The organism is Granulosicoccus sp. 3-233 (assembly GCF_052681095.1).
In genome coordinates this window covers 196,473-254,143 of the sequence record NZ_JBQYLE010000010.1, presented here as the reverse complement: position 1 = coordinate 254,143, position 57,671 = coordinate 196,473, and the positions used below count along the sequence as shown (strand labels likewise).

At 58.3% G+C, this 57,671-nt stretch carries 43 protein-coding genes and 1 tRNA gene (1 of these 44 only partly in view); 29 read left to right on the top strand and 15 right to left on the bottom strand.

The genetic code is table 11. The features are described 5' to 3' along the window. The 6 genes in view from ACUNV4_RS23295 to ACUNV4_RS23270 are tightly spaced (at most 3 nt apart) and all read left to right on the top strand, a layout consistent with a single transcriptional unit that may run on beyond the window. Positions 1–700 carry the 3' portion of a PelD GGDEF domain-containing protein gene (locus tag ACUNV4_RS23295; RefSeq protein WP_430881034.1) on the top strand. The gene continues 695 nt to the left of window position 1, outside the view, so the window shows 700 of its 1,395 coding nt (coding positions 696–1,395); its start codon lies off the left edge, out of view; the stop codon is at positions 698–700. Further along, the gene (locus tag ACUNV4_RS23290; RefSeq protein ID WP_430881033.1) at positions 660–1,697 is read left to right on the top strand and encodes a hypothetical protein; all 1,038 of its coding nucleotides are present in this window, start codon (positions 660–662) and stop codon (positions 1,695–1,697) included. Before ACUNV4_RS23295 ends, ACUNV4_RS23290 begins: the two co-directional genes overlap by 41 nt. Beyond that, positions 1,694–3,394 carry a GT4 family glycosyltransferase PelF gene (gene pelF / locus ACUNV4_RS23285; RefSeq protein WP_430881032.1) on the top strand — a complete coding sequence of 567 codons (1,701 nt, stop codon included), beginning with the start codon at positions 1,694–1,696 and terminating at the stop codon, positions 3,392–3,394. The genes ACUNV4_RS23290 and pelF overlap by 4 nt, the downstream gene beginning before the upstream one ends. 3 nt (positions 3,395–3,397) lie before the next feature. Next, the gene (pelG, locus tag ACUNV4_RS23280; protein WP_430881031.1) at positions 3,398–4,801 is read left to right on the top strand and encodes an exopolysaccharide Pel transporter PelG; all 1,404 of its coding nucleotides are present in this window, start codon (positions 3,398–3,400) and stop codon (positions 4,799–4,801) included. Then, positions 4,798–8,211, top strand: coding sequence for a bifunctional glycoside hydrolase 114/ polysaccharide deacetylase family protein (locus tag ACUNV4_RS23275; protein WP_430881030.1), 3,414 nt, complete (start codon positions 4,798–4,800; stop codon positions 8,209–8,211). The genes pelG and ACUNV4_RS23275 overlap by 4 nt, the downstream gene beginning before the upstream one ends. Beyond that, positions 8,186–12,247 (top strand): tetratricopeptide repeat protein, encoded by a 4,062-nt coding sequence (locus ACUNV4_RS23270; protein WP_430881029.1) that lies wholly within the window; start codon positions 8,186–8,188, stop codon positions 12,245–12,247. The genes ACUNV4_RS23275 and ACUNV4_RS23270 overlap by 26 nt, the downstream gene beginning before the upstream one ends. 122 nt (positions 12,248–12,369) lie before the next feature. On the opposite strand, the gene ACUNV4_RS23265 is transcribed toward ACUNV4_RS23270, so the two are convergent. Both ACUNV4_RS23265 and glpK read right to left on the bottom strand, forming a co-directional pair. Further along, entirely contained in the window at positions 12,370–12,606 is a 237-nt protein-coding gene (locus ACUNV4_RS23265; protein ID WP_430881028.1) for an Lrp/AsnC ligand binding domain-containing protein, read from the bottom strand. A 37-nt stretch (positions 12,607–12,643) separates the two neighbouring features. Then, on the bottom strand, positions 12,644–14,131 hold the full coding sequence (gene glpK, locus ACUNV4_RS23260) for a glycerol kinase GlpK (protein ID WP_430881027.1): 1,488 nt from the start codon (positions 14,129–14,131) through the stop codon (positions 12,644–12,646). A gap of 178 nt (positions 14,132–14,309) precedes the next feature. On the opposite strand from glpK, the gene ACUNV4_RS23255 reads away from it, so the two are divergent. The 7 genes from ACUNV4_RS23255 (at position 14,310) to ACUNV4_RS23225 (ending at position 21,396) form a co-directional block, all read left to right on the top strand. After that, positions 14,310–15,128: a DeoR/GlpR family DNA-binding transcription regulator gene (locus ACUNV4_RS23255; RefSeq protein WP_430881026.1), complete on the top strand. Its 819-nt coding sequence runs from the start codon at positions 14,310–14,312 to the stop codon at positions 15,126–15,128. 90 nt (positions 15,129–15,218) lie between these two features. Continuing rightward, positions 15,219–16,322: an ABC transporter ATP-binding protein gene (locus ACUNV4_RS23250; protein ID WP_430881025.1), complete on the top strand. Its 1,104-nt coding sequence runs from the start codon at positions 15,219–15,221 to the stop codon at positions 16,320–16,322. 12 nt (positions 16,323–16,334) lie between these two features. Continuing rightward, positions 16,335–17,420, top strand: coding sequence for an ABC transporter ATP-binding protein (locus ACUNV4_RS23245; RefSeq protein ID WP_430881024.1), 1,086 nt, complete (start codon positions 16,335–16,337; stop codon positions 17,418–17,420). Beyond that, on the top strand, positions 17,420–18,307 hold the full coding sequence (locus tag ACUNV4_RS23240; protein WP_430881023.1) for a carbohydrate ABC transporter permease: 888 nt from the start codon (positions 17,420–17,422) through the stop codon (positions 18,305–18,307). Before ACUNV4_RS23245 ends, ACUNV4_RS23240 begins: the two co-directional genes overlap by 1 nt. A gap of 1 nt (position 18,308) precedes the next feature. Beyond that, positions 18,309–19,214: a carbohydrate ABC transporter permease gene (locus ACUNV4_RS23235; protein WP_430881022.1), complete on the top strand. Its 906-nt coding sequence runs from the start codon at positions 18,309–18,311 to the stop codon at positions 19,212–19,214. A gap of 2 nt (positions 19,215–19,216) precedes the next feature. Continuing rightward, a complete protein-coding gene (locus tag ACUNV4_RS23230; protein WP_430881021.1) occupies positions 19,217–19,633 on the top strand; it encodes a DUF2160 domain-containing protein in 417 nt (138 codons plus the stop codon). Between the two features lie 47 nt (positions 19,634–19,680). Then, on the top strand, positions 19,681–21,396 hold the full coding sequence (locus ACUNV4_RS23225) for an ABC transporter substrate-binding protein (RefSeq protein WP_430881020.1): 1,716 nt from the start codon (positions 19,681–19,683) through the stop codon (positions 21,394–21,396). Between the two features lie 87 nt (positions 21,397–21,483). Here ACUNV4_RS23225 and ACUNV4_RS23220 read toward each other — a convergent pair whose 3' ends face one another. Next, positions 21,484–21,708: a hypothetical protein gene (locus ACUNV4_RS23220; protein ID WP_430881019.1), complete on the bottom strand. Its 225-nt coding sequence runs from the start codon at positions 21,706–21,708 to the stop codon at positions 21,484–21,486. On the opposite strand from ACUNV4_RS23220, the gene glpD reads away from it, so the two are divergent. Then, on the top strand, positions 21,707–23,236 hold the full coding sequence (gene glpD, locus ACUNV4_RS23215; protein ID WP_430881018.1) for a glycerol-3-phosphate dehydrogenase: 1,530 nt from the start codon (positions 21,707–21,709) through the stop codon (positions 23,234–23,236). The two genes, ACUNV4_RS23220 and glpD, sit on opposite strands and share 2 nt — an antisense overlap. Positions 23,237–23,314: 78 nt before the next feature. Beyond that, the gene (gloA, locus tag ACUNV4_RS23210; protein WP_430881017.1) at positions 23,315–23,770 is read left to right on the top strand and encodes a lactoylglutathione lyase; all 456 of its coding nucleotides are present in this window, start codon (positions 23,315–23,317) and stop codon (positions 23,768–23,770) included. Between the two features lie 23 nt (positions 23,771–23,793). On the opposite strand, the gene ACUNV4_RS23205 is transcribed toward gloA, so the two are convergent. From ACUNV4_RS23205 to ACUNV4_RS23180, 6 genes are all read right to left on the bottom strand, one after another. After that, positions 23,794–26,427, bottom strand: a complete 2,634-nt coding sequence (locus ACUNV4_RS23205; protein ID WP_430881016.1) for a methyl-accepting chemotaxis protein — start codon at positions 26,425–26,427, stop codon at positions 23,794–23,796. Between the two features lie 152 nt (positions 26,428–26,579). Beyond that, positions 26,580–28,064 carry a M81 family metallopeptidase gene (locus tag ACUNV4_RS23200; RefSeq protein WP_430881015.1) on the bottom strand — a complete coding sequence of 495 codons (1,485 nt, stop codon included), beginning with the start codon at positions 28,062–28,064 and terminating at the stop codon, positions 26,580–26,582. Between the two features lie 142 nt (positions 28,065–28,206). After that, a complete protein-coding gene (locus ACUNV4_RS23195; RefSeq protein WP_430881014.1) occupies positions 28,207–28,572 on the bottom strand; it encodes a RidA family protein in 366 nt (121 codons plus the stop codon). A 25-nt stretch (positions 28,573–28,597) separates the two neighbouring features. Continuing rightward, complete coding sequence (locus ACUNV4_RS23190) at positions 28,598–29,422, bottom strand: carbohydrate ABC transporter permease (protein WP_430881013.1); 825 nt, start codon at positions 29,420–29,422, stop codon at positions 28,598–28,600. Next, entirely contained in the window at positions 29,419–30,294 is an 876-nt protein-coding gene (locus ACUNV4_RS23185; protein WP_430881012.1) for a carbohydrate ABC transporter permease, read from the bottom strand. The genes ACUNV4_RS23190 and ACUNV4_RS23185 overlap by 4 nt, the downstream gene beginning before the upstream one ends. A 15-nt stretch (positions 30,295–30,309) precedes the next feature. Beyond that, positions 30,310–31,542, bottom strand: a complete 1,233-nt coding sequence (locus tag ACUNV4_RS23180) for an ABC transporter substrate-binding protein (protein WP_430881011.1) — start codon at positions 31,540–31,542, stop codon at positions 30,310–30,312. 171 nt (positions 31,543–31,713) lie between these two features. Here ACUNV4_RS23180 and ACUNV4_RS23175 point away from each other — a divergent pair, with 171 nt between their 5' ends. The 6 genes from ACUNV4_RS23175 (at position 31,714) to ACUNV4_RS23150 (ending at position 37,627) form a co-directional block, all read left to right on the top strand. Continuing rightward, positions 31,714–32,472, top strand: coding sequence for an SDR family oxidoreductase (locus ACUNV4_RS23175; protein WP_430881010.1), 759 nt, complete (start codon positions 31,714–31,716; stop codon positions 32,470–32,472). Positions 32,473–32,493: 21 nt separating this feature from the next. After that, on the top strand, positions 32,494–33,564 hold the full coding sequence (locus tag ACUNV4_RS23170; protein WP_430881009.1) for an ABC transporter ATP-binding protein: 1,071 nt from the start codon (positions 32,494–32,496) through the stop codon (positions 33,562–33,564). Then, complete coding sequence (locus tag ACUNV4_RS23165; protein WP_430881008.1) at positions 33,561–34,496, top strand: MurR/RpiR family transcriptional regulator; 936 nt, start codon at positions 33,561–33,563, stop codon at positions 34,494–34,496. Before ACUNV4_RS23170 ends, ACUNV4_RS23165 begins: the two co-directional genes overlap by 4 nt. 8 nt (positions 34,497–34,504) lie before the next feature. After that, a complete protein-coding gene (locus ACUNV4_RS23160; RefSeq protein WP_430881007.1) occupies positions 34,505–35,563 on the top strand; it encodes a D-TA family PLP-dependent enzyme in 1,059 nt (352 codons plus the stop codon). A gap of 49 nt (positions 35,564–35,612) precedes the next feature. Then, a complete protein-coding gene (locus tag ACUNV4_RS23155) occupies positions 35,613–36,098 on the top strand; it encodes a hypothetical protein (protein WP_430881006.1) in 486 nt (161 codons plus the stop codon). Positions 36,099–36,277: 179 nt separating this feature from the next. Further along, entirely contained in the window at positions 36,278–37,627 is a 1,350-nt protein-coding gene (locus ACUNV4_RS23150) for a DegQ family serine endoprotease (protein ID WP_430881005.1), read from the top strand. 20 nt (positions 37,628–37,647) lie between these two features. Here ACUNV4_RS23150 and ACUNV4_RS23145 read toward each other — a convergent pair whose 3' ends face one another. Beyond that, positions 37,648–38,085 carry a molybdenum cofactor biosynthesis protein MoaE gene (locus ACUNV4_RS23145; RefSeq protein ID WP_430881004.1) on the bottom strand — a complete coding sequence of 146 codons (438 nt, stop codon included), beginning with the start codon at positions 38,083–38,085 and terminating at the stop codon, positions 37,648–37,650. Beyond that, the gene (locus tag ACUNV4_RS23140; RefSeq protein WP_430881003.1) at positions 38,085–38,318 is read right to left on the bottom strand and encodes a MoaD/ThiS family protein; all 234 of its coding nucleotides are present in this window, start codon (positions 38,316–38,318) and stop codon (positions 38,085–38,087) included. Before ACUNV4_RS23140 ends, ACUNV4_RS23145 begins: the two co-directional genes overlap by 1 nt. A 105-nt stretch (positions 38,319–38,423) precedes the next feature. Here ACUNV4_RS23140 and moaC point away from each other — a divergent pair, with 105 nt between their 5' ends. From moaC to ACUNV4_RS23115, 5 genes are all read left to right on the top strand, one after another. Then, positions 38,424–39,005, top strand: coding sequence for a cyclic pyranopterin monophosphate synthase MoaC (gene moaC, locus ACUNV4_RS23135; RefSeq protein WP_430881002.1), 582 nt, complete (start codon positions 38,424–38,426; stop codon positions 39,003–39,005). Positions 39,006–39,346: 341 nt separating this feature from the next. After that, on the top strand, positions 39,347–41,584 hold the full coding sequence (locus tag ACUNV4_RS23130; RefSeq protein WP_430881001.1) for an AsmA family protein: 2,238 nt from the start codon (positions 39,347–39,349) through the stop codon (positions 41,582–41,584). 8 nt (positions 41,585–41,592) lie between these two features. After that, complete coding sequence (mutY, locus tag ACUNV4_RS23125) at positions 41,593–42,648, top strand: A/G-specific adenine glycosylase (RefSeq protein ID WP_430881073.1); 1,056 nt, start codon at positions 41,593–41,595, stop codon at positions 42,646–42,648. Positions 42,649–42,656: 8 nt separating this feature from the next. Next, entirely contained in the window at positions 42,657–42,917 is a 261-nt protein-coding gene (locus ACUNV4_RS23120; RefSeq protein ID WP_430881072.1) for an oxidative damage protection protein, read from the top strand. 119 nt (positions 42,918–43,036) lie between these two features. Then, the gene (locus ACUNV4_RS23115; RefSeq protein WP_430881000.1) at positions 43,037–46,384 is read left to right on the top strand and encodes an EAL domain-containing protein; all 3,348 of its coding nucleotides are present in this window, start codon (positions 43,037–43,039) and stop codon (positions 46,382–46,384) included. A 59-nt stretch (positions 46,385–46,443) separates the two neighbouring features. Here ACUNV4_RS23115 and ACUNV4_RS23110 read toward each other — a convergent pair whose 3' ends face one another. Next, entirely contained in the window at positions 46,444–48,288 is a 1,845-nt protein-coding gene (locus tag ACUNV4_RS23110) for a hypothetical protein (protein WP_430880999.1), read from the bottom strand. Between the two features lie 319 nt (positions 48,289–48,607). Between ACUNV4_RS23110 and ACUNV4_RS23105 the strand changes: the two genes are divergently transcribed. Together ACUNV4_RS23105 and ACUNV4_RS23100 are read left to right on the top strand one after the other, a co-directional pair. Beyond that, positions 48,608–49,303 carry an SDR family oxidoreductase gene (locus tag ACUNV4_RS23105; RefSeq protein WP_430880998.1) on the top strand — a complete coding sequence of 232 codons (696 nt, stop codon included), beginning with the start codon at positions 48,608–48,610 and terminating at the stop codon, positions 49,301–49,303. Positions 49,304–49,436: 133 nt separating this feature from the next. Continuing rightward, positions 49,437–49,512: transfer RNA gene (locus ACUNV4_RS23100), tRNA-Phe, on the top strand. 213 nt (positions 49,513–49,725) lie between these two features. Here the strand turns inward: ACUNV4_RS23100 and ACUNV4_RS23095 are convergent. After that, entirely contained in the window at positions 49,726–50,634 is a 909-nt protein-coding gene (locus tag ACUNV4_RS23095) for an aldo/keto reductase (RefSeq protein ID WP_430880997.1), read from the bottom strand. 1,442 nt (positions 50,635–52,076) lie between these two features. Further along, complete coding sequence (locus ACUNV4_RS23090) at positions 52,077–53,933, bottom strand: hypothetical protein (protein WP_430880996.1); 1,857 nt, start codon at positions 53,931–53,933, stop codon at positions 52,077–52,079. A gap of 888 nt (positions 53,934–54,821) precedes the next feature. Here ACUNV4_RS23090 and ACUNV4_RS23085 point away from each other — a divergent pair. Then, on the top strand, positions 54,822–55,961 hold the full coding sequence (locus ACUNV4_RS23085; protein WP_430880995.1) for a hypothetical protein: 1,140 nt from the start codon (positions 54,822–54,824) through the stop codon (positions 55,959–55,961). Between the two features lie 313 nt (positions 55,962–56,274). On the opposite strand, the gene ACUNV4_RS23080 is transcribed toward ACUNV4_RS23085, so the two are convergent. After that, positions 56,275–57,081, bottom strand: a complete 807-nt coding sequence (locus tag ACUNV4_RS23080; RefSeq protein WP_430880994.1) for an ion transporter — start codon at positions 57,079–57,081, stop codon at positions 56,275–56,277. Between the last annotated feature and the right edge of the window lie 590 nt (positions 57,082–57,671).

Genomic DNA, 57,671 nt, shown 5'->3' with positions numbered 1-57,671 from the left:
GAGAACCGCGATCAGGGAGCGTGAGCTGGTGAGCATCAAGCTCGAATCCCTGGATGAGAAACACCATGAGAACAGTCTGTTGGCCGTGGTTCCACTGGTTGATACCAACGGGCGAATGCACGGTGTACTGGCGATCAAGGACATGCATTTCATGGCCTTCCAGCAGCAGAATCTGAATATTCTGGCCTTGCTGGGAAATTACATGGGAGACATGCTGACCCGTTCGAAAGGGGCAGCCGAGTCTCGTGCGGCCTGGTTCATGACGGAACTGGATACCGCTTTGCGATTCGCGCATTCCCACAGTACCGAATCGGTATTGCTCTCCTTGCGTTTCAATGGGGAAGCATCATCCGGCCAGGTTGCGCGGTATGTGAGCACTGCCATTCGCAGTCTGGATGCCTCCTGGCTCCTTGCCGCTGATGACGATGCCCCGGTGCTGTGTCTGTTGTTGCCATTGATGAGCGAATCGCAAGGTCAGGCATTCCTGCAGCGCATCAACAAGGTCGTGACGGAAGAATTCGGGCATCCGTTGAAGGCCTGCGTTGAAGGCATGCAATTGAAGAGTCTGCGCAGCGGCGATTCTCGCGCTCTGTGTCTGGCGTTTCTGAGCAAGCATACCGGCAAGGCTGCCTTGCTGGCCGAACTGCATGGCAGTACTGATGGTTCCGATGTCGCTGGTTCGCGTTCCGATGTTGCCTGATTCTCTGGTCGCAGGTCTTCTGCTGATTGCGGCGCTTGCGCAGACTCTGTTACTGGGCGATCTGCTGGCCGGGCACGCCTGGTGGGGCAGCACGGTGCCATCATGGATCTGTCTGCATGTCTTGAGTAGTCTGGTCGCCACGGTGTGTGCCGCGAGACTGATGCGGGTCGGCCGACAGGCGGGTGGTTTCCTTGCCTTGCTGTTCGGCTTCAATGTGCTGATGCCTGTGGCAGGCCCGATGGCAGGGTTTGCTGCCCTGGCATTCGGGGCGAAACAGTCGCGACTTCGCAAACGGGTACCGGACCACTGGATAGTCACACGCCGTGCCGAACTGCCCTTCACTACACCACAGGGTCGTCAGGTCACGCGAATCGACAGTCGCGGCTTCGAGGAGCATCTGATGTATTCCTCGGACAACGATGACCTCTATCGCAAGGTACTGTCGGCCGCCAACATTCCCGCATCGCTATCGGTTTCCACCTTCAAGACGGCGATGCGGCACACGGATGAGCGCATACGCCTGACTGCCTACAACATGCTCGATCGCAAGGTCACTGAACTGAACCGGCAGATTCAGCAACTGGAGAGACAGGTGGCTGATGGGAACAGTCGGCAGATGTCGAATACCTGGCTGCAGATCGCCAGCAACTACTGGGAATTGCTGACCCTGGAAAAGGACGAGCCGGTAGCCCGCAAACAGTTGCTGAGCAAGGCCGCCGATGCTGCCATTCAGGCCATAGTTGCCATGCCGATCAATCGAAACGCGCATTTCCTGTTGGGTAGAGTGTCGTTGCTGCAGGGGGACATGCGTCGCGCGAACGTGGCCTTTCAGAAAGCACGGGCGCTGGGGATGCCGGCTGACAAGGTCATGCCATATCTGGCGGAAGCGGCTTTCATGCGACATGATTTCAAGCAGGTGAGAAGCCTCTTGCAGCAGCTCGATCCCGCGATCAGAGCCTATCCCCCTCTGTCGCATGTTTCGGAGTACTGGTCATGAACGACTCTCCTCGTTTCGATCCGGACGCCAGGGCGGATATCTGTCTGCTGCTGGAAGGCACGTTCCCGTATGTGCGAGGAGGTGTGTCCACCTGGGTTCGACAGATGATAGAAGGTATGCCGCACTTGCGCTTTTCCATCATCTATCTGGGAGCGGAGGAGGGCTCTCTGGGAGAACCGGCCTATGAGCTGCCGGATAATGTGGTGCATCTGGAAACTCACTTTCTGCTGGGACGCGCCGTTGACGATACGTCTGCGACCGGTATCTCGGGCAAGCTGCGTCGCTGGCTCGGACAGTCACGGGCATCGCGCCTCAGGAAGCGTCAATTCAGCGAGAACAGCCTTCTTCACACGCGTTTGCGCGATGCCTGGGCAGGTCGTCAGCCAACAGATGAGATGACAGCAGACGAAACCACTGCCGGGAAATCCGCTGTGTTGCAGATGCCGGAACGCGGAGTGAGGACACTGGGGGCAGAGGTTGTCAGGAAATTCACGCAACTGCTACTCGGTCCCGATGCCATCACCGAGCAGGACCTGCATCAGGATCGGGCTGCCTGGGAGACCATCCGGGAAAAGTACAATGATGCGCCGCCGGGGCTGGATTTCAACCATTTCTTCTGGACAATCAGAAGTATGCATGGGCCCTTGTTCACCTTGAGCAGAATCGTGGCCAAGGCACCGCCAGCGGCTGTCTATCATTCGGTATCCACCGGCTATGCCGGATTTCTCGGCGCCATGCTGAAGAGTCAGACAGGCAAGCCCTTCATCATATCCGAGCATGGTATCTATACCAAGGAACGTGAACTGGATCTGGCTCAGGTGGAATGGATTCCGCAGGAGCTTGATCCGTTCAAGGTGGGTCTGAACGATAATCTGAACTACCTGCGCAGTGTGTGGATACGCTTCTTCGCCTCATTGGGTCGCATGTCCTACGGCGCAGCCGATGAGGTCTTCACCCTGTATGACGGTAACCGCCGGCGACAACTGCTCGACGGTGCCGATGATACGCGACTCAGCATCATTCCCAATGGCGTGGCGGTGCAGAAATTCTCGGCCGTGCGGCGCGCTGAGGATGCGGCGATACCACCCGTGCTGGCACTGATCGGTCGTGTGGTTCCCATCAAGGACATCAAGAATTTCATTCGTGCCATGCGCATCATTCGCGCACGCATGCCCGATGCCGAGGGCTGGTTGTTCGGGCCCGAGGACGAGGATGAGGATTACACGCGGGAGTGCAGGATGCTGGTCGAGAGTCTGGGTCTGTCTCATGTGGTCAGGTTCCAGGGCTTCGGCAAACCGGATGAGATATTCCCGCAGGTTGGCTTGTCGGTGCTGACTTCCGTGTCGGAGGGACAGCCCCTGGTGGTGCTGGAAGGCTTTGCGGCCGGTATACCGGCTGTCACCACAGACGTTGGCAGTTGCAGTGAGCTCATCTACGGCGTGGATGAGGAAGACAGACAGTTGGGCAGTGCCGGAGCTGTGGTGCCGATATCGGATCCTGCTGCGTTTGCCGATGCGGCCATCGAGCTGCTGTCGGACCGGGAAGCGTGGCGCCATGCCAGTCGAGCAGCCATTGCCAGAGTGGAAGCCTACTACGACGAAGTGGACATGATCGCACGGTATCAACGCGTGTATGAAACACAGATGATGAAGACGGAAACGGATTGCGTTGTCCCTCTTCGTTCAAGGGCAGCCTGAATCATGGCAGGCATAGGCTTCGAATTACGCAAGTACCTGAACGATGATTCGTTTACCGGCACGCTGAAAGCCTACGGGTTTGCCGGATTGATCAGCGCCGGCCCCTGGGTATTGTCCATCGTGGGGGTCATGCTCATCGGTATCGTGGCGCTGACGCAACCGGTAGTGGGGGAAGCCGACGGTTCCGGTGTCCGGCAGTTCACCACCTCGGTCACCTGGCTCATGGGGGCGTCGCTGGTACTCACGGGATTGCTGCAACTGGTCTTCACCCGGTTTGTTGCCGATCGTCTGTATGAAATGCAGGACACCATTGTCAATGCCAACCTGTTCGGCGCGATGGCATTGACCACGGCGGTCAGCGCTGCAATCGGGCTGATACTGGCGTTGACGCTCTTCAGTCAGTCATTTGCCTACGAGTTCCTGATGCTGGCCAACTTCGTGACGCTCGGCAATATCTGGATCGTGGTCATTTTCGTGGCCGGACTCAAACGATTCAAGCTGATCCTGTACGCCTTCGCGCTGGGTTATGGAGCAACCATCGTGTTGTCCATCCTGTTGCTGCCGTTCGGTCTGTCGGGCCTGCTCGCAGGGCTGTTGATCGGGCACGCCCTGTTGCTGTTCCTGATGGTGGGGGTTGTTCTGCCCGAATATCCTGTCACGCTGACAGTACGCTTCGATTTTCTGCAGCGCCGGCTCATCTTTCCCAGCCTGATCGCCATCGGTTTCTTCTACAACCTGGGCATCTGGATCGACAAGATTCTCTTCTGGCTGAATCCGGGAACCTCGGAGGCCATGATCGGCCCACTGCGCACGTCGCTGATCTATGATCTGCCCATCTTTCTTGCCTACCTGAGCATCATTCCGGGCATGGCCGTGTTCCTGTTGCGAATCGAAACGGATTTTGCCGAGGCCTATGATGGCTTCTTCGAGGCAGTCAGAGGCAATGCAACACTTCAGGAGATCGAGCTTCTGGGGAATCACATGGTGTCCGCCGTGCGTGAAGGCCTGTTCCAGATCGTTCGCGTACAGGGAGCGACCATATTGATCCTGTATCTGCTGGGGCCGACCATCATCGGCTGGCTGGGGATATCGGAGCAGTACGTACACTTGTATTACATCAATCTGGTGGGGGTCGGGGCGCAGGTTCTGATGCTTGCCGTGCTCAACGTCCTGTTTTATCTGGACAAGCTGCGGGACGCCTTGCTGCTGACGTCGACGATGCTGCTGAGCAATGCGTCCCTGACCTGGTTGACACTGCAGCTCGGGCCCCAGTACTACGGTTATGGCTTTGGTCTGTCAATGACACTGACCGCCTTCCTTGGCATCATTCTGCTTTCGCGGGAAATGGACAATATCGAATTCAAGACCTTCATGCGGTCCCGACCAGCCCAGGAGGTGGCGGCATGAATATCGAGACAGCTGGGGCGTGGCCTTGGGGCCGACGCTGGCGATTCCGTACTCTGTTGGCAGTGTTGCTGGCCGGCGGCCTTGCCGCAGGGTGCCAGAGCCTGTCATCCATGGGTTCTGCAGAATCCGGGAACGGTGTTCGGACTGCCACGCGGCTGTTCATGCAGACCAACTGGAGCATCGGTCCGCTGCAGAATCTCAGTGATGCGGACACGGCCGGGGACTCGGTGCAGGCCTTGCTGGAAACCCGGCTGCGCATGCAGGGTGTCAGCGCTCAGGTGTCTGATCCGGGGCGAGCCTACTACCGTGTGGACGGTGTCGTCAGTCGATGGCACTACACCGGTGGTGCCAGCGCCAGAGCCGACGTTGCCCTGACCCTGAATGTGCGTGACCGGCAGGCTGATGAAATGGTCTGGAGTGGCTCGGCTGCGGACAAGGGGCGTCGCGGTGAAAGCCTCAGTTCGGTAGCCGACAGGATCATCGGTACATTGCTGGAGCGCATGCCGCTGATCGAGCAGGCTCCGCCGCCAGTGAGACCGGTCGGAATCGTTGCGGATACTGATGACACTCTGGCGGGCGGAGTGCCAGCGCTGGGCGCCGGTAACCGGGTGAACGGCGTTGAACTCACAACGCTGATGCCGGTGACGGGCTTGCGTACAGCCTCTGCTACCACCGAGTATATCGAGGTGCAGCCTGACAAAGCTCTGGCAGGGCGCAGCACCGCATTCCATTACGCCCCTCGACCACCGATCGATGAGTTGTCGCAGTTCGACAGACTGGTGCTGGAACCCGACAACATCCAGCCGGACGAGTTGCAAGCGCTGAAAGAGCGTGGGGCCGTGGTCTTCGCCTATCTGAGCGTGGGTGAAGTGGGACCGACCAGAGCCTATGCCAGCGAACTGGATCCACGCTGGATACTGGGCAAGAACCCCGCCTGGGACAGTGATGTGCTGGATCTGTCCAATCCGGACCTGCGTGGTTTTCTGCTCGAACGCGCAGGCCACTTGCGGGCCGCCGGTTATGGGGGGCTGTTTCTCGACACCATGGACAGCTTCAATCTGATTGCCGACACCGAGGCGCAGCGAGATCAGCAGCAGGCGGGGCTGATCAGTCTGATCAAGGGCTTTGCGGAGCGGTATCCGGACTTGCGTATCATGACCAATCGGGGCTTCGAGGTGCTTGATGCCATCGCGCCGCTGATCGAGGCCGTGGCGGCGGAATCGTTGTACGCAGGCTGGAACAACGCGGAGCAGCAGCATGTCGAGGTGCCCGCGGGCGATCGAGAATGGTTGCTTGCCCGATTGAACCACGCCAGGGATACGCTGCAACTGGACGTCATCGCCATTGATTATGTCCCGGTCTCCAGACGGGACGAAGCCCGGCGAGTGGCGGCACGCATCGCGGCGCATGGTTTCATTCCCTGGGTTGCCAACCCGGAGCTGGACCTTGTCGGAGTCGGAGCGCTGGAAGTGATACCCCGCAAGGTGCTGATGTTGCATGACAGTCGCCACGGTCCGCTGTCGGAGAGCCCGGTACACAAGTTCGTGGCCATGCCCGTGGAGTACATGGGATACGTGCCCGAGTATCTGGACGTGGCTCGTGAGCCCTTGCCTGCTGGTGAGCTGAAAGGGCGGTATGCAGGAATCGTCACCTGGACCAATCGACGCTTTTCCGACCCGGCTGTCAGGACCTGGTTTCAGAAGCAGCTGGATGACACAGTGCCGGTGGCCTTCCTGGGTATGCCACCCGTGGAACTGGACGAGCAGATGAGCCGCTCGCTGGGCCTGAGCTTGCCTGGCGTACTGGATATCGATACGGCCCGGCTGGAGTATGCCGACGAACTCATCGATCCTGAACGCTCCATGAGCCGGCGAGTCGATTCGGTGAGCCATGTGGCGCAGAGTGCAGGCGCCGGCAATACCGTTCACATGCGACTGGTCGATGACCGGCAGCGACGCGCTGATGTGGTGGTGACCGGCGATTTCGGTGGTTTTGCCTGGCAGCCCGGACTGGTGGATGATGGCCTGGACTACGAAACCTACTGGATTGTGGAGCCTTTCGCCTTTCTGCGTCGTGCCTTGCAGTTGCTGGACGCACCCATGCCGGATGTGACGTCGGAAAACGGCAAGCGGCTGTGGCTGGCGCACATCGATGGTGATGCCCTGCCATCCTGGGCCGAAATGCCCGGTGGCAAGTTGGGTGCGGAGGTGATCTACGACGAGGTACTGACGCATTACGATGCGCCCCACACGGTCTCGATTGTCGAGGCGGAAATGACGGAATTCCCAGCCTATGATGACCGGCGGGATCGTATGTACGACATCATGCGCAAGACTTTTCGTCTTGACAATGTCGAGATCGCATCACACACCTACAGCCATCCATTCAAGTGGGCGCAGCTGGGAGAGTACCGTTTTCCCGGAAGATACAATCTCGCGATCGATGGCTACATCTATGATCCGGAACGTGACCTCGCCGGCTCCATCGACTTCATCAACCGGGAGCTGGCACCCGAGGACAAGCGTTTGAAGGTCATGTTGTGGAGTGGCGACGCCTTGCCCCGAAGCGATGACCTGGCTGTACTGGATCGTCTGGGCATTCCCAACCTCAACGGCGGCCTGACCTACATCACCCGCGCCACGCCGACCCAGACCCTGATCAGTCCGATGGCCAGGCCGGTTGGTGACTACCTGCAGGTGTATGCGCCGGTGATGAACGAGAACATGTATACCAATGATTGGTTGGGCCCCTTTGACGGTTTTCGGAATGTCATCGAGACCTTCGAGATGACCGAATCGCCCCGGCGCATCAAGCCCATGAACGTGTATTACCACTTCTACTCCGGTACCAAGATCTCCGCGATGAAAGCGTTGAAGGAGGCCTACGACTGGTCGCTGAGTCAGGACATCAATCCGATTCATGTCAGCGATTACTCGGTCAAGGTACCGGCTTTCAGAAAAGCGGGGGTCGCCCGTTATCTTGACGGACAGTGGAAACTGAGCGGGCTGGGGCAGATTCGTTCCATACGATTGCTGGATGAGACGCTGTGGCCGGAGTTGGCAAACAGTCGTGGTCTGGTCGGGGTAAGGCAGCTGCATGATGGCATGTACATGCACACCGATGGTGCCGACGAGGTTCTGTTTCGTCTGCGCGAGGATAGTCCGAAAGGCGTACATCTGGTGTCCAGCAATGGACGGGTAAACCACTGGGATGCGAGTGGCGGCCAGTTGACCCTGCGGGTTACCGCGGAAGTGCCGGTGACGATCGAGCTCGGTGGTGGCATCAGCTCTGCCTGTTCCTTGCGTGCCGGCAAGAGTTCCGTTCAGGGACGACTGACCGAGGACAAGACAGTGTCCTTTTCCTTTTCCAGCAGAGATACAGGCAATGCAACCCTCAACTGCCCGGCGTGAGAGTCTGATCAATCCGCTGAGCCTGGCATTGCTGGCAGGTCTGTTCGCGGTCGCCTTTCTGGTGCTCAAGCCCGATGCGGTTCCGGGTCTGAACGCTCTCGATGGTGACGGTATCCATGGAAAATCCGATGCTGTCGTCGACGAGTTGAGCCTGGCCTATCTGCGCGCACAACGCAGCAGCGGCAAGGCCGATGACGCCAGTCTGATCAGCGCTGTGCAGAGTCTGGCGAGTTCCGACCGACATGCGGATGCCCGCCTTTTGTTGAACGAATACCCTCAGCTGGAAATCGGTGAGCCCCTGCGCTTCGAACTGGACCTGGAGCACGCCGCGGCCAATTCGCCCAGTGATCTGTATGCTGCCCTGCAGACTTTCGCCGACTCACCGCGATTGCACTCCGACAAACTTCTGGAGCGGGCCAGGACCCTGGGCAAGAGGCTGAGCCAACCGGCTCTGAATGCCAGGCTGCATGCTCTCTGGGCTGCATCGGCAGAAGGCGGTGAGCTTGCTCTTGCTCGATATCTCGAGTGCGGCCGCTATCTGGGAGCTATCAATGAGCGGGTAGCGGCGCGTGACTGTCTGTCGAATGCGCGCCAGCTGGCGGATACCGATGCGCAACGTTTTGAAGCGGGTCTGTTCATGCTGCCGATCCTCGAAACAGGCAGCGCCCGACAGGATGCTCTCGTGCAGGAGTTGATGAGTAATCGGCAGATTCCGTCAGCCTTGCTCGAACCCTTCGCCGATACTCTGCTGCAGATCGGTCGACCGGATATGGCTTATCGTATTCATGCAAGGCTGGCACTGACAAGGCCCGCTCAGGCCGATACCTGGCTGCCACTGGCTGCACGCTGGGCGCAGGCAGCCGGTCGCCCGGCTGAGGCGGCAGTTTTTCTGGACTCTCTGGCCAGGTCGACCGGGCCCGGCAGTCCTGGTCCGGATGAACGACGAAAACTGGCGGAGGAGGTGGAGGCTCTGTTGCTGGCCGCAGGCCAGACCCGCAAGGCCTATGCAAGCATACAGGCACGCATCCGCAAGCATCCAGAGGATCCGGGCACGCTGAAGCAGGGGGTCGTGCTGGCCAGGCAGCTGGGTGAGTTCTCGCAGGCCCTGGCCTGGAATACGCAGGTATTGTCATTCGAGCCGGACGACGAAGACACCGTGCTCCTGCAACGGGAACTGGCTCTGGCTGCCGGCAATCTGCCAATGGCCCTGCGCTGGGCAAACCGGGTTGTCGAGCAGCAGCCTGATTCAGTGAAGGAGCGAGAGATGCTTGCTCGTATCACGGAATGGAATGGGCAGCCCGTCGAGGCGCTGAGCCACTGGCTTTGGTTGGCACAGCAAGCTGCGCGCGCGGATGTGCCGATGACGGTGCGACGGCAAGTCGGTATGACGGCGTCATCGGATACCGATACGCCCGCCATGGGGGCTGCACTTGCCGAGGACGTCGAGCAGTCTGGCGTGGATGTCCGGATCAAGGCACTGCGAGAAGTCGTCAGGCTGGCCGATATCACCCTGCAACCTGGTCTTGCCGCACAGGCACTTCGGGATATCACGAGATTGACAGTGCCGGAAGGCAGCGATGTGGTCAGGTTGGCGGCTCTGTACGATCTGGAAGGTCGCGGTGATGAGGGCTCCCGGGCGCTGCAGGAAATCATTGCCACGCATGGTCCGTCTGCCTTCGTGCTGCGTACCCTGGCATCCCACGAATTGAATCACAGCAACTACGCCGAGAGTCTGGCGGCCTGGAATCAGTATGTCGACACTTTCGGTCACGATGCCGAATCCACACTCTCCCGCATGGAGCTGCTTTGGCGACTGGATGACAAGGACAAGGCCGCCGATCTCAGTGAACATCTCAGGGGGATGACATTGCTGTCGACAGCGAGTGACTATCAGCTGCGCCTGATGGCCGAGATCGGCTGGCGATACCGCAAGCCATGGTTGACCCTGATGGTGCGTCCTCGACTGAAAGCGCTGGAGGTGGAGGATCAGAGAACGTTCTTCGGTCGGCGTTCTCTGGAGCTTCTGGTGGAAACCGGCAAGGACCGGGAAGCACTTGCCGAGGCAATGCAGCTATGGAACTCCACTGGCAGTGCCGATTTTGCGTTCACCATCATGCAACTGGCTGTCAAGCTGGGGGATCGGGAAACACAGCAGCAGTTCGAGCCAGACAGCCCCGACAGTGATTCACTGCAGGGTCTGCCGGCCTACTGGGCGCAGATTGCCACTCAGCGATTGCAGCAGGGGAATGCAAGTGCTGCGATCCAGGCCTATGAACGAGCCCTGAAACTGGATCCCGCCCATGTCGAATCCGTTGCGGGCCTGATATGGACAACCATCGGCGAACAGGATGAGATGCGGTTGATGGCGCTATTGCAGCAGCATCGACAACTGGCCGAACAGACTCCGGCACTGTGGCAGGCGATGGCCATGGGCTACCTGCAAATGGGAGCTGCCTCGGCATCTCTGCAGTGGTTCGATCGGCTGCTGGATCAGATCGAGGCTGATTATGGCATGTTGCTGACCTATGCCGATGCGCTGGAGTACGCCGGTCGAAGCGCTTCCGCCTTCAAGGTGCGTCAGTACACGCTGCAGCAACTGCGTCCCTTGCTGGTGGAGAGCACCGCTGATGAACAGGCCTTGCTGTTGCGACAGTACACGCGTCTTTCCGTGCGATATGCCGGTGCGGAGTCCAATGAATCACTGGTGGACCATTTGCTGAAGAGCGGTGCAGATGCCGGCACGCAGCAAGATGCGCTGTGGCGTGAGGACATGGCCATCTCCTGGCTGATGGCAACCCAGCAATTCGAGCATGCACGCCTGATCATGTCCCGTCTGCATGCCAGTCGTTTGCAGGCGCCGGTGTGGCAGGAAGTGGCACTGGCGCTGAAGGATGAAGATGAGGCGGCCCTGCAAGCTCTGGTGCAGGCCAGTGGTCCGCTGTCAGTCGGCAACCACATACTGGCGCTGCGACAACTGGGTAACGAGCGTGAAGCCTATGCCATTGTGCAGCAGGTGATGCGTCCCGGACCACGGCTGGCGGGTGTGACGCTGGATGATCTGCGAGTGGCTCAGGAGCAGTATGTATTCCTGCGCGATTCACGTCCCAGCTTCGTCTCGGGCGGTATCGACAGTCGCCACTCGGGAGACCTGAACATTAGGGAATCCGGTGTGCGTCTCAGGCATACCCTTGCAGGGCAGAACCTTGGCATGTCGCTGGACATGACACGACGCCGTCTCGACTCGGATCGTTATGACGTGGCGGGCAATGAAGAACAGGACGATGTGGCCCTGTCGTTGTTCTTTGGCAATACGCGTCTGGGCGGTCGCGTGACCACCGGGCTGCTGCGCAACGGAAATGATGATCTGGTGTATGGCAGCGCTGCCTTTGCCAGCGCGTTGCGCGATCAGCGCAGTCGCTTCTCGACCGAACTGGCCTATAACGAAGCCGTCGAGCTTTCACCGGAGCTGATCATCGGAGCACGACAGCATCGTCTCAGCGTTGCCTACGATGCGGATATCGGTCGTCGCGAGTTCGTTCGTGTGCAGGCGGATGCGACCGAGATCAATACGCGTGTAGAGCAGAGCAAGGTGGCACGAGGATTGGGCGGTAGTGTCGAATTGGGGATGCGTGGCAATTTCGGCAGCAACAGCTGGTCTACCAGCGTCCGTGCCGCCCATCTGGAGCACGACAGGGAAGCGCGCCTGCCAGAAGAACTTCGATTGGCGCGTAACAGTCGAATCGACTCCGTCCTGGCGCAGGAAGTTCAGACTCTGTCGCTGGGTGCGTCACTGTCGCGAGGGGGGATCAACGCCGATTTCCCTCAGGTCAGCGCACCACGTTATTTTCTCAGCGCCAGTCTCGGGCATGACTGGCCGGACAGGGTGGTGGGTTTTCAGTTGGGTGCAGGCGCTGGCATACGCGTGCTGGGTGGGGATGAGCTGAGTTTCTCGCTGTCGCATGATACGCAGCCCGGCATTCGTCGCTCAGGTGATGCGACCGCGCTGGGCATCAATTACCGCTATCATTTTCAGTAGCGACCCGCATCGGCATGGGCATCTGCCCATTGCCGACGCAGCGGCGAGCCTGTCTGCATTCAGCACAGCTTGGGGACATGCTTGTCCTGCAGCTGGTACCTCGACCTGTTCGTCGCCGATTCTCAGAACGCGCGGAAGGTCACCAGGGTTTCAGTGTCCCTGATTCCGTCGACGGCATGGATATGGGTGTTGACGAACTGCCCGACATCCACATCATCTTCCAGATAGAGCTTGACCAGCAGGTCGAAGGAGCCTGCGGTGGAGTAGATCTCCGAGGCAATCTCGAGCTCCGCTATGCGGTTTGCCACGGTGTAGGATTCACCGAGCTGGCATTTGATTCGAACGAAGTAGGCGTGCATGTCGATGGGTCCGGTCGGTTGCGTTACTGGAAGGGGGTCAGTGCTGACTGCGTGTGCGGCGAATGGCGTCAGCCCAGCCGGCGGTGACGCGCTCGCGCACGTCACTGTTCATGTCGGGAGAGAACTCGTGCTCCTGTTTCCAGTTGGCACTCAGTTCGTCCAGTGAAGCGTAGACGCCCGTCTGCAGGCCGGCAAGATACGCGGCTCCCAGAGCGGTGGTTTCCGTCTGCAGAGGACGCTCGATGGCGATGTCGAGCACATTGGCCAGATACTGACTGAGCCAGTCGTTCTTGACCATGCCGCCGTCCACTCGCACGGTATCGATATGAGCGCCATCCTTGCGCATGGCATCAAGCAAATCCATCGTCTGATAGCAGACCGCTTCGAGCGCTGCCCGGGTAATGACAGCGGGACCGGAATCGCGTGTCAGGCCGTACAGGGCTCCCCTGGCTTCGGCATCCCAGTAGGGCGCGCCAAGGCCGGTGAAGGCTGGCACCAGATAAACGCCATGATTGTCTTCCAGGCTCGTGGCCAGTGCCTGGGTTTCCTCGGCTGACTGGATGATCCCCAGTCCGTCACGCAGCCATTGCACGGCGGCCCCTGCGACGAAAATCGAGCCTTCGATCGCGTAGGTGGTGGTGCCATCAAGCCGATAGGCGATGGTGGTGAGCAGCTTGTGGCTGGACGAAATGGCTTCGGTGCCGGTATTGAGCATCATGAAACAGCCGGTGCCGTAGGTACTCTTGACCATGCCCGGTTTGAAGCAGACCTGGCCGATGGAGGCGGCATGCTGATCACCGGCGACGCCGGCTACGGGAAGCTCGACGCCCAGCACGGATTTATCGGTCGTGCAGAAGTCGGCGGCGGAATCGTGAACTTCCGGCAACAGGGACATGGGGACATCCAGAATCGAACACAATTCGTCATCCCAGCGGTTTTCATGGATATCGAACAGCAGGGTGCGCCCGGCATTGGTGGAATCGGTGGCATGTACGCGACCATTGGTCAGGCGCCAGATCAGAAAACTGTCCACCGTACCGAATGCCAGTTCACCCTTGTCGGCCCTGGCTCGAGCGCCATCCACATTGTCCAGAATCCAGGCCACCTTGGTGCCGGAAAAATACGGGTCCAGCAGTAGTCCGGTCCTGGCGGTCACCGTATCGGCATGCCCTCGCGCCTGCAGGTCGCGGCAGCGCTCGGCGGTTCGTCTATCCTGCCAGACAATGGCGCGGTGTATGGGCTTGCCGGTCTGACGATCCCAGATGAGCGTGGTTTCACGCTGGTTGGTGATGCCAATGGCCGCCACCTGACGGTTGGCCGATTCCGCCTTGGCCAGGGCTTCCTGACAGACCGCCAGGGTGGATGCCCAGATTTCCTCCGGATCATGTTCGACCCAGCCGGACTCGGGATAGAACTGAGTGAACTCGCGCTGGGCGATTGCAAAGGTGCTGCCATCCTTTTCGAAGAGCATGGCCCGTGAGCTGGTGGTTCCCTGATCGATGCTCAAAAGCAGTGGCGTGGTCATGGTGGCTCCCTGTAATCATTCCTGTCATTGTACTGATGACGGTGTCGTCTGACGATCCTGGTGGGCAGGCGTCGTCGTGGACTCGTTCAACGGTCGGCGGACGAAAGACTTGTCTCGCATGCAGTGTTTCGTTTACTGTTTCGTTTTAGCGTGACATACACGAAACGAAACCGCATCGATGTCCGAAAATCGCCGCCAATCCATTCTGGATATTGCCCGAAAAGTGGGCGTAGTGACAGTGGACGAACTGATTTCCCGTTTCGACGTTACGCCGCAGACCATTCGCAAGGACCTCAATCGGCTGTGTGACGAGCGCCTGTTGACGCGTACTCACGGAGGCGCTCGCCTTGCGTCCAGTGTCGAGAACATGAGCTACGAGGCCCGCCGCATGCTGGCCAGCGACCAGAAGCAGGCCATCGGCAAGGCAGTAGCCGGCATCATTCCGGACAATGCCTCGCTGTTTGTCAATATCGGTACGACCACCGAGGCGGTAGCCCAGGCGCTGCTGCAGCACCAGCGCCTGTTGGTCATCACCAACAACATCAATGTGGCCTCACTGATGCGCCCCTATCCGCAAAACAAGGTGATAATCGCTTCGGGCGAGGTTCGTTCGAGCGATGGTGGTGTTATCGGCGAGTCTGCGGTGGATTTCATCAAGCAGTTCAAGGTGGACTTTGCCGTCATCGGCACCTCCTCCATAGACGCCGATGGCGCCTTGCTCGATTACGATTACCGTGAGGTGAAGGTCTCGCAGGCGATACTGTCAAATGCCAGGCACGTCATTCTCGTGGCTGACAGCAGCAAACACGAGCGCTCCGCACCGGTGCGCATCGGGCACATCTCGCAGGCCCACAGTTTCGTGACCGATCACTGTCCAGACGCAGCCTTCCGCAGCCTGCTGGAGAGTTTCGATGTGCAAGTGATCGAAACCGATGCGCAGGGCACCACGGATGCGCGGCAGGGGAAGGAGGGCGCGGCAGGGTCCGGTTTCGATTGACTTTCGGTTTGTTCGGTATTAGTGTCGTTGGGGAACGGGGGTGTTGACCGATCCTCATTGTTTCCCATCAATTCGCCTTCATGGAACGTCATGCTCGAACTGGATAGAGTCAGCAAGCAAGTCGGTGCCAGCCTGCATATCGACAATGTCAGTCTGCAGCTGGAGAAGGGTTCGCTGAATGTACTGCTGGGACCCACACTGTCGGGCAAGACCAGTCTGATGCGTCTCATGGCAGGGCTCGACCGGCCAACCTCGGGCAATGTGCTGGTCGATGGCAAATCGGTTACCGGCGTGTCGGTGCGTCAACGCAATGTGGCAATGGTCTATCAGCAGTTCATCAATTACCCGGCCATGACCGTGTACGAGAACATCGCCTCGCCCCTGCGTCTGGAAGGCGCCAGCAAGTCCGTCATCGAAAGCAAGGTGCGCGAAGCGGCCGAACTGCTCAAGCTGACCGACTATCTGGATCGTACGCCTCTCAATCTCTCTGGCGGTCAGCAACAGCGTACGGCGCTGGCAAGGGCGCTGGTCAAGGGAGCCGAACTGGTACTGCTCGATGAACCACTGGCCAATCTGGATTACAAGCTGCGCGAGGAGCTGCGCGTCGAGCTGCCACGCCTGTTTGCCGAAACCGGTGCCGTGTTCGTCTATGCCACCACCGAACCACACGAAGCGCTGCTGCTCGGCGGCAAGACAATCACCTTGCACGAGGGGCGCGTCACGCAGTTCGGTCCCACCATCGATGTCTACAACCGACCGGTGGATCTGCAGACCGCGCAGACGTTTTCCGACCCGCCGATGAACATCATCGGTGTCGATGCTCGGGCAAGCCAGCTGTTTCTCGGCACGCAGGCGCTGGGTGCCTTGCCTGCGGAAGGCGAGGAGGTGGCTGATGGCAGCTACACCCTGGCATTTCGTCCGCATCATGTCTCTCTGACGCAAACGGCAACGCATACCGTGCCGGTCGAGGCCGTCGTCGGAACCAGCGAGATCACCGGTTCCGAGACCTATATGCATGTCAGTGTCGAGTCCGGCTCCGGCAAGGTGCCCTGGGTCGTGCTGACCCATGGCGTGCATCGAGTCAGTAACGGCGATGCTATCACGGTGTATCTGGATCCGGCACGCTACTACCTGTTTTCCGGTAGCGACGGCGCGCTCCGTCGAGCGCCCTCAACTCACGCGCAGGCTGCATAGCACGGAATTCTCATGGCACAGATCACGCTGGACAAATTGGCACATTCCTATCTTCCCGAGCCGAAGAGCGACGATGACTTCGCGCTGAAACAGATCGACTATGTCTGGGAAGACGGTGGCGCCTACGCCTTGCTGGGGCCGTCAGGCTGCGGCAAGACCACCTTGTTGAACATCATTTCAGGCTTGCTGATTCCTTCCAGCGGACACGTCCGCTTCGACGCCGACGATGTCACCGAGCTGTCCACCGAAGCGCGCAATATCGCCCAGGTGTTCCAGTTTCCGGTCATCTACGACACCATGACCGTGGAAGAGAATCTGGCCTTTCCCCTGGTCAACCGCGGCGTGGACAAGCAGGAGATCGGCAGGCGCGTCACCGATATGCTGCAGACGCTGGACCTCACCGACAAGGCAAAACGCCGTGCCAAGGGGCTGACGGCCGATGAAAAGCAGAAGATCTCTCTGGGCCGGGGGCTGGTCCGGTATGACGTCAATGCCATCCTGTTCGATGAGCCACTGACGGTTATCGACCCACACATGAAGTGGCAGTTGCGCACCAAGCTCAAGGAGCTGCACGAGCAGTTCAGTCACACCATGATCTATGTCACCCATGATCAGACCGAAGCGCTGACCTTTGCCGACAAGGTCGTGGTCATGTACGAGGGAGAAGTGGTGCAGATCGGTACACCGGAAGAGCTCTTCGATGAGCCGGCCCACACCTTCGTCGGCTACTTCATCGGCTCCCCGGGCATGAACATTCTGCCGGGGGAGGTGAATGGCAACACGATACGCATGGCAGAGCAGGGTTTCACGCTGGATCGGTCCTGGCAGGAACTGTCGGGCAAGACGGAAATCGGCATTCGCCCCGAATTCATTCGCATCATGACGCGCGAACAGGCGGGAGAAGCCGGTGTGCCGATGCAGATCAGTTCGGTGGAGAACATCGGCCGGCACCAGATCGTGCGCGGCGCGGTCAACGGCGTCACCATCGATGCAGTGGTGCCCGAGGGTGCACCGATACCCACTGATGCCTATGCAGTGTTCGATACGGCACGCATCAATGTCTACCAGAATTCTCATCTCGTGCGGGGGGCTCGCTGATGGACAACAAGCCGTTCAACAACCGGGCCTGGTTTTTCGTGTTGCCGGTGTTCGTTCTCGTTGCCATCAGTGCCATCATCCCGCTGATGACGGTGGTGAACTATTCGGTGCAGGACACCTTCGGCAACAACCAGTTTTTCTGGGCGGGTACCGAGTGGTACTCCGACGTGCTCTCATCAAGCCGTTTTCACGATGCCCTGGTACGCAATCTGATCTTCTCGGGCATCATTCTCGCCATCGAGATTCCCCTGGGTATCGCCATCGCCCTGACCATGCCCCGCAAGGGCATCTGGGTACCGGTCTGTCTGATCCTGATGGCACTGCCGCTGCTGATTCCCTGGAACGTGGTGGGTACCATCTGGCAGGTATTCGGGCGTGCCGATATCGGACTGATGGGCAGAATCCTGGCGGAACTGGGGGTGGACTACAACTATGCCACCAACTGGCTCGATGCCTGGATCACCATCATCATCATGGATGTCTGGCACTGGACCAGTCTGGTCGTGCTGTTGTGCTATTCCGGGCTGGTGGCGATCCCCGAAGCCTACTATCAGGCAGCCAGAATCGACGGTGCTTCCAGGTGGAAGGTCTTCCGCTACATACAACTGCCGAAGATGCAGCGAGTCCTTCTCATTGCGGTTCTGCTGCGTTTCATGGACAGCTTCATGATCTATACCGAGCCCTTCGTGCTGACCGGGGGCGGTCCGGGCAATTCCACGACCTTCCTGTCCATCGATCTGGTGAAGATGGCGATCGGTCAGTTCGATCTGGGGCCTGCGGCAGCGATGTCCATCATCTACTTTCTCATCATTCTGCTCATGTCGTGGGTGTTCTATACCTTGATGACCAATTTCGGCGTGGATGCGCCCGAGAAGGAGGTTGACTGACATGTCCAGCACACCTCAGTCAATCAATACGGCTGCCACGGCGCAGACCCCGAATTCTTCCGGTGGCATTTCCCTGAACGTGCGCAAGCCTGTCAGAGCCGGTGGGCGCGGGCACACGCGCTGGATCGTGCCGAGCCTCTACATCCTGTTCCTGCTGTTGCCGATCTACTGGCTGGTCAACATGAGTTTCAAGACCAATCAGGAGATTCTATCCATGTTCACGCTGTGGCCGGAGAACCCGACGCTGCGCAACTACATGGTGATCTTCAACGATCCCTCCTGGTACAAGGGTTATTTCAATTCCATGGCCTATGTGGTCATGAACATGGTGATCTCGGTCTCGGTCGCCCTGCCGGCGGCCTATGCCTTCAGCCGTTACCGGTTTCTGGGTGACAAGCACATGTTCTTCTGGTTGCTGACCAACCGCATGGCGCCGCCGGCGGTGTTCGCACTGCCATTCTTCCAGTTGTATTCGGCGTTTGGTCTGTTCGACACGCATTTTGCCGTCGCCCTGGCACATTGCCTGTTCAACGTGCCGCTGGCGGTGTGGATACTCGAGGGTTTCATGTCGGGTGTGCCACGCGAGATCGACGAGACCGCGTATATCGACGGTTATTCCTTTCCGCGATTCTTCGTCAGGATATTCATGCCGCTGATTGCTTCGGGTATCGGGGTGGCGGCGTTCTTCTGTTTCATGTTCTCCTGGGTAGAGTTGCTGCTGGCCAGAACCCTGACCGCCACGGAAGCCAAACCGATCACCGCCATCATGACGCGGACCGTCTCGGCCTCGGGGCTGGACTGGGGAGTGCTGGCCGCGGCCGGTGTGCTGACCATCATTCCCGGTGCACTGGTCATCTATTTTGTTCGCAACTACATCGCGAAAGGTTTCGCGCTGGGGCGGGTCTGATCATGAGCTCGATACAGCAAGACAAGGCAAAGGCGGTCAGTGGCAACGCCAGTGGTCTGCGAGGCATGCTTCTGTTCGTGGGGTTTGTCCTGTTCGTTGTCGGTGCCGCCTATCTGTGGTTCCAGACGGAGAGCGCACCGAACCTTGCCTGGATGGCCTGGACCAGGCCGACGGCCATATTCTTCATCACCATTCTCTGTCTGTTGCTGTGCATGTGTCTCTGGGAGGCATTGAGCCCAGGTGGCGGACCACGCATGGGAATTCTTCGCTTCGAGACCACGCGTGGCGATCGGCTTTTCCTGTCGTTGCTCGGCAGCGCGTTCATCCATCTTGCCTGGCTCGGTTTTGTGGGGCCAGACTTGTGGAAAGCATTGGGGGTATCGGTTGTCTACGCCTTGCTGGTGTTTTCACTGGTATGACCCATCGTCAGTAGTACACGCATCATCAATCCATGAGGAGGAAACAAATGCGTCAATTCAGGCAGGCCGGAACTGCGTTAGCAGTGGCCGTTTTCCTGGGAAGCACTCATGTCGCGCAAGCAGACATGGCCGCAGCCGAGGAATTTCTTGCAAGTGAAATCGGTGATCTGTCCACGCTCAGTGCGGACGAACAGAAAGCCGAAATGCAGTGGTTCATCGATGCCGCAAAACCGTTTGCCGGTATGGATATCAAGGTGGTTTCCGAAACCATCGCCACGCATGAGTACGAGTCAAAGGTACTGGCACCAGCGTTCTCGGCCATCACGGGTATCAACATCACTCACGATCTGATTGGCGAAGGCGATGTGGTTGAAAAGCTGCAGACCCAGATGCAATCGGGTGAGAACATCTATGATGCCTACATCAATGACTCGGATCTGATCGGTACCCATTGGCGTTATCAGCAGGCGCGCAATCTGACCGACTGGATGGCGGGCGAGGGTGCGGATGTCACGTCCCCGACGCTGGATATCGATGACTTCATCGGCAAGGACTTCACCACAGGTCCCGATGGCAAGTTGTACCAGCTTCCGGATCAGCAGTTCGCCAATCTTTACTGGTTCCGATATGACTGGTTCACCGATGAACAGAACAAGGCCGACTTCCAGGAGAAGTATGGCTACGAACTCGGGGTGCCGGTCAACTGGTCTGCCTACGAGGATATTGCCGAATTCTTCACCGGTCGTGAGATCGATGGTGAGGCCGTTTACGGTCACATGGATTACGGCAAGAAGGATCCGTCTCTGGGCTGGCGATTCACCGATGCGTGGCTCTCCATGGCAGGGAACGGTGACAAGGGTGAACCGAACGGCTTGCCGGTTGACGAGTGGGGTATTCGCGTCAACGAAAACAGCCAGCCGGTTGGCTCCTGTGTGGCTCGTGGTGGTGATACCAACGGCCCGGCCGCAGTCTATTCGATCACCAAGTACATCGAATGGCTGAACAAGTACGCTCCACCTGAAGCTGCCGGCATGGTCTTCGGTGAAGCCGGACCGGTGCCTGCGCAAGGCGCGATTGCCCAGCAGATGTTCTGGTACACCGCCTTCACCGCGGATATGGTGAAGGAAGGTACACCGGTTGTGGATGAGGAAGGCAATCCGAAGTGGCGCATGGCTCCCAGCCCGCACGGCGCGTATTGGGAAGACGGCCAGAAGCTCGGTTATCAGGATGCCGGTTCCTGGACGCTCATGAAGTCCACACCGGTCGATCGTGCCAAGGCTGCCTGGCTGTATGCCCAGTTCGTCACCTCCAAGACGGTTGATGTCAAGAAATCCCATGTGGGTCTGACATTCATTCGCGAGAGTACGGTGCAGGACGAGAGCTTCAGCGAGCGTGCCCCGAAACTGGGTGGATTGGTCGAGTTCTATCGTTCACCAGCTCGTGTCCAGTGGTCGCCCACGGGTACGAACGTGCCTGACTATCCGAAGCTGGCTCAGCTGTGGTGGCAGAACATCGGTGATGCGTCTTCCGGAGCCAAGACTCCTCAGGAAGCCATGGACGCACTGTGTGCAGCCCAGGAGAAAGTGCTGGCTCGTCTGGAACGTGCGGGTGTGCAAGGTGACATCGGTCCGGTTCTCAACGAAGAGCAGGATGCCGAGTACTGGTTCAGCCAGCCGGGTGCACCCAAGGCCAAGCTGGACAACGAAAAGCCTGAGCCGGAAACCGTCGACTATGACGAACTGGTCAAGAGCTGGACTGAGTAATCTCGAGACGGGTGATATCTGACAGGTTCGGGGTATCGACAATCAGGATTTGTCGGTCCCCCGAACCGAAGACTTCTCCTCCGGGAGTCATTGATGGACCCCGTTGTATTGCCGCTGGGGTGGGTTGTGTCTCCTGCCGACATGCCGTGTGCCGAACAGGCCGTGGGTGTCGGGAAGAGACGGGATCCGCGCCAGCGTTTTCATTCGTAACAAGACAATTCCGGCCCGATCATGACTGGCGACGTCTGTCCCCTGCATGGTCGTGCCCAGGTTCAGATGTTGTTCAAACGAGGCGGTTTCGGGGACGTTCATGAGTGATTTCGATCTGGTAGTGATCGGTGGTGGAGTCAATGGCGCAGGTATTGCCCGGGACGCTGCCGGTCGTGGGCTGAAGGTCATGTTGTGCGAAAAGGATGATCTGGCACAGCACACGTCCTCCTCCAGTTCGAAGTTGATTCATGGCGGGCTACGCTATCTGGAGCATTACGATTTTGCCCTGGTCCGACACGCCCTGGGTGAGCGCGAAGTCTTGCTCAAGGCAGCACCTCACATCATCTGGCCCCTGCGATTCATCCTGCCGCATCACAAGGCTCTACGACCCCGCTGGCTGATTCGTCTGGGACTCTTTCTGTATGACAACCTGGGTGGGCGCAAGCTTCTGCCCCGATCCAACAGCGTCGATCTCAAGACTCACGTGGCGGGTCGGGCGCTCAAGCCCGAATTCACCAGCGGTTTTGAATATTCCGATTGCTGGGTACAGGATGCGCGACTGGTAACGCTCAATGCGATGGATGCGGCCGAACGCGGTTGTGAGGTTCGGGTCAGAACCGAATGCACCGATATCATCCAGGGCAAGGGTGAGTGGATCGTCAATCTGCAGAACCACCTGAGTGGTGAAGCCGATTCGGTGACGGCGCGAGCCATTGTCAACGCTTCCGGCCCTTGGGTGGAGAAGACGCTGGATCTGGACGAAGAGCACGATTCGCGCATGGGTGTGCGACTGGTCAAGGGCAGTCACGTGGTGGTGCCCAAGGTGTTCGATCACCCCTATACCTACATATTCCAGAATGCAGACAATCGCATCATGTTTGCCATTCCCTACGAAAACGACTTCACCCTGTTGGGTACGACCGATGTCGAGATTCAGGCCGAGCCCGGTACGGAGCAGATCGAGCAGAGCGAGATCGATTATATCTGCAGCAATGCCAGCGAATACTTCAATACACCAATCAGCCCGGATCAGGTGGTCTGGACCTATACCGGTGTTCGCCCACTGTACGATGACGCGTCGGACAATGCCTCCAAGGTGACTCGCGACTACAAGCTGGATCTGGACATGCGTGCAGGCGTACCTATTCTGTCGGTTTATGGCGGCAAGATCACGACCTATCGCAAGCTGGCGGAGCAGGCCATGGATATGCTCGAAGAGCCTCTGGGAATCAAGAGTGGGGCGTGGACTGCGCCAGCCTCGTTGCCAGGCGGTGATATTCCCGATGCTGACTACGATGGCTTTCTGTCTCGATGCCAGAGCCGCTACCCATGGCTGGATGAAGTCCTGTTGAAGGATTACACACGCAACTACGGTACACGCATCAGCGCTCTGCTGGGGCAGGCCAGTGACATGAAGCAGCTGGGGCATCACTTTGGCGGACCGCTGTACCAGGTCGAGGTGGATTATCTGATTGCCAATGAATGGGCACGTTCGGCTGCAGACATCCTGTGGCGTCGCAGCAAGAAAGGTCTGCACACGCCGCAGGGGACGGAAGAGGTGCTGCAACAGTGGATCGAGACTCATTACGACTTTGCTACAAGCGCAAGGCCTCGGCAAGCGGTAAGCTGATTCGTCGGATACACTGGACCCCTTTCACGCTGGTGGCGCTCACCAGCCGGTATCTCACCACAAGAGGTCTTACACACAATGCGATATCTTCACACCATGGTGCGTGTTCAGGATGTGGATGCCAGTCTGCATTTCTACTGCGAACTGCTCGGCATGAAGGAGACTCGGCGCATCGACAACGAAAAGGGGCGATTTACCCTGATCTTTCTGGCAGCTGACGCCGATGAAGCCGGTGCAGCCGAGTCACAGTCTCCGTTACTGGAACTCACCTACAACTGGCCGGAGGAAGGCAAAAGCGCTGAACCATACGACGACGGCCGCAATTTCGGTCACCTGGCCTACCGGGTCGAGGACATCTATGCCACGTGTCAGAAACTGATGGATGGCGGCGTCACCATCAACCGTCCACCACGCGACGGGCATATGGCTTTCGTGCGATCACCGGATGGCATTTCTCTGGAACTGCTGCAGGAAGGCGATGCCAGGGAACCGGCCGAGCCCTGGGCGAGCATGGAAAATACCGGTAGCTGGTAATCGTCGCGACTGGGCCGGATTGATCAGGCCGTCTCGCCTGAAGACGGCGTCAGGCGGAACTGATCAACCAGCCTTGTCATGTTCCCGGCCACATCGTTGAGCCGCATCAGTTCGTCCTTGACGACATTGATGGCTTCCCGGGTGTCGAGGGTGCCGCGGACCAGTTCCGAGAGCTGGTCCGATATGTCGGTTGAACTGTTGGCAACCGTGCCGATGGAGCGGGTGATTTCCTGTGTGGACGACGACTGCTGGCTCATGGCACTGGTCGTGGTCTGCTGCATTTCCTTGATATTCTGCACGATCTCGTCAATGGCGCTGATGCCTTTGGCAGCATTGCCACTGTCTGCCTGAATGTTCAGGATCTTCTTGCTGATGTCTTCAGTGGCATTGGCTGTCTCCTTGGCCAGTTCCTTGACTTCGTTGGCAACGACGGCGAAGCCCTTGCCAGCCTCTCCGGCGCGTGCGGCCTCGATGGTGGCATTCAATGCGAGCAGATTGGTCTGCTCGGCAATGGAGTTGATGACCTTGATCATGGCACCGATGGCCTCGCTGGAAGAGGCAAGTTGCTTGACACTGGAATCCGCCGATTGAGTCAGCTCGACCGCTCGCGCAGTCACTGTATTGGATTGTTCGGAGTTTCGGGCTATTTCCCGAATGCTGGCATTCAGCTCCTCGGCGGCACCGGCAATGGTGTCCACATTCTCGGAAATACTGGTGGAGCCGGAGGACACGCTGCTGGCTGTATTCGACGCTGCCATGGCCTGGTCCTCGAGCCTGGCATTGACGCCGATCACCGTACTGGTGCATTTGCCGATGACCAGGGCATCGTTGCGGATACCGGAGATCATGCGTGTCAGTTGCGCCACCGTCTTGTCGGCATCACGTTGCAGTTGCCCGAAGGCTCCGTGCAATTGCACCGAATCGGGAATGCTCACCGAGTGACTGAAATCGCCATCTGCCATGCGGTCGAACAGCTGCCCGGTACTGCCAATGACGAGATTGCAGATATCGAGCATGTCGTTGATGCCGTCGTAGATGGGGACCAGAAACTCGGGTTTGTCAGTGCTGTCGATACGCTCTGACAGATTGCCGAGCAAGGCCGCCTGTACGATTGCATAGACATCGTTGTTGACAGCTGATTCGATACGCGCCTTCTCCGTGCGATCGTAGATTTCCATGACCGTTCCCAGGTGCTCCATCTGTTCGTCGAACATCGGATTTGCAAAGAGGCGCATGCTGCGTCCGCCAATGAGCTTGTCGAGCTTGACGCAGCTGGCATTGCCCCCACCGGTGAGTGTTGGCTGCAATTCGCCGGGGCACAACAGATCGATCGGCTGGCCCATCAGTGAGTCGCTGGAAAAGCCGGCCAGTTCGACAGACAGCGCCGTTTCGTATTTGCGAAAGTACCGAGTGCCCGCATTGTTGCAGTAGATGATCCGGTTCTTTCTGTCAGCGACCAGTACCACGCTGGAAACACTTTCCAGCGCCTGTTTCAGACGTCCGTTATGCAAGAGCAACGCTCGTTCTTCCGAGATGCGTTTCCTGAGCTTCTGCTGCATGGTATCCAGTGATGCCAGCAATTGACCGGATTCGTCGCGATGGACAATGTTGACTTCGCTGTCGAGGCGGTCCTCGGCGATGGCGGTCGCCATGGAGCGAGCCTGTTCGATGGCGCGCAGTATTCCTCGGCCAACCAGAAAGGTGAACAGCATGCCTGTCAGTGCCGTACCGAAGACCAGTGCCAGCATGAGAGATCGGTCGCTGGTGTCCTTGTCGATTCGATTCTGCAGGACTGTCTGCAACTCCTGGTAGCCCAGCTGTTCCAGTTTGAAGCCGAGCGTCAACGCGGTGGATAGCGTCGCCTGGGCTGTTTCCTGCGTTGCGGGTGTGGTTTCCGTCAGTAGTGCGTCTGCGTAGACCAGTGCGTTCTCGAGTGCTTCTGCGAATTGCTCGGCTGGCCCTTGGAGCGGAGCGACCAGGCCTGAATTGTGTTCGATGGCGTGAGAGAGTGTTTCCATGGCCTCTTCCATGGTTTTCCGGATGCTGAAGAGCTCATACAGCAAGGTCTTTTGCTTGCTGGAGGCCTCCTGAGAGATGGCGGTGATTCTGAAATTGTTCAGCGAGTACAACAGCTCGGGAAGGTTGAGAACCACCGAATCCATCAGGTTGTAGGAATCGAGTTCCGGATCGAGTATCAGGTTCGATTGGTCGGCAATCCAGTGGATCTGCAGGTGGAGAGCTTCATTCAGGTCTGCCAGAGCATGGCCCTCACCAGACAGGTCCGTACCCGGAGGGAGCGCGATGAATGTTTCCAGAGCTTGGCGCAGGGCCGGCAGGGTTGGTGCTGAGCTCAGGCTCGGATGCAGATCTTGCGCAAACTCCTCCGCTTTCTGGAGGCTGGCGGACAAGGCATCGCGCTGTCTGAGCAATGCGGGCTCATCATCTGCGGATGAGTTCTGCAGAGCCAGAGCATAGGAGGCTATCAGCTGTTGCAGTTCACCCACCGGCTGTAGATACCGCACACCGTCGACTTCCCGTTCTGCAAAGTGGATGGAGCGGGTGGCCACGTTCGACAGCAGAAAGGTAGCCAGTGTGGCTGGCGTGCAGAGCAAGGCTGCAATCAACAGAAATTTGAATCGCAGTGTCAGGTGCTTCATTGCGTTTGCCTACCGTTATCCATCAACAGCGCACTACCTGGACTCACGTGCTTGCAAATCCCTGCCGATACGCGGGTTCGATCTCGTCAGGAGAAAAATCGGCGGCAGGGCTTCAACCTTTCGGATGTAACCGTTTCACTTTCCGGCAGGCGTCAGTGATTGGCGAAGGGGTCGCTCACGATCGGCCAGATATTGCGCGGTGCCTGCCTGTAGTCGGTGGTGGTGGGATTGTTCGGGTAGATACCCTCGATGGCAACGTAGCGAATATCGGCGGCGACCGGCTCGAAGCCGGCGCGGAAGTGGTTCGTGGACTTGACGACCAGAATCGATTTCTCCGACGGATCGATACCGAGGTTCGAAAAGATGTCGGGTTCGAACGTCTGTGTGCGATTGGTGTTGACTATGATGTCGATTTCGGTTCCCTGCAGCCGCAAAACCGCGCAGTTGCCGAGCGTAACCTGGCTACCGCGAAACGATTGCATGCCGGGTGATGCCAGGCGTCGGATCTCGAACAGACCATCAAGTGGCTGGCCGCTGCTGTGGTGTGACTTGCCCCCGATGCGCATTTCCAGCACGCAGCCTTCACCAGCACCGTGTGCAATGGCAGCAGCCTGTGGGTCCCAGATGGTACCGATGCCAGCGTTGCTGATACCCGCCTCTATCAGCGCCCCGAGTAGACAGGTGTTGTCTCCGGCAGTACCGCCTCCCGGGTTGTCCCAGATATCGGCCAGCACCAGGGAGCCCTGGCTGCCAGGCGGCTCGGCCTCGGCCCGATGACAAAGGGTGATGGCCTCCGACAGGTCTATGGTGGTCATGCGTGTTGTCCCTCGCATGCCGAATACCTGCAGGCCCAGCTCTCTTGCCAACTTCTCTCCCGCTGCCTTGTTGTCGTCACTGACTACAATCATGTGTGTGCCCATGCAAGGTACGTCGGCAGCCATGAAGCCGTGAATCAGTGACAGGGAGAGAATGCCATCTGCCGCCTGCAGTGATTTGAGCTTGTCGATGAATGAGCGCATGGGCTCCTGGCTGGTCGGGAAGACATCGATCATGCGGCAATCGAAGGTCGAGATCATCGGGCGGATATCGCCTCTTGTAGCGGACAGGGCGAGATCCACGACATGCTCGGCCCTTTCTTCGAAGTCGGTGTGCGGGAATTCGAGAAAGGCCGCCAGAATATCCAGGGCGGCCACGCGCTTCGGCGTCAGATGGCTGTGAGGATCGAATTCCGCGGCGACGATGACCCGCTCACCCACGATGTCTCGCACGCTGGCAAGCAGATCACCCTCACAGTCATCCAGTCCGCGTGCCACCATGGCGCCATGCAGGCCGAGGACAACGCAGTCCACCGGCATGGCGGCTTCGAGCTGTTGCAGGATCTCGTCACGCAGGGCTTCATAGTGATCCAGCCGCAGATAACCCCCCGGCTCCGCCCAGGCTGCCGTGCCTTCGACAAGCTCGAATCCGTCGCTGACAGCACGCCGCCGCAGGACCGGAATGACAGCGGAGCACAGGGTTGGTGTATCAGGGTGATCGCCAGGAGCGGCGTAGAAGGCTTCCTCGAACGAGCTGCGATCAGTGGGAACCGGTGAAAAGGTATTGGTCTCTGTGGCGAGAGATGCCGTGAATACACGCATGATGCTGAGAGATTTCTCGTCTGGTTGCAGATGAGTGGTATTGGATTCTGCGGCTTATACGGGCATGACCGGCTTCAGGCACGTGCCGAGCGCCGATCTTGCCACGATGAACATGCGCGGATGGCACGCCGGACTGCCGGAGTCAGAGTGGCTTGTAGGCAATGGCCTCGATCTCGACCTTGATGTCGATCATCAGTCGCGACTCGGCCGTGGTCCGAGCGGGAGAGTCGGTACCGAAATACTTGCCGTAAACGGCGTTGAAAGGCCCGAAATCTCGTGCATCCTGCAGAAACACCATGGTCTTGATGACGTCATCCAGCGCGCAGTCGGCCAGAGCCAGAGCGGATTCGAGGTTGCGGATGACCTGCTCGGTCTGCTCCGTGATGCCTCCCTTGACGACTATGCCATCGTCGCCAACGGGTACCTGCCCGGATATGAATACCAGGTCGCCGGCTCGCACGGCCGGTGACAATGGGACGTGCGATTCACCATAGCAGATCTTCTTCATTGACTGTTTTCTCCAGAGTTGTCGTTCATTTGACTGCGCCGACGCCCAGTCCGCGAACCAGATAGCGTTGCAACCAGGCGAACAGAACTGCGACAGGCAGGGTTGCCACCAAAGCGGCAGCCATGACGTGATGCCATTCGATGGTGTAGCGTCCGGCCACCAGTGAGAACACCTGAATGGGCAGGGTATAGACCTCCTGACTGCGCAGTAGCGTCAGGGCGATCACGAATTCATTCCATGCATTGATGAAAGAGAAGATGGCGGTGACCGCTATGGCAGGCAGTGCCAGGGGCAGGAAGACCTTGATCAGGGCGCGGGTTGCCGATGCGCCTTCCAGCCAGGCGGCCTCTTCCAGGTCCCTGGGGATGGTGGCGAAATAGCTCTGCAGCATCCACACGGTAAAGGCGATATTGAAGGCACCGTAGATGAAGACGACGCCATTGGTATTGTCCACCAGGCCAAGACTGGCGGCGAGTCTGAACAGCCCGATGACCAGAACGATCGGCGAGAGCATCTGTGACACCAGTAGAAATCGGCTGAGAAAACCGCGAGCCGCAAATCGGTAGCGATTCAGTGCATAGGCAAAGGGGATGGAGGCCGCGATGGCAATCAGTGTCGAAAGAATGCCGACATACAGCGAGTTCCACAGCGCCTGACCGAAACCTGTTGCACTCCACATGTCGATGAAATTCTCCCAGGCGAGGCGAGTGGGCCACCAGTGAGGGTTCAACACTTCTTCGCGTGGTTTGAGGGCCGTGATCAGCATCACGGCAAAGGGAAACAGGGCGGCCAGCAGCAATGGCGAGAGAAACAGCCAGGACAGGATGCTGCGTCTGAGTTTGCTGTTCATCGCTTCGTCATCCTGGAGGTCATGAAGACATACAACAGGGTGAAGGCCAGCAGCAATGCGAACATCATCAGCGACAGGGCCGAGGCCTCGCCGAGCTTGCCGAAACGAAAGCCGAGTTTGTACAGATAGGTGACCAGAATGTCGGTCGAGTTTGCCGGTCCACCCTGCGTGGTGGCCCAGATGATCGGGAAGGAATTGAAGACGTAGATGGTGTTGAGCACGATGGCAATATTCACGAATGGCGCCATCAGGGGCAGGGTGATGCGACGGAAAGTCTGCCAGTGCGAGGAACCCTCCAGACGGGCGGCCTCGTAGAGATCGTCGGCGATCGAGGACAGGCCGCCGAGGAAAATCGTCACGGTGAATGGCACGGTGACCAGGATGCCGATGGCTATCTGTACCGGAAAGGCGGTTGCCGCCTGTGCCAGCCATTGTATATTGCTGTCAATGAGGCCGAGGCTGCGAAGTGCCGAGTTGAGCATGCCGCTCTCGCCATTCAGTGCCCAGCGCCAGACAATGGCAGTCATCGTCAGCGAGATGGCCCAGGGCAACATGATGATGATGCGCGCCAGGGCGCGACCGTAAAAATCCTGATTGAGAATCAGAGCAACAGGAAAGGCTACCAGCAGCGTACCGCCGACAATGCCGACCGTCCAGATCAGGGTTCGCCACAGTGCACCGAGAAACTCGGGGTCTGTCAGAACGGCGCTGAAATTGGCGGCTCCGGCAAATCCCTTGAGCATGCCGAAACGATTGACTTCGCTGACAGAGATGACACCGAGCTGGTGGATTGGCCACAGGATGATGAACGAGGCCAGCAGAAAACCGGGCAATACCAGCAGGTAGGGGACGAGGCTGCTGCTGCGTGGCATTGCCCGGATCCTGGCTCAGTCAGCGAGAATATCGTTGATGCTGGCAGCCGCATCATCGAGTGATTGCCTGATATCCGCCTCACCGAGATAGATGCGCTGTACGGCGTCCGAGGTCTTGGCCGCGATCTCTTCCCAGCCGCTGATCACCGGTGCAAAGCGAGCGTCGGGAAGCAGGGCGGTGAATTCCTTCAGATCGGCATTGTCGGCAAAGGCGGGAGTCGCGGCCACTTCCTGGTTGACTGGCAGAAAGCCCTCACCCGCGGTGAACTTCTCGCGCCATTCGGTGGTGAAGAGCATGTCGAGAAACTTCCAGGCCGTGTCCTTGACCTCGGAATTCTCGAACATGATGATGGAATCGGTAACGCCGTAGGTGCCGCGGTCTCCATCGGGACCTGCGGGAATGGCCGCCACACCATATTGCAAGTCGGGTGCTTCATCCCTGAGCTGGGTTGACAGAAACGGCGCGGTGATCATCATGCCCACCTTGCCCTGCTTGAACAGGTTCTGCACATCTTCCCGACTGTAGGAGGTGACACCCGGCTGGGTGGCATTGGCGTCGATCAGCGATTTGTAGGTTTCAGCGGCCAGGTAGGCGGCTTCGCTGTCCAGTCCCGACGTGCCGTCATCGTCTATCAGCTGTCCGCCATAGGCCCAGAAGGCATAGTAGAAATAGACATCGGTTTCTATCTCCTTGCCCTGCAGGCCGAATCCGGCAATATCATCGCCCAGTGCGGAGATCTTTCGTGCAGCGGCACCGAGTTCTTCCCAGGTCTGGGGGACGGACTCGATGCCTGCCTGTTCGAACAGATCCTTGTTGTAGTACATGGCACGCGCCGAAGCGGCGACCGGCAGGCCGTAGGTCTGGCCATCCATGATGGACGGTGACAGGAAGACATCGAAGAAGCGTTCCTTGAAGGCCTCATCCATATGGCTGTCCAGTGGTGCTGCCAGGCCTTCCTGCACGAAGTCGAGCAACCAGCGCGTGCCGATGATCGACAGGTCCGCATTGGCATTGCCGGATATGTCCGTGGTGAGTTTCTGCAACAGCACATCCCAGGGGACGACTTCTATCTGCACAGTGGTGTCTGGGTTTGCCTGTTCGAAGGCGTTGGCAGCCTCTTCGAAATAAGGGCCGGTTTTCGAGCTGTATTCGGCGACGGTGACTCGCAAGGTGTCAGCGCTGGCCAGTGTGGCGCTCAGCGCCAGCGTCAAGGTCAGGGCGGTTTGTCGGAGCAAGGCTGTGTGCATTGAATTCTCCCAATCCTGTTTACGGTGTCCAGGCAGGCAATGACCGCCCGTCTGGCGTGCTATCGCTATCAGAGACGTAATTTAATTTCACGCTTTGGAAATCCTACCGGACTTCAGGTTATTTGTGTTGTAAAGTTACTTTCAGATTGTCGAGGAGTCTCAGCAACCATCATGTTCGAGCTATCAGGTCGCAGAGTAGTCATCACCGGTGCCGCCGGCGGGGTGGGTCAGGCGCTGGTGAGCAGATTCAAGTCGCTGGGAGCCAGTGTGGTTGTCTGTGATCTGCCCGAGGCGGCAAGCAGGCTCGACGACTCGCTCGAGCAGCATTGTTTCGACATGCAGGACAGCGAAGCGGTGGTTGCGGCGGCCCGGGATATTGCGGCGGCAGGCAGTCCCTATTGCGTCATATCCAACGCCGGCTGGACCCGGGCCGAGACCTTCGCAGAGCTGGATATGGCGTCGCTGTCACAGGAACTGGATCTGAATTTTCGGGGTGCTGCGCAGTTCACGGGCAGTCTGCTACCCGCCATGCGGGGGCGAGACGAGGGTGGTAACTTCCTGTTCATCGCCTCGGTCAATGCGCTGATGCACTATGGCAATCCGGCCTATGCCGCCGCCAAGGCAGCGCTGCTGGCATGGTCAAGGGCGATCGCCACCGAGGAAGGACGGCATGGCCTGCGAGCCAATGTCATTGCACCGGGTTCCATACGCACCCCGGCCTGGGATCACCGGATTGCCGATGACCCCTCCGTGCTGGAGCGGGTGTCACAGCTCTATCCACTGGGGCGAATGGTCGAGCCCGAGGAAGTCGCCAATACAGCGGCCTTCCTCTGCTCGCCGCTGGCCAGTGGTATTACCGGTACCGTGCTGCCGGTTGATGCCGGACTCGGTGCGGGAAGCCTGCCTTTCATTGACGCGATCAAGGCCTGAACGAGGCAGCGGAACAGATTCATGGCAACACTCGAATTGAAGAGCATCGGCAAGCGTTTCGGCCGACAGACCGTGATCGACAAACTGTCACTGTCAATCGAGGATGGCGAGTTTGTTGTACTGGTCGGCCCGTCCGGCTGCGGCAAGTCCACGCTGCTGCGCATGATTGCCGGTCTGGAGGACATCACGAGTGGGGACTTGCTGATCGACGGACAGGTCTCCAACCGGATTCCGCCGCAGCGGCGTGACATTTCCATGGTGTTCCAGTCCTACGCCCTGTTTCCGCACATGAGCGTGCGTGACAATATCGCCTTTGGCCCTGAGGTGCGTGGCGAGAATGCGGCAGAGACGGCCCGGCGCATCGACAAGGCCAGTCGCGTGCTGAACCTGTCCGACTACCTGGATCGCAAGCCGGTGCAGCTCTCGGGAGGTCAGCGGCAACGTGTGGCCATGGGGCGGGCCATCGTTCGTGATCCCAAGGTGTTTCTGTTCGATGAGCCATTGTCGAATCTGGATGCCAAGCTGCGGGTGCAGATGCGAACGGAGATCAAGTCACTGCATCAGAAGCTGGGTACGACCATTGTCTACGTCACCCACGATCAGATCGAGGCGATGACGATGGCCGATCGCATCGTGGTCATGAATGACGGTGTCATCGAGCAGGCGGGCACACCGCTGGAGCTCTACGACAGACCGGCCAGCCGCTTCGTGGCGAGCTTCATCGGATCCCCGTCCATGGGATTCATGAACGGCATCTACGAGGATTCTGCAGGACAGGCTCTGGTGCGGCTGGCGGACGGCACCTGTCTGCCGGTCAGTCCCTGCAGACTTGGCAGTGGTGCAGCAGTTACCATAGGCATTCGTCCCGAGTGCTTTCGTCGTGATGCACAAGGGCCATTGACATTCGATGTGGCAGTCGTCGAACCCACCGGGCCGGAGATTCATGTGTTTGGACATGTAGGAGAAAGTGAAATCCGAACGGTGTTTCGGGATCGCGATCTGCCGGCTGCCGGTACGCGCCTGTCCTTGTCGGTGGATGCCCGGGATGTGCATGTCTTCGAGTACGAATCCGGCAGGCGGCTGGTATCTTGAGTGCGATCCCGCCCGAGACAGACGATGCATCGCGGTCAGCCACATCGTCGAAAACCATTGATATTGTTGGCAGGTTGCGCAATCGACTGGCGCTGGGAAAGGACGCCGAGCGGCGCCTGATAGAGACCATTCTGGCGGATCTGCAGTTTGCCGCGCATGCCTCCATTGCCGATATTGCGGTGCGAGCCGGTGTCAGCGAACCGACCATCACCCGGCTGGCACGTGCGCTGGGGTTTGCCGGTACCCGGGACATGCGCATTCACCTGGCCCAGGCGCTGGCCATCGGTGGCGCCTATTTGCGTGGACCATCGTCGGAATCCACAGGCAATGCTTCGTCCGCCGGCGCTGTAGCTGCCGTGGCCAAAGGGGCGCACGCTGCACTGGAACTGATGACGGTCGGTCTGGTTGACACCGATATCGATGCCATGGCCGGAAAAATCGCTGTTGCCGGGCAGATACTGGTCTGCGGGACCGGTGGTGGTTCATCGATGGCGGCAGTGGAGCTGCAGAACCGCCTGTTCAGGCTCGGGCTCAAGGTGGTGTCGCAGACTGATCCACAACTGCAGCGCATGAATGCCTCGGTGCTGGGTGAGGGAGATGTGATCATCGGGTTTTCCCTGTCCGGCAAGGCGCAATCGGTTGTCGATGCGCTGAATATTGCCGGGCAGTACGGGGCCTATTCGCTGGCCGTGACCGGTCCGGAATCGTTGTTGTCCGGCAATGCCGATGCCTTGCTGCCGCTGCATTTCGAGGAAGATGGCAATATCTTCAAGCCTTCGTCAGCCCGTTATACTCTACTGGTGGCTGTGGATATCATCTCCATGGCCACCGCACACATCATCGGCTCCAGTGCCATCGAATCACTGAGACGAGTTCGCCAGAGCCTGGCGAGTCGGGATATTCTCGACCCGAATCTGCCATTGGGAGACTGAAACTGAACATGAAAGCCAGCAAAGCGGATACGCCCTGCGTTCTTGTCGATCTGGACATCGTCGAGAACAATCTGCAGGCCGCGCAGGAACTCTCCGAATCCATGAGTCTGCCGTTGCGGCCGCACATCAAGACCCACAAACTGCCACGCTTCGCCCAACGCCAGATCGAGTTGGGCGCCCGCGGTATCACCTGTCAGAAGCTGGGTGAGGCCGAAGTGATGGCAGCCGCCGGTATCGACGATATATTCATTTCCTACAACCTCATTGGTGCCAGCAAGCTCAAGCGACTCAAGGCCCTGCATGAAGCCATCACGATCTCCGTCACTGCCGACAATACCTTCGTGGTCGATGGTTATGGCGCCATGTTCAATGATGGCAAGCACAAGCTACCCGTGGTTATCGAAGTCGATACCGGAGGCGGACGCTGTGGTGTGCAGAGCGCCAAGAAGGCAGTGGCCCTGGCCAAGCGCATCAAGGCGTTCAAGGGGCTGACCTTTGCCGGCATCATGACCTATCCACCACGAGGCATCATGAGTGAGGTCAATGCAAGTCTGTCACGCGTCAAGGAAGCCCTGCTTGATGAAGGGCTGAAGGTCAAGCGTGTCTCCAATGGAGGTACGCCCGACCTGAAGTCTGCCGGTGAAGTCACGCTGGCAACGGAGCATCGTCCCGGAACCTATATCTACAACGATCGCATGCAGGTGTCATTCGGACACTGCGAGTTGAGTGATTGTGCGCTGACCGTACAGGCAACCGTCATCAGCTGCCCGACCGAAGGGCGGGTTGTCATCGATGCCGGTTCCAAGGCGCTGGCCGCAGATACCTGCGATGCACCGGGCTATGGGCATGTACTGGACTATCCCGATGCCGTGGTCCAGGCATTGTATGAAGAGCATGGCGTGCTGGATTTCTCCGACAGCGAAACCTGCCCGGAGGTCGGGGACAAGCTCCGCATCATTCCCAACCATGTCTGTGTGGTGAGCAATCTGTTCGACAGTGTTCATCTGATGCGCAATGGCATCATCGAGGACACCGTGGACGTAGCTGCCCGAGGGCGAGTCCGTTGATGTCTCGTCGCAGACTGTTCAAGCTGATCGTATCCGACAGGATTTGCGCATGACTCATGACAACAACCCCTTTCCGCCTGCCGACCAGGATCGGCACGCCATCTGGGAAATGCTGGTTCGGCGGGACATACAGGCCTTCGTCACACAGGACTGGTCTCTGGTAGAGGATGATTTTGCGGCCGAAGGTTTCTTCGGTCTGCATGCACACAATCTGGGGAACCCGGATGGCTGGCGTCTGGCCTTTCCCACGCTGACGGTGTATCGGGATGAATGGTTGCGTCAGGCCGCTGTCAGCGCAGCAACGCAATACGATGAACCGCTTGAGGAGGCCCTGTTTCGTATCACTCACATGCGGGACATCGACATCGAAGGCGCGCGTGCGGTGGTGCACAAGAAATTCGATGGTCGAATCCGCAGGTGTGATGGGGAGCTCGAACACCTGCAATGGCAGACACTGTATTTCTGTTCGAGGATCGACAATCGCTGGAAGATCAGCAGTTTTGTCGGTTACCTGCCGCATCCGATGAGCGCTTGAGAACTCTCGGGCCTCTTTTGTAGACTAACCTCAATGAGACATAAGTCCACGACCAGAAACCGCCTACGGCTCGCGCTATACCGGCGACTGTATTCACCGGTCTATCACGTTTCTGCTGCGCGTCTTTATGTCTCATTGAGGTTAATGCCCTGATTCAACCTGACGAGTTCCCGACAATCATGTTCGCAATGTTTTTCCGCCGGCCTGCGCGGTGTCTGTTGATGCTGTGTCTGCTGACGTCAGGCCTGGTCGGCTCGGCCCATGCGGCTTTCCCCGATGCCGTGGATGGGCAGCCATTGCCCAGTCTTGCACCGATGCTCGAACGTGTCATGCCTGCCGTGGTGAACATCTCTACCCGCGGACCGATGCCACGGCGCAATCCGCTGATGGATGATCCCTTCTTCCAGCGCTACTTCGGGATCGCTCCGGAAGAGGCGCCGTCACAGAGCCTGGGCTCGGGTGTGATCATCGATGCCGCTGAAGGGCTGGTCATCACCAACAATCACGTCATCGACAACGCGGTACACATACTGGTGACGCTCAATGATGGGCGTGATGTGGATGCCACTCTGGTGGGGACCGATCCGGAAGCCGATGTGGCCCTGGTGCGGATCGAGGCGGAAGGGCTGACTCAGCTTGAATGGGCCGATTCCTCGGCACTGCGTGTCGGCGACTTCAGCGTTGCCATCGGCAATCCCTTCGGTCTCGGGCAGACCGTCACCTCCGGAATTGTCAGTGCACTGGGGCGCAGCGGACTGGGCATCGAGAACTTCGAGGATTTCATTCAGACGGATGCCTCCATCAATCCTGGTAACAGTGGTGGAGCACTGGTGAATCTGCGCGGTGAGCTCATCGGCATCAATACCGCGATTGTCGGGCCCAGTGGCGGCAATGTCGGTATCGGGTTTGCCATTCCCGCCAACATGGCTGCCGACATTACCGAACAGTTGCTTGAGTTCGGCGAAGTCCGGCGTGGTGCCTTGGGTATTGCCGCGCAGCCTCTGACGCCCGAGCTGGCCGAGGCCTTCGGGGTGGACTCACGCTTCGGTGTCGTGATCGGTCGGGTACAGACAGGCTCACCGGCTGAAAAGTCGGGGCTGCTTGCCGGCGATGTGATCACCGCGATAGATGGCAGGCCCGTGCGTGATGTGCGCGCCGTGCGTAATCGTATCGGCCTGGTCCGCCTGGGTGAACAGCTGCAGCTGGACATCACACGCAACAAGCGGCCACAGTCGGTAACGGTGACAGTCGAAGCGTTGCCGGTAACGAATCCACTGGCCGCCGGTGCCCGGCTGCAGGAGCGAGAATCTCGCAACGGGCGGCGTTATGTGGTGATCGAAGCGGTGCGTTCCGGCAGTGTGCTGGATCGGGCCGGATTGCAGGCCGGGGATATCGTGCTGTCGATCAACCGACAAGGGGTGGGTACGGTGGCCGATATCGAGAGGATTGCCGACCAGTCCGGTGACGAATTGCTGCTGCTGATACAACGAGGCCGTTCCACCAGCTACGTCACGATTCCCAACACCTGACCGATCAGGCAGGCCCGGGTTCAGTGCCCGGGCGTGTTCTTCTCGACCCAGCGAGTCTCGCCATCTGCCAGGGTTTCCTTCTTCCAGAACGTGGCTCGGCTCTTCAGCGCCTCCATCAGAAAACGGCAGGCGTCAAAGGCGGCCGCCCGGTGGGCAGAACAGACGGCGGTCAGCACGATCGGCTGGCCCGGCAGGATATCTCCTACCCGGTGGACGATCAGGGCGTCGATGATGTCCCATTGCTGTCTGGCATCCTGAATGACCTCTTCGAGCTGCTTTTCCGTCATGCCCGGGTAGTGCTCGAGGGTCATGGCCGTCACCATGACGCCCTCATTGTGATTGCGCATGGTGCCCACGAAACTGGCTGTGGCGCCATAACTGCCGGCAGGCAGAGAGGCTTCGAAGTCCGCCAGCTGCTGCGCCGGATCGAACGGTTCACTGTGCAGTTGAATGGCCATCAGCCGCCCGTGACCGGTGGAAAGAAGGCGACTTCATCGCCGTCCGAGACCGCTGCGTCCGGTTGGCGGTGCTCCAGGTTGACTGAACACAGCAGATTCTCCGGCATCGCTGCCTTTGATGTGGCTCGTTCCCAGACCTGAGCCACTGTCTGTATGCCTTCCGCGTCGATCTGATTGAGACCGGCAGCTTGCTGCTCACGCAGGCTGGCAAAAAATCTGACCTTGATAGCCATGAACTTGTCCGAATGACGATACTCTCGAATAATACCCCAGGCAGAAGCAGACACCCATGAATCCGCGACTGCAAGCCCCTTTCGATTTCCAGCCGACGAGCCCCCATGTCAGACCCACACGACAAGCAGCAGACACCCACATCCCGCCCCGGCGATCAGCAGACACCCACATCTGCCGTCGCCAGCCAGGCGCCCACGCAAGCCGCTGCCAGCCACGGCCTGACGCACTTCAACGCCGCCGGTGAGGCTCACATGGTGGATGTCGGTGACAAGGCGGTGACGCATCGCGCCGCGGTGGCGGGAGGGCGCATCTCCATGCTGCCGGCCACCTTCGAGATGGTTTGCGCCGGTACTCACAAGAAAGGAGATGTGCTGGGAATTGCCAGAGTGGCGGGCATCATGGCGGCCAAGCGCACCAGTGAACTGGTGCCGCTGTGTCATCCGATCGGGCTGACGCGGGTCGATGTCGCGTTTCGCACCGACGCTGCTGATTGCTCGGTGCATTGTGAGGTCAGGGCCGAGACCCGCTCTCAGACCGGGGTCGAGATGGAAGCCCTGATTGGTCTGCAGGTCGCTCTGGCGACCATCTATGACATGTGCAAGGCGGTTGACAGAGGCATGTGCATGAACGATATCCGACTGCTTGAGAAGAGCGGCGGCAAGTCCGGCGATTACCAGGCGCGTTAGCCGTGTCGAAACCTTCACCGCCTGGTCGGATATACGACAGGCACCGCCGTGACGGTTGATTGACGGAACGGTGTGATTCGCTCCGCAGGCAGGCCGGGCAGTCATGCAGGAAGCGGTGTTTCTGCCGCTGATTCAGGATGGCAGCAGGATGGGGATGGCGCAAGCGTGGAATCGATGTCGTGGCTGCGTCACACTGTGCGTGATCGTATACAGCTTGTAAACAAATTGCCATTGAACTCCTGCGCCCGTAGGAATCCATTGGTGTGCGATACACTTCCAGATATCGGTGATATTCGGCAACACAATCGAGCCATCGCGATGCTCGTAGAAGAGGCGTTGACATGAAACTCCTGAAATGGCTGTTGGGCACGATAGCCGTATTGGTCCTGGTCGTTGGTGTGGGTGTGGTGGCACTGGTGTACCTGGTGGACTGGAATGATTTCAAGGATACGATCCAGAATCAGGTCAAGAAGCAGACCGGTCGCGATCTGCAGATCACCGGTGATCTGAGCCCGTCGGTATTTCCCTGGGCGGGCATTTCCATTGGTGAAATTTCTCTGGCCAATGCCGAGGGTTTCGGCGAAACACCCTTCGCCAGCATCGACAGTGCGGATGTCAAGGTAAAGCTGCTGCCATTGATCAAGCGCGAGATCAATGTGCGCACGGTTGAACTCGAAGGGTTGCAGCTGGATCTGCAGCGCGAAGCCGATGGCACCACCAACTGGGACGACCTGCTCAAGAGCACCACGACCACCACGACGACGATCAACGATGACGATGCCAATTCGCAGGTCACCACGGAGGTTGAAGGCAGCAGTGCCACCATTGCAGCGTTGTCCGTTGGCGGTATCGAGATACTGGATGCGAACGTCAGCTGGCGGGATGCGACGACCGGAACCGACGCGGCCCTGTCGGGATTCAACCTGCGGACGGACTCCATCGAGCTGGAAAAGCCTTTCGCGCTGGATGTCGATTTCTCGGTGGCCAGCGACAGCATGGACCTGACCGCTGACGTCAAGGGCTCAGGTGAGTTGATGATCGATCTGGACAGCCAGATCTATACCGTCAAGGCGTTCACCCTGAGCACCGACGCCCGAGGTGGCGCCGTGCCGGCGGGCGAACTGTCCGCCACCTTGCAGGCGGATGTCGTGGCCATGCTTGACGCGCAGAAAGTCGATGTGTCGTCGCTGAAGCTGACAACTCTGGGGTTGGAGCTCGACGGCAGTCTGAATGTCGAGAATCTGGATACCGAGCCGGCCATCACCGGGCAGTTTGCCAGTAACGAGTTCAGTCCGAAGCAGATATTCGGTAAGCTGGGTCTCGAGGAGCCGGTGACGGCCGACGAGTCCGTGTTGGACAAGGCCAGCCTGACATTGGCACTATCAGCTACGCCGGACAGCGCAGCGCTGAACGAGCTGAGCATCGTGCTCGATGACACTCGCTTCACCGGACAGGCCAGTGTGCCATCGCTCGAAGGGGCCATTCCCCCCGTGCGATTCGACTTTGCTGTTGATGCCATCGATCTTGATCGCTACCTGCCGCCGACGAGTGAGGTCAGTGATGAGGGTGCACCGGCAGATCAGCCTGCTGACGGGGAAGGTGGCGGTGATGTCCCGATCGAGCTGCCCAGCGAGATGATGCGTCAATTGGATATCGATGGCACATTTCGTGTCGGCAGCGTCAAGGTGAGCAATCTGACCACCAGCGATATCGTGATTCCGGTGAAGGCTTCCGGTGGCAAACTGGCCTTGCAGAACATGCAGGCACAGCTGTATGAGGGGCTGTTCAACGGAACCACCCGGCTCGATGTGGCCGGAGAGACACCCGTGTACGGAGTGCAGTTGCAACTGGACGGCATTCAGGCTGATCCACTGCTGAGCGATCTGCTGCAGAAGGACTCCTTTCTGAGCGGCGGCGGCGCAGTAGCTGCTGACATCACGAGCCGCGGTAACACGGTCAACCAGATCATGGCCGGACTCAATGGTCAGTTCAACACCGCCTTCTCCGACGGCTCCATCAACGGGATCAACCTGGGCTACCAGATTCGTCGTGCCAAGGCTGCCCTGTCGGGTCAGAGCCTGCCGGCTGAAGAAGGCGCGGTGAAAACCGACTTCTCCTCACTGGCTGTCAGTGGCACCTTTACCGATGGGATCATGCAATCGGATGATCTGGACATGCGTTCACCGTTGCTGCGCCTTGGCGGTGAAGGCAGCGTTGATCTGCCGGCGGAGTCAGTGGATTACACACTGACCACCCTGATTACCGGAACGGCGCAGGGACAGGGCGGTGCGGATCTGGCTTCACTCAAGGGTGTGCAGCTCGACATTCCCATTCGGGGCACGTTCGATGAGCTGGCGGCCAATTTCGCCGGTGTCATCCTGTCGGGCATGAAGGACAACATCACGGGTAATCTGAAGAATCAGGCCAAGGCACTGGCCGATGAAAAGGCGGCCGAACTGAAGGCACAGGCCGATGAACTCAAGGCGGCCAAGGAAGCGGAATTGAAAGAGAAGGCTGAAGAAGTGACGTCCGAGGCTGTGGAAAAGGCCCGGGACAAGCTCAAGGGGTTGTTCAAGTAAGCACCGAAATCGCTAGTCGCGTACTGGACTGGTTCGAACAGTACGGGCGCAAGCACCTGCCCTGGCAGCTGAACAGGACGACCTACCGGGTGTGGGTGTCCGAGATCATGCTGCAGCAGACTCAGGTGAGTACCGTCATCCCGTACTATGAGAAGTTCATGCAGCGTTTTCCGGATTTGCCGTCACTGGCGGCAGCACCCGAAGATGAAGTGCTGGCGCACTGGTCGGGTCTGGGTTATTACGCGCGTGCCAGAAATCTGCACAAGTGCGCAAAGTTGGCTGTCAGCGATCACGGTGGCGCTCTGCCCGAAGAACTCGACGCATTGGTAGCGATGCCGGGCATCGGGCGTTCTACTGCCGGTGCCATACTCAGTCTGGCGCTCGGGCAGGCGCAGCCGATACTCGATGGCAACGTCAAGCGCGTGCTGGCTCGGCATCAGGCCATCGACGGCTGGCCCGGCAAGAGTGAAGTGCTCAATCAGCTCTGGCACATCTCCGAGCAGCAGACACCCACAAACCACGCCGCCGATTTCAATCAGGCGATGATGGACCTGGGAGCGACGGTCTGTACCCGCAGCCGGCCCGCCTGTGAGCGCTGTCCGCTGGCTGCTGATTGCCGTGGTCTGGCCATGGGTGAGCCCCAGCGATTCCCGGGTCGCAAGCCTAAGAAGCAGACACCCACCAGACAGACGGTGATGCTCGCCCTTGAGCTGACCGGGGAGGGCCCTGCCACTGTCGGCACGCTTCTGGAGCGTCGTCCGCCGTCGGGAATCTGGGGAGGGCTTTGGAGCCTGCCGGAGATCGAGTCGCTGGCGGATTTGGACGCGTGGTTGAATGCTGCAGGCCTGGAGGCGCGTAGCGACCCCGTCACTGCTGCCCGCCTGCGGCACACCTTCAGCCACTTTCACCTTGATATCGACGTGCAGGCCCTTACCGTTGGCGTAGGCGATCAGCGCATTCTGGAGAGTGCGGAGCGTGTCTGGTATAACGGTGGGTCACTACCCGGTGGTGTTGCCGCCCCGGTGACGAAAATCCTGAACAATCTAGTTGGAGAATTGATTTGACAACCCGCATGGTGCAATGCGTCAAGCTGAACAAGGAGGCCCCCGGCCTCGAACGTCCGACCTACCCGGGCGAACTCGGCAAACGCATTTTTTTCAACATATCTGCTGAGGCCTGGCAGTCGTGGGTATCCCACCAGACCATGCTGATCAATGAGTATCGCCTGACGCCGGTAGACCCCAAGGCTCGCAAGTTTCTGGAAGAGGAAATGGAAAAATTCCTGTTCAGCGACGATGCCGCCATGCCCGAGGGTTACGTCCCGCCCGAGTAAGTGCCTGTTCGTGTTGCGACTCTCCGCATGTGGCTTTGTAACGTGCGGATACGTTGATACACATTGGCTTTCTACTTGCAGTGCTACCATCCTGTAGATTCATTCACAAGGTTGGTTAGATGTCCCCGAACTCCGGGAATGAGGCAGCCAGACTGGCAGCTTTGCGCGATCTGGACATTCTGGACACGGAGCCGGAGGCTGAATTCGAGTCCATAGTCGAGGCCGCAGCTGCCCTGTGCGGCATGCCGATGAGCCTGATCTCTCTGGTCGATGAGAATCGCCAGTGGTTCAAGGCCAATGTAGGTCTGCCCGGGGTGAGCGAAACACCTCGCAGCATGGCGTTCTGCGCGCGCACGATCTTGCAGGATGAGATCCTGGAGGTTGACGACTGCACCACGGACGCCCGATTCCAGGACAATCCTCTGGTTACCGGGACACCGGAGTTGCGCTTTTATGCAGGCGTGCCACTGTGCCTGAGTGACGGCTCCCATGTTGGCAGCCTTTGCGTGCTGGACCGCAAGCCGGGCAAACTGACCGATTCCCAGCGAATCGCCCTGCAGCACCTATCGGAAGCTGCCGTACATGCCCTGGAGTCTCGGCGCACCGCTCGAAATCAGGTCCTCAATGAATCACGCTTCCGCACCATGTGTTCGTCCTTGTCGGTGGGAGTTTTCGCTCTTGATACGCTAGGCAAGCGAATCTTCGCCAATGAGCGTCTCAGGCAGATTCTCGGAACCGGCAGCGCAGAGCAATCCGAACAGGATTGCCTGCGCAACCTTCATCCGGATGATCGTGTGTTGTTCATGAATCACTGGCAGGAAGCTACCGAGAGTGGAGGCGATTTCGAGCTGGAAGTTCGTGTACTGCAGAAGGACGGCTCGGTAGTCACGGCCAAGGTTCTTTCAAGTCCTGTCTTCTCGGATGACAAGGTGGTGGTCGGAAGAGTGGGGTCGGTGGAAGACGTCACCCTTTCCAAGGAACATCTTGCCGAGCAGTACAGGAACCTGGCGTTGTTGCGACAGACCGGCACACTGGCAAAGGTCGGTGGCTGGGAGCTGGATGTTTCCAACGAAAAGGTGATCTGGACCGAGCAGACTTGCCTCATTCATGGACTGCCAACCGACCATGAGCCATTGCTGGCAGAGGCATTGGACTACTACGTGCCGGAGTCGCGACAGAAGCTGATCGCGGCGCTGGACACGCTGAGTGCGGTGGGTTCCAGCTTCGATCTGGAAGCCCAGTTGCAGCGAGTGGATGGCAAGTGCATCTGGGTTCGCGTCGTGGGTGAGGCTGACCTGGAGGCGGGGAAGGTTGTCAGGCTTCGGGGTGCAATCCAGGATATCGATGACGCTGTGCGCCAGAGAATGGCGTTGGAGAATGCCCATGAACGCGTCAGTGTAGCAACCGAGAGCGTCGATATCGGCGTCTGGGAGTGGGACGCGGAGGCTGAGGGCATCAAGTGCACACCGGTGTTGCTCCGCTTGTATGGCCTGCCCACGACAGACACATGCATCGGCGTCGATGTCTGGGAACAGATGCTGCACCCGGACGACCGAGCGCGTGCGAGGGAAACTCTGCAACTCGCTCTGGATGGACAAGGCAATTACGACAGCGAGTTTCGGATTGTTCGTCCCGATGGCGAGGTCCGCCAGATTCACGGTCGTGCTGCGATCACTCGTGATGAGGCAGGACGTCCGGTAAAACTGCTGGGTGTGAACTGGGACGTGACCCAGGTCAGACAGTTGACGACCCAGCTTGCCGAGCAGCATGAGCTGATGCAGGTTACGCTGAAGTCCATTGATGATGCGGTAATCACCTCGGATACCGAAGGGCGAGTCACCTGGTTGAACCCATCGGCCGAGGTGCTGACCGGGTGGCAGTGCAGCGAAGCGGTCGGACAGCCTCTGAACGTCATCTACAAGGTTGAGCAGGAGGCGGGAGGGCAGCCTCTGGAGAGTCCGGTGGCTGAATGTCTGAGGCTGGGCAAACCGGTCAACCAGATGCATGATGCCGTGCTGGTGGCTCGAAGCCGCAGTCGCATTGCCGTGGAAGATTCGGCCTCTCCGATCATGGGCAATGACAACCAGCTACTGGGTGTCGTGCTTGTGTTTCGGGATGTCAGCGAGCGGCGACGACTGGCTAGCGAGATGACGCATCGTGCCACTCATGATGAGCTGACCCAGATATACAACCGCTCGGAATTCGAGGTGCGGTTGCAACAGACGCTGGATGATGTGCACAGGGTGCCGACCAGCCACGCCCTGATGTTCATCGATCTGGACCAGTTCAAGCTGGTCAATGATTCCTGTGGTCACGCCATCGGCGATCAGCTGTTGCGGCAGATTGCCGATGTCATGTCCGATTCCCTGCGTGAGGGAGATGTGATAGCGAGGCTTGGCGGTGACGAATTCGGTGTGATTCTGCGTAATTGCGGCGCCGAAGAGGCACGTACCGTCGCGCTGAATCTGTGCCGGCGTGTGGACGAATTCCGCTTCTCACACCAGAGCAGGCGTTTCCGTATCGGGGCCAGCATCGGGCTGGTGCCGCTGGATGAGCGCTGGAACGATGTGCTGAGTGTCATGCAGGCGGCCGACACCTCCTGCTATGCCGCCAAGCAGGCGGGACGCAACCGGGTGCATGTCTGGTTCGATACCGATCAGGCCCTGCGCGCGCGACGTGGTGACATGCAATGGGCGGCACGTCTGGAACAGTCACTGGACGAGAATCGTTTCGAGCTTCACGCGCAGCGTCTGATTGCGCTGAACGGTTCGCAGCCGGGTATCGCGGCTGAGGTTCTGCTGCGTTTACGTGATGACACCGGTGAAATCATACTGCCAACGGTGTTCCTCAGTGCGGCCGAGCGTTTTCATCTGGCGACACGAATCGATCGCTGGGTACTGGAACGCTCGATCGCCACGCTGCGCAGGCACTCACGATTGATGGCAGTCGACAAGCTGTGGATCAATCTGTCGGGCCAATCCGTGGGTGATCGGGAGTTTCATGGAGAGGCCATTCAGATGCTGATGAATGCCGGTCCTGAGATCTGTCGCTGCCTCTGTCTGGAGATCACCGAAACGGCTGCCGTGACCAATATCAACGATGCGGCCCGCTTCATTGATCGGCTGCGTTCGCTTGGTGTCACCACTGCTCTGGACGATTTCGGGGCGGGGACATCATCGTTCGGCCATCTGAAGAGCCTGCCGGTGGATGTGCTGAAGATAGACGGGCAGTTCATCAGTTCGATCATCGATGATCCGCTGAATGCGGCAGCCGTGCGCTGCTTCGTGGATGTCGCCGGTGTCATCGGTCTGAAGACCGTGGCTGAACATGTCGATTGTCCGGACGTTCTGGAACGCGTCAGAAGCATGGGGGTGGATTATGCCCAGGGCTTTCTGCTGCACGAGCCCGAGTCGATAGACGAGGTGCTGGAAATGGACACGGATCAGTCGCGTGAAGCCTCCGGCTGAACCGCTGGCATGGGCGAGGCGGCCTTCCTTGTGCCGCCTGCCGAGAACCAGGCGTGAGCCTATGGGACGATGATTTCTGCGGGTAGTGATCGATTGCCCGCTTGATCGATGGCAACGACGGTATAGGTCCAGACCGTGTTGCTGCTGGCCATGTCATCGAAGTAACTCACTCCATCCAGAGTCTTCACAGATACACCATTGCGTTGCAACTCGTAGGTGAGTGCCGGGCTGCTGGCCGGCGGCCGTTGCCAGAATATCTCGACGGCGGTTGACGAGTAACGACTGCTGCCGGTGAACAGCGGTGTGGGCACCGAGACGGCATTGTTACTGCTCCCGCGAGTCTGCAACGAGATCGTGGCAGGTGTAGATCGCTGTTCGCCGATGACGGTTCTGACACTGAACAAATATTCAGTGGCTGATTGCAGGTCTGACTGGAACAGGCTGTTTCCATCACTCAGTCCCAGGACTACACCATTACGGCTGATTTCGTATTGCACATCGCTTCCCGAGACTCTATCCCAGAAGAGCTCCAGTGCCGTACTCGAGTAGACCTCGCCGCGCAATCCGGCTGGTGGGTTGACCGAAGGGTTGACCGGGCCAGAGTCGCCGATGGTAACGGCATTGCCTGCCACTTCCCCTCGCAGTGGTCGTATGCTGAAGCTGGTGTTCTGCGCATTGTCCAGTCCGTCGACGAAATGACTGGTCACCACACTTGTCGTATCCACGAGTTCACCGTCGCGATAGATCTCATAGCCGGTGACAACATCGCCTTGGTCTGTTGCCCGGTCCCAGAACAGTTCCAGCGCATGATCGGAATAGACCTCGCGTCGGAAACCGGCAGGTTTTGCCGGAAACAGACTCTCTCCAGTCTGCTGACCATAGTTGTCGTAGTAGCGCACGAAGGAGTTGTCGTCATTGATCTGATGGATCTGACCGATGGCCCACAAGAGGCGAGGCTTGGCATTGTCCAGCAAGACAGAGTCGAAGCCGATGTCGGTTTCGTTGATGTAGCCTTCGCTGATGCAATCTTTCGTGCCATCGAGCGTTTCGAAGCAGACAGACGGGCTGCCGGTATAGAGCAGGTCGATGGACTTGAACGTTTGTCCCTGGAAATGTTCGGTGTAATGGCTCATGGCGCCAAAGCAGCGCAAGCTGTCATCTGTCTTCAGAACGCAGGCGGCATAGGGGCCGAGTGCCACCTGTTTGATGGTGCCGAGGCTGGACAGGTCTTCATCGCCGAATTGCTGGTTCTGATCATTCTCGATGATGGTCTCGCCCCAGCAGACAAGCTGGTCGGTCAGGTCGACGCCACAGGCCTGCTGGTAGTTGACATCGACCTGCTTCAGGTAGAGCGCGGTTTCCGGTACGGCGCTGACGATAGAGGACTCTCCCCAGCACACGGTACGATTATCGGATTGTATGCCGCAGATCGTGCCGGAGAGATCCAGCCGGCTCAGCGCAATGTAGCTGGCGTCGGGTTCGGGGATATCATCCAGCGTTGTTGTTTCGAACTCGTACAGTGGATTGTCGACACAGGCTACGCCACTTTCTGTCCCAATGGCGCAGGCATGGCTGCCGAAGGTGCCCAGTGAAAACTCGGCAATGTCATCGTCCAGCGCATCATTCAGGTATTGAAAGTCCACGCGGTAATCCGGACCTGTCGGGGTGATCAGTGGATTTTCGTTCCAGCAGAAGAGCTCTCCAGTGGATTGGAGCAGGCAGGGGCCTTCGAAGTTGGTCTGCAAGTCGACCGTTGTGTCCGTGATCTCCGGGCCGGGTCGTGCTTGCAGAATATTGTCAGACTGTTGCGCCTCGGTGGTGACTGGCAGAAGGCCCAGCAGGAGTCCGGTGGCCAGCAACATCTGTTGCGCAGCCGGAGTAGAAATGTGGTCGCAGGCGAGCATGAGTTTTTCCTCTGGAGTGGCTGGAAAGGTTTCATCTGGCCGGGTTGCAGTGGGTGTCCTTACCAGCTCATGTTTGTTGATTGGGCCCCAATGTCCAAAGTCTGTAAAGGTATTAATACCCATGGGTTCAGGGCTTTGGAGCAAGCAGGATTCGCGCTCGTGCAAAGGCGATTGGACCTGTCGAGGAGAGGTGATCTGCGAGAAGGCGGGGGAGATGAAAGCATGCCCAGCAGCGCCGAAATTGCGAGAAATACAATGCGTTCCGGCGAGCTGGCGACATGGTTATAGTGTCGCCAGTCGATTGGTGGAGGATTTCGAATTGAATGATACGGACAACAAGGTACTGCTGATTACCGGTGCATCCAGTGGCATAGGTGCAGCGACCGCGAGAATGGCGGTGGAAGCGGGCTGGCAGGTGGTGTTGGCCGCGCGCAGTGAGGACAAATTGCAGAAGCTGGTGCAGAAGCTGGGCGAGGAGCACGCCATGGCGATCACCGTGGACGTGACCGACTATGAGGATCAGCGTGCCATGCTGAAAACGCTTCTGGAGCGTCATGGACGACTGGACGCGGTCTTTGCAAATGCCGGTGTGGGTGGTGAGCCCGGCGGGTTCTCGGGCGCGCCTGTGGAGTCCTGGGAGACAATGGTGAATGTCAACATCCTCGGGGCCGCGTACACCCTGCGAGCGACTCTGGACACCCTGAAGCAGTCTCAGGGGCATCTGCTGCTGACAGGCTCGGTGGCGGGTCGTCGTACCCTGGCCGGGTCCATGTACTCCGCCAGCAAGTGGGCCGTGTCGGCCATCGGCTACGGTGTGCGGGAAGAACTGCGTGGCACTGGCGTGCGGGTCACTCTGATAGAACCCGGTCCGGTGGACACCCCCTTCTTCGATGAGCCGATGGACAACTCACTCACGCCCGAGGATGTGGCGCGAACAGTCCTGTTCGCCTTGTCGCAGCCGAAAACGGTGGATATCCACGAACTCATGGTGTTGCCGACACCCGCGGTGGAATAGTCTTTGCGGCGACGATCCGTCCGTTTTTCCGGGCCACTTGGCGCCTCGGAACATTGATTGCGGAAAATTCTGTATTCATGCTTGACGCGGCTGCCGGATTTGGGTCTAATACGCGCTTCGCGCAAGACCTGATGCCCAGGTAGCTCAGTCGGTAGAGCAGGGGACTGAAAATCCCCGTGTCGGCAGTTCGATTCTGTCCCTGGGCACCATTAAAAATTTTCTTGCTGCTGAGTACTTTGTTCTGGCTGAGGTCTCGCCGAACTGCCGATACGTCGGCACCCTGGCCGGGCGCCAACGCGGTTGCCGGATCGATTCTGTCCCTGGGCACTCCCGCATCTTTGTCAGATTCTGCTTTCTGGCTCTACCCGATTAACGGGCTCCGGCTTGCTCATGAAGGGCTTTATTCAGGACTTATCGGGTAGTCAGATGAATGCCGCCGCGATCTTGTTACGCGTATCGGCATCGGGCATCGGCAAGTGGCTGACGGCCATGTTCTCGCGCAGGTGTGCTACCACACCCGTGGCGGGAATGGCGCAAGTCACCGCCGGGTGGGAGATGACGAACAATAGCGCCAACTGTGCCCAGCTCTGACAACCGAGTTCACGAGCGATACTCGGCAGGGCTTGTCCGGACATGCGCCGCAGAATTGCCCCGCGCCGATAAGGACGGTTGACGATCACGGCGACACCACGCTCGGCGGCAAGTGGCAGCAAGCGTGACTCCGCCTCGCGATCAAGCACGTTGTAGGTCAATTGCACGAAATCCAGCGGCTCGCGACGCAGGATCGCCTCCAGCTCCGCGTGCCGCCTCCCATGGGATGTCGTCACGCCGACATGACCGATGCGGCCTGCCTCGCGCCATTCCCGCATTCTCGGCAGGTGCGTCTCCCAGTCAACGAGGTTGTGTACCTGCATCAAGTCCATCGGACCCGCGTTCCATAGACGCTCGGTATTGACCATCTGGCGCTCACCTTGAAAGAGTGCTGGCGTCCAGATCTTGCTGGCCGCAAACAGCGTGCCTTGGTTACGCTGGGTGCGCTCCAGGGCGTAGCCTATCAATTCCTCGGCGTGACCATACATGGGTGAGGAGTCGACCATACCGCCACCCGCGTCGAAGAACGCCTGCAATACAGACACGCGGGTGGCGCGCGCCGGATGTCCGGGTGGAAGATCGAAGGTGATCCAGGTGCCCATGCCGACGGGTGGCAGTGTAATGCTGCCAGACGGCACGCTTCGACGCCCTGCACTCTCCTCTGATGCGCTGAACACAGTCGGCGCAAGCAGGGCTCCCAGTGCCGTGATCGAGGAAGCACAAAAAAGTCGTCTGTCCATCTGTTCATGCTCGCATCACAGAGAGTATGCGTCAATGCTGCTTGCACAGAGCAGGTACCCGTTCAGGTCATGGGTTCCAGCAAGAAGACCATGGCTGTTTGCGGACATCGTATTGCTGTCGAGGAGACTACTGCTGATCGATAGCCTGTGAACACAGGCATGTCAGCCAGTTCAGGAGGGCGTGCCGTTGATGGCAGGCTTGAGGTTCTCGCGAATGACAGGGACCTTCCTGGTTGGTTTTATCACTCGTCAGGCAAAGGTGTGCCCGGGTCCCATGATGAAACCATCACCCGCAGTGATGTAGCTTCGTCAGGTGAAGGAGCCGAGTCGTTTCGAGCTCGCACGCTTCTGTTTCGCGTTGGCCAGTGCATTGCTGGTTTCCTGTGCATCGGCTCGTGCGTTACAACAGCTGTCCTGTGTGACCAGGACGATACAGGCGTAGCTGAATCAGACGACTGGTGTGGATCAGCCCGACTCATTGCCACCGAGTAGGGTTCCATCTGGCGATCTCTTCGCCTGGGTCAGTGGAGAGGACGATAGATGATGCCGGGGCATGAGCAGGGATTGGACTTGTTGGGGAAACAGGAGGGTGTGACAAAGAACTCGAGCGAGCATGCAGAATACCGGTAACTCAACGGGTATCGAGGAAGGAGGTCGAGATGGAGAGGGACGTTAACATCAACCTGACTGGGCAGAATCTGTTAAATCTGCTTTCATGCTTCCTCTACTCTCAAACTACATGCCCGGAGAGTACTTTGAGATTCGTGGTGACGAATTCCCTGTACAAGAACCAGATCGTACCGAATTCCGCAGGCTTGCGATGCGGGATCCACGACGTGTTCTATCGTTCTTATCCTGACGACTGAGGCAACCGGGTCTTTGAATCAGCATGAATGATACAGACGGGGCAATGCTTTTTGCTATCAAACTCTCAGGAGGACTGCTTGCAGAAGCTGCCTCGCCCCGTCACATTGGCGATCGAATCAGCTGCTCCTTTCATTCGTCCGTAATTGTATTATATGAAATGATTCTCCATTTATCTGCTCTTTCATCAGATCGGGATAATGGAGAGACGAGAGCTTCTGATTGTTACGCACCAACAGGTAAGTCATATCAGTCATCACGTGCGCCTCGGTGCTTTCGTTGTTTGCCCATGTCCGGATGTGACAGCTGTCCCTGTAGCAGAAGCTTCTTGGAAACTGTCACCGGGCTGGAGCTTGCATACTGACCCGTTGTAGTCGTTCCCTGGTAATGCAGCTCAGGGTGTGGCGATGATTTGCCACCCGAACTAACAGCAGAAGTCATTCATTGTATTGCCGAGGAGAGTTGATCTGGTTGCTGCATTTCTCACAGGCATTCTGCAGCCGCAGGCTACAACTGGCGGTTTCATGATCAGTGATCCCGGGGCAGACCGCACTGCCTGCCCCGGAATGCGACTGGCGTTATTCCGCGCTACCGAGCAAGTCGAAACGGAACTCGAGTTGCTCGGACCAGGTTGACCAAGGCAGCTCGATCTCGAGTTCTTCGACATCGTTGCTGACACTGACTTGTACCGTGCTGATGTCGCCCGTATCGGCATCGAGATTGATGACGCTTCCATCGGCTCCGGTGATCGTGAGGGTTCCTCGGTCGAAGTAGTCGTAGCCAGTCGACTCGAAGATGTCATCGCGTATCATGTCGTCGTCGACGAGTACACTGAGTGGTTGCCAAGCCGTCGTGGCTGACGTGATCGTGAGGTCGGCGCGGAGTTCTTGTGCTCGGCCGTATGTCACCAGGTACTCGACGTTGGCGTCATCGATCAATACAGGATCTTCGGTGCCAGTAGTCGAGTAGGTCACATCGCTCAGTAAATAGTAGGTTCCCGGTCCGCCGTCCCTGTCACTGGTGTGCTTGTAGTGAACAGTGCCGGCAAATCCAGCAGATTTACCGTTGTATGACGTGACAAAGCCATTGGACAGATTCAGTCGGTTACCCCGGTTGAGTTGCATGTGCTGGCCCTGGTACGTTGCATCGCCCTGTTGGCATTCGCCAAACTCCCTGTCCCAGCCGTTCGTGATTTGCCGTACACCCCAGTCGATGCCGATGAAGCGTGCCAGCCCCTGGTTGTCGCAGCTCTCTTCAGTTATGACGCCGGCAAGTGGGTACGTGCCAAGTACATCGAAGTGGCTGTCGATGGGGTTATCATCAGTGCTCGGCAGGTCAAGCATGGCCGGACCATAGGCAGAACCGCTGACAATCGAAAAGACATAGGCAATGATGTCGCTGTAGTTGTCCGAGGTGATGACGCGCTCACCTGCGACTCCCGGCAGATCCCCATCCCAGACATCAGGTGATGGGTAATCGATATTGGCAAGAAACAGGGAATCGTCGTCTGCTTGTCGTGAGCTCTTGTCACCGGAGTACGGACCACCCGGCAAAATCCTCACGAGGTTGGACTCAGGCGCCTCCGCCGCCGCACCACTGCCCGTCGCTACAACTCGGTAATCGCCAGCTTCCACGCCAACCAGATCGGTTGCGTCCGTAACGGTCTGATATGGTGTGCCGTCCCAGCGTTGGACGACATAGCTGTCAGCGCCGTCAACCGCGTCCCAATCCAGGTTGTCAGCGTCTGAACGAACCAGGAAACCGTCCGGCATTATCGGGCCTTCTCCTGAACCGCCCTCGGCTATCTCGATATTCTCGGTACGCTGTCCGGTCGTGTGGTTGATGATATTGTAGATACCGTCTGGCACCGTGCAGGGCTCGATATCCGATCCCTCGCAAAGCGATGTGTAATCCGAAGCTGATTGCACCTGCATCCAGCCTGATTGATTGAAGGTGATGGTGTTGCCATCTACCGAGAAGAAGCTGGCGCTCTGCTGCGGTACCACAATATCTTCGTAGCGATGTCCGGTCGTGTGGTTGATGACAATGTACGTACCATCGGGTACCTCACACTGCGTACCGCCCTGGCACAGGCTCGAATAGTCATCAGCGGACTGCACCTGGTACCAGCCGTCGTTTGGCCAGTTGATGGTATTGCCAACCACGGACACCGTGGTCGCGCCGGTATTCCCATTGTCGCCTGTGGCTTCGACGAAATCACTGCGATTTCCGTTGGTATGGTTGATGACATGATAGGTGCCGGCCATCGGAACGGTACACGAACTGATCACGCCCTCACATACGCTTTGGTAGTTGCTCGCGTTCTGGACCTGCATCCAGGCCGTGTTGGCGCTCCAGTTCAGGTTCAGACCGTCGATGGTCAAACCTTGTATCGCCGCCAGAGCGGGGGTGGCTACGAGTGTGCTTCCGATCAAGACGATAGTTTTCTTGAGTTGAAAAACAGTGTGCATCCTTGGTTCCTCAGAGAATGCCTCGTTCGACCATCGGACGGGGCGTGTGATTGTATGGCGCACAGTTGCACGTTAGCGAGCGATATTTTCGTTGCCGGTAATAATTGCGTTTTCGGTCTCGAACGGCATGCAGCTCTCACTCGGCGAAGAGCCAACAGCCAATGTTTCATCAAAGGCTCGTGAAGCTATTGGCTATCCATCTCGGTCTCCTCTGCATCCTGCTCTGAGGCGAGGACGGAATCGAGGATCCGGCGGATAAGTGCCCGAACGATTGCAATCTACTGCAGGAAAATGTCGACGGGGATGTATTGGCAGATGAGTGCGACCTGGACGACGACAATGATGGGTTCGATTCCAGCAGTTCCGACGGTTGAGCGGATTCGGTACGACACTCGAAGCCTGTATCACTATTCGTTCTTCTTCGATAGGAGCCTCGTGTCGGCGCAACGGAAGACCGATTGCAGCAAGGCAATGATTGTCAATACTGTGATTGCCTTGCGCGTTGGCAAAAGCTGTAAAGCCTGCAATGGACCAGTTGCGCAAGGCCGGTGAGGCGGCCTTTGTCGACTATCCTGGCCCCACCGTGAGTAGCATTGATTGGCGGCACTGACCAGGGTAAACAAGCGCAGATATTTGTTGCTGTACCCGGTGCCTGCGACGTCACCCTGGCCGAATATGAGATAGTACGCTTTCTGGTTCTTGCCATCGAACTGCGAGTCAATTACTTGATCAGGGAAAAACGCCGCACATGATTTCTCAGCTCACGCATGGCTTGTCAACATGACCGCCCACTCATGGCAGTTCACTTCCCGGTTCCGGCGGCGCGCATTCGGCTGGCGATCGGCGACACCTGTGAAACGGGTAAAGGAGGCGGTGAAGGAGATCAAACAGGTCGCTCGCAAGGAGCCGGCGGTGGCTGCAGAAGGTGCGGTCATCCTGTTGGAGAAGCTGTCGCCGGCATTGGAACAGGTCGACAGTTCCTCCGGAGCCATTGGATCGGCAGTCAACAAGGCGATTGAATCGCTTGCGCCGATCATCGCGAAAGCCGAGGTGGACCCGAAAACCAGGCAGCGGTGGATGGAGCGCCTTTGGCAGGCGCTGCAGGACGACGATATACCGTATATCGAATTGCTCGGTGACCATTGGGGCGAGTTGTGCGCGACACCGGAAATTGCCTCGTATTGGGCCGATGAATTCTTGCCGACATTGAATACCGTGTGGAGCCGGAAGGGGTCAGGCTTTACCTATTTCAAGGGGACCAGTGCGTGTCTGGCCTCTTTGTCTGCAGCTGCCCGACATGATGAATTGCTGGCGCTGCTCAATCAGTCTCCCTACAAGTGGTGGGCTTACCGACAATGGGGAGTTCAGGCGCTTGTCGCACAGGGCAAGCTTGAGGAAGCGATTCGTTTTGCCGAGGATTCACGCGGTCGAAATGAACCCGATGGGCAGATTTCCGAACGCTGTGAAGCCATTCTGCTGTCGATGGGCCAACACGAAGAGGCCTATTCCCGCTTTGCTCTGCAAGCCAACAATAAAACGACACATCTGGCGACATTTCGTGCTCTCGTTCGTAAATACCCGAACAAGAGCGCGGAAAGCATACTGAACGATCTGATTGCCAGTACGCCGGGAGACGAGGGTCGTTGGTTTGCGGCGGCCAAGGATGCTGGTCTCTATGAGATGGCTATCCAGGTCGCCAGGAGCAGCCCTTGCGATCCGCGCACATTGACGCGCGCTGCCCGGGATTTCAGTGAAAAACAACCCTTGTTTGCCTGCGAGGCAGGGTTGCTCGCATTGCACTGGATATCGGAAGGGTATGGTTACGACATCACTGGCAAGGATGTGCTGGATGCTTATAGCGCTGCTACGAAAGCGGCCTCGCTAGCGGATACCGAACCGGATCTTGTCGATGCGAGCATTCGGCCCATGTACACCGCTCATGATGGCCAGTTTATGGAACGGGTCCTTGGTCGCTATGTGCCAAAAGCGTGAATAGCAACTGCAAAGTCGAACCTGCATGATTCGTTTTCTGCGTGTCACATCGCCAACCTGGAAACCGATCGGTGTGTAAAGGTTCGTGGATTCTCAAGAGAGCTGCAGCTTTCGTCACGCTGCGTTTTCTCGAGGTTTCGCAGTTTGCTCCGAATCGAGCGTCGTGGAATCCGCCCGCCCCGATTCAGGTGCTTCCACCATTCACACGTTGACACCATGCAAGCCGGTTTGATCGGTCGTACCGGAATAGTACAGTCTGTAAACCATCACCATCACCATCACCGTTCACCGTTCACCGTTCACCGTTCACCGTTCACCGTTCACGTAGCCGTGCCACATCCTCACGCAAGGCGCGTATCTCTTCAAGCAGGGCGCGGTTGTCTACCGGTGCTTCCACACCGGCTATCCGATCATCCTCGGCTTTGGCTCGCGCATGTTCCTCGTCAAGTACGTTGACGACAATGCCGATCACCATGTTCAGGAATGCGAAGGCTGTGAAGAAAATGAAGCTCAGATAATAGATCCAGCTCAGCGGGTATATTTCCTGGGTCTCGTACATCACATCGGTCCAGTCTTCAAACGTCATGACACGGAAAAGTGTCAACAGCGATACAGCGATATCTCCCCAGAGTACCGGATTGATGGTCTCGAACAGCGTGGTGCCGATAGCGGCATAGATATAGAAGATGATGAACATCAGCAGCAATACGTAGGCGAGTTGAGGCAGGGCCTTGATCAGCGAATTCAGCAGAATTCTGAGTTCGGGAATGATGGACACCATTCGCAGGACGCGAAACACCCGGACCAGACGGGCCACAAGCACCTGGTCGCCTCCTCCTCCCGGAATGAGACTGACGGCGACCACGATGGTGTCGAAAACGTTCCAGCCGTTGGTGAAAAATCGCTTCTTCTCGGGTGTTGCCAGGAATCGCAATCCAATCTCGAATACAAAGAAGATGGTGATGGCCCAGTCAGCGATTTCCAGCAGTCCCTGGGTTCTGGGGCTGAGCTCGAACGTCTTGGCCCCGAGCATCAATGCCGACGCGATGATGACGCTGACCGCCGTCCATTCGAAAAGGCGATTTTGGGCGATGCTTTGCAGGCGTTGGTTGAGATCCATGTTCGTGCCGTTGAGGAGAGAGTGTTCGTATGATGAAAGCGCGACGGTTTGTGGCGATCATTCGGTGGCTATTATCACTCAGATGCTACTGGTCATGCGTGAAACAGAGTGGGAAGTGAATGGACATGAAGACATCGCCTGAGAGCCGGGATTTCCCCATCGACACCTGATCAGCCCCGCTGCGGCGGGTATATCTGCGGTTCATTCAGGGCGACGGTCCGGAGCAGCGAATTGTTCCGCTTACTCGGTTTCTCGGTTTTCTGATGCCACTGAGCACGGGATCGCCGCGCACATTGTCAAGGGGGGGATCCCAAGTCGTGAACGATGACCCTGTCACCCAGAGCGGCAAACGCTCAACCACCAGACAACTAGATGCAAGCCTGGGTGGTGTGAACGAGGTGCGCACCATCAGCTCCAGCGGTAGTGGCACGGAAGGCGGCCGGACTTGTTCGATGACATTGCGCAGGAGCCGATCCCATTCCGAAGAGCAGGTCCGTCGTTCCAAACAGAGACCGCAACGGTTCTGCACCAATGTGAACGATGCCCTCTTGCTCATCGTGAAAGCCCTACGTAGGCTCATTTGGAAGCTC

Excerpts from the sequence above, each read along its gene's own strand:
- ACUNV4_RS23290 (WP_430881033.1), top strand. The coding sequence starts at position 660 with ATGGTTCCGATGTCGCTGGTTCGCGTTCCGATGTTGCCTGATTCTCTG.
- pelF (WP_430881032.1), top strand. The coding sequence starts at position 1,694 with ATGAACGACTCTCCTCGTTTCGATCCGGACGCCAGGGCGGATATCTGT.
- pelG (WP_430881031.1), top strand. The coding sequence starts at position 3,398 with ATGGCAGGCATAGGCTTCGAATTACGCAAGTACCTGAACGATGATTCG.
- ACUNV4_RS23275 (WP_430881030.1), top strand. The coding sequence starts at position 4,798 with ATGAATATCGAGACAGCTGGGGCGTGGCCTTGGGGCCGACGCTGGCGA.
- ACUNV4_RS23270 (WP_430881029.1), top strand. The coding sequence starts at position 8,186 with ATGCAACCCTCAACTGCCCGGCGTGAGAGTCTGATCAATCCGCTGAGC.
- ACUNV4_RS23265 (WP_430881028.1), bottom strand. The coding sequence starts at position 12,606 with ATGCACGCCTACTTCGTTCGAATCAAATGCCAGCTCGGTGAATCCTAC.
- glpK (WP_430881027.1), bottom strand. The coding sequence starts at position 14,131 with ATGACCACGCCACTGCTTTTGAGCATCGATCAGGGAACCACCAGCTCA.
- ACUNV4_RS23255 (WP_430881026.1), top strand. The coding sequence starts at position 14,310 with ATGTCCGAAAATCGCCGCCAATCCATTCTGGATATTGCCCGAAAAGTG.
- ACUNV4_RS23250 (WP_430881025.1), top strand. The coding sequence starts at position 15,219 with ATGCTCGAACTGGATAGAGTCAGCAAGCAAGTCGGTGCCAGCCTGCAT.
- ACUNV4_RS23245 (WP_430881024.1), top strand. The coding sequence starts at position 16,335 with ATGGCACAGATCACGCTGGACAAATTGGCACATTCCTATCTTCCCGAG.
- ACUNV4_RS23240 (WP_430881023.1), top strand. The coding sequence starts at position 17,420 with ATGGACAACAAGCCGTTCAACAACCGGGCCTGGTTTTTCGTGTTGCCG.
- ACUNV4_RS23235 (WP_430881022.1), top strand. The coding sequence starts at position 18,309 with ATGTCCAGCACACCTCAGTCAATCAATACGGCTGCCACGGCGCAGACC.
- ACUNV4_RS23230 (WP_430881021.1), top strand. The coding sequence starts at position 19,217 with ATGAGCTCGATACAGCAAGACAAGGCAAAGGCGGTCAGTGGCAACGCC.
- ACUNV4_RS23225 (WP_430881020.1), top strand. The coding sequence starts at position 19,681 with ATGCGTCAATTCAGGCAGGCCGGAACTGCGTTAGCAGTGGCCGTTTTC.
- glpD (WP_430881018.1), top strand. The coding sequence starts at position 21,707 with ATGAGTGATTTCGATCTGGTAGTGATCGGTGGTGGAGTCAATGGCGCA.
- ACUNV4_RS23220 (WP_430881019.1), bottom strand. The coding sequence starts at position 21,708 with ATGAACGTCCCCGAAACCGCCTCGTTTGAACAACATCTGAACCTGGGC.
- gloA (WP_430881017.1), top strand. The coding sequence starts at position 23,315 with ATGCGATATCTTCACACCATGGTGCGTGTTCAGGATGTGGATGCCAGT.
- ACUNV4_RS23205 (WP_430881016.1), bottom strand. The coding sequence starts at position 26,427 with ATGAAGCACCTGACACTGCGATTCAAATTTCTGTTGATTGCAGCCTTG.
- ACUNV4_RS23200 (WP_430881015.1), bottom strand. The coding sequence starts at position 28,064 with ATGCGTGTATTCACGGCATCTCTCGCCACAGAGACCAATACCTTTTCA.
- ACUNV4_RS23195 (WP_430881014.1), bottom strand. The coding sequence starts at position 28,572 with ATGAAGAAGATCTGCTATGGTGAATCGCACGTCCCATTGTCACCGGCC.
- ACUNV4_RS23190 (WP_430881013.1), bottom strand. The coding sequence starts at position 29,422 with ATGAACAGCAAACTCAGACGCAGCATCCTGTCCTGGCTGTTTCTCTCG.
- ACUNV4_RS23185 (WP_430881012.1), bottom strand. The coding sequence starts at position 30,294 with ATGCCACGCAGCAGCAGCCTCGTCCCCTACCTGCTGGTATTGCCCGGT.
- ACUNV4_RS23180 (WP_430881011.1), bottom strand. The coding sequence starts at position 31,542 with ATGCACACAGCCTTGCTCCGACAAACCGCCCTGACCTTGACGCTGGCG.
- ACUNV4_RS23175 (WP_430881010.1), top strand. The coding sequence starts at position 31,714 with ATGTTCGAGCTATCAGGTCGCAGAGTAGTCATCACCGGTGCCGCCGGC.
- ACUNV4_RS23170 (WP_430881009.1), top strand. The coding sequence starts at position 32,494 with ATGGCAACACTCGAATTGAAGAGCATCGGCAAGCGTTTCGGCCGACAG.
- ACUNV4_RS23160 (WP_430881007.1), top strand. The coding sequence starts at position 34,505 with ATGAAAGCCAGCAAAGCGGATACGCCCTGCGTTCTTGTCGATCTGGAC.
- ACUNV4_RS23155 (WP_430881006.1), top strand. The coding sequence starts at position 35,613 with ATGACTCATGACAACAACCCCTTTCCGCCTGCCGACCAGGATCGGCAC.
- ACUNV4_RS23150 (WP_430881005.1), top strand. The coding sequence starts at position 36,278 with ATGTTCGCAATGTTTTTCCGCCGGCCTGCGCGGTGTCTGTTGATGCTG.
- ACUNV4_RS23145 (WP_430881004.1), bottom strand. The coding sequence starts at position 38,085 with ATGGCCATTCAACTGCACAGTGAACCGTTCGATCCGGCGCAGCAGCTG.
- ACUNV4_RS23140 (WP_430881003.1), bottom strand. The coding sequence starts at position 38,318 with ATGGCTATCAAGGTCAGATTTTTTGCCAGCCTGCGTGAGCAGCAAGCT.
- moaC (WP_430881002.1), top strand. The coding sequence starts at position 38,424 with ATGTCAGACCCACACGACAAGCAGCAGACACCCACATCCCGCCCCGGC.
- ACUNV4_RS23130 (WP_430881001.1), top strand. The coding sequence starts at position 39,347 with ATGAAACTCCTGAAATGGCTGTTGGGCACGATAGCCGTATTGGTCCTG.
- ACUNV4_RS23120 (WP_430881072.1), top strand. The coding sequence starts at position 42,657 with ATGGTGCAATGCGTCAAGCTGAACAAGGAGGCCCCCGGCCTCGAACGT.
- ACUNV4_RS23115 (WP_430881000.1), top strand. The coding sequence starts at position 43,037 with ATGTCCCCGAACTCCGGGAATGAGGCAGCCAGACTGGCAGCTTTGCGC.
- ACUNV4_RS23110 (WP_430880999.1), bottom strand. The coding sequence starts at position 48,288 with ATGCTCGCCTGCGACCACATTTCTACTCCGGCTGCGCAACAGATGTTG.
- ACUNV4_RS23095 (WP_430880997.1), bottom strand. The coding sequence starts at position 50,634 with ATGGACAGACGACTTTTTTGTGCTTCCTCGATCACGGCACTGGGAGCC.
- ACUNV4_RS23080 (WP_430880994.1), bottom strand. The coding sequence starts at position 57,081 with ATGGATCTCAACCAACGCCTGCAAAGCATCGCCCAAAATCGCCTTTTC.